This window comes from Myxococcus eversor (genome assembly GCF_010894455.1).
In the GTDB taxonomy this organism is placed as follows: domain Bacteria; phylum Myxococcota; class Myxococcia; order Myxococcales; family Myxococcaceae; genus Myxococcus; species Myxococcus eversor.
In genome coordinates this window covers 114,712-170,760 of sequence record NZ_JAAIXY010000008.1, presented here as the reverse complement: position 1 = coordinate 170,760, position 56,049 = coordinate 114,712, and the positions used below count along the sequence as shown (strand labels likewise).

The window sequence follows — 56,049 nt, the reverse complement described above, 5'->3', positions numbered from 1 at the left end:
CGCCTGTCCTCCCGCCCGGCGCCGAGCCATGAAACACGCCGAGCCCGCCTGCTGTCGCGGTGGCTTTCCGGACGAAGTCCAGGCGGTGGACGAAGGTGCATGCCACCCCGGGGGCTGGGAGCGTCTATGCTCCGCGCGCCGAAGAGCGAGGGTGGATGAGCGACGGGGCGTTGTTCTCGACGGACACGGTGAGCACCGAGGCGCGGTACCAGTGGCGGTTGTGGGCCGCGGACGTGCTGGATGTGGCGACGGCGGCCCTGGTGGGCTGGGCCGCGCTGCGGGCGATGGAGCACGAGCGGACGCCGGGGGCGATGGTGCTGGCCATGGTCCTCGCCTGGCTCGCAGGGTCCGTGGTGGGTGGGATTTGGGGACGGACGCTGTGGCGACAGCTCACGGGCGTGTGGCTGGTGCACAACGGAAACGCGCCGGGTGCGCAGCGGGGGCTCGTCCGGGGCTTCACCACGCCGGTGGACCTGCTGGTGGCGCCCGTGCTGCAACGCCGGCCCTTCGACACGATGCTCGGGCTCTATGCGGAGCCGGTGACGGCGGGCGTGGGGAACCGGCTGAAGGGCCTGGCCTCGCAGTTGCCCTGGCTGGCGGTGCTCGTGGGAGCGGTGTGGCTGCTCGTCACGCCCACGCGCGCGGAGACGCTCAAGTACCTGGGGCGGACGTTGACGGGCTGGCACTGCTGCCACGGCACGCGGGACATGACGTGGGAGTGCCGCTCGTCCCTGAACCGCGCGGTGCGCGAGGCGAGCTCAGGCCATGAGGACGTGCGCGCCGTCGTGGCGGACTGTCCGGTGGCCTCGGAGCGACTCGCGAAGCCGTGAGCCGGAGCGCCGGGGGCGTCACTGCGGCTGGGTGATGAACTCGCCCTCTTCGCAGAACACGCCCACCTTGCCCTTCTCGACGAAGCGCTCGGCGTGCTTCGAGAAACTCTTCACGGTCCGCTCCTTGCCGGGAAGCAGGATGCCCAGCCTGCCCCGCTGGCGGCCGTCCTTCACCACGGTGCAGTTGGTCCAGGTGAAGTCGTCGGTGTTGCGGACCGACACATCGTCTCCTCCGAACGGTCCGACGGCGCCCGCCATCCTCACGACGCCCTTGAGGACCTTGGGCGGAGCAATCATCGGCGGAGCGGCGGCGGACGCTGGCCCGGCTGGGTCGGGTTCCGCATCGGGGTATGCCTCTAACTCGTTGCCCTGGCTGCTCTGGTTGCCGGAGTCCGGCATCGCGACGAAGTACAAGGCCTTGGTGCTCTTGAGGTCCTTGGGGGCAATGACCTGCCTGACCTTCGCATCGAACTTCAACCAGACCTTCGGCCCACTCCTGCTGCCCACGATGGCGTAGCCGAGCAACTCTCGCCGCCCGTCGCTCCTGGGGAGACCCACGACCCGGAGCTTGTCGTCCGCCAGCAACTTCTTGATGTGGGGGCCCGAGACGAAGGGGCCCGTCCCGTCGCTCTTCAAGGGCAGCGCCTCTGAAACCGAAACATAGGTGACGCCCTTCTCGGGCGCGGGCTTGGGCGCCACGACGACGGCCACGGGCTCGGGCTCCGGAGCGGGCTTGGGGGGCGGCTTCGTCGCGGGCGGCTTGGGCTTCACCGTCTCCCGGATGGCCACCTTCTCCGGCTCCGGCTTGGGCGCCGGCTTGTCGGGGGGCGGAGGTACGGGCCGCGTCTCCGCGGTGGTCGGCGGAGTGGGCTTCTTGTCTGGCGGAGCGGGCTTCGTGTCCGGGTTGGGAGGCGGCGGGCTCGTGGTGACGGCAGGCGGAGGCGTGGGGGCCTCGGAGCCGCCCGGACCCTTGACGAAGTGGGCCGTCGTCACCGCCGTGCCCACCATCAGCAGCAACACCGTGAGCGCGATGACGAGCATCGTCGCCGTCTTCTTCCGGGAGGAAGCGGGCCGGGTGGCCACATCGCTCGAGGACTGGGAGACGGACGCCGTCGACACCGGGGCCACCTGCGCCACCGGCCCCGAGGAGGACGCTTGCGGCGCCTGGACCACCGACTCCTGCACCACGACCTTGGCGGGTGACGGGTTCACGGGCCCCGAAGACGCGGCGCTCGCGGAGGCCGCGGCCACCAGGGCCCCGCCCGCGACGGCACCAGCCCCGGTGCCGGGACGCAGGGTGGTGGCGTCATTGCCCATCGCGTCGTCGGCGGAGGGAACATCCCGCCGGGCCATGCCGGCCACGCGCCGCTCGTGCGAAGGAGCAGCAGCGGGAGTCTCCGTCGGCGCGCGCATCATCGTCGGCTCGAAGCCCGACGGCGCGGTGTCCTCCGGAGCGGCCTGCGGCCCCGTACCGAACGCGCCCGTGCCCGTGCCACCCGCAAGCATGGGCATCGGCGTGGGCGTGCGGTGGTGGCTTCCGGACGACGTCACCTTGGAGATGAGCTGTCGCTGCGCGGCGAAGGCCTCCGGGCACAGGGCGCGCACGAAGTGGCCCACTTCCTCGGCGCCCACGGACGCGCCGGAGCGCACCAGCTCTCCATTGAGCGCCCGCGCCAGCTCGTCCGCGCGCGAGTAGCGTTCATCCGGCTTGATGGTCAGCGCGCGGCGCACGACGGCGTCCAGCGTCGCATCCAAATCTCCACGCAGCCCCGTCAGCGGCGGAATGTTGGGCTGCGACATGGCCGCCATCATCTCGCCCACCGTCCCGTGGGGGATGAGCGAGCGGCCGGCCAGCATCTCCCACAGCACCACCGCGCACGAGTAGATGTCGCTGCGGTGGTCCAGCGCCTCCGCGCGCACCTGCTCCGGCGACATGTAGCCCAGCTTCCCCATCACCGTGGCGGGCAGGGTGTACTTGCTGCGCGCCGCGGACTTGGCCAGGCCGAAGTCGATGACCTTGACCTCGCCCTCGTACGACACCATGACGTTATGGGGCGACACGTCGCGGTGGACGATGCCCAGCGGCGCGCCATCTGGCCCCACCTTGCGGTGCGCGTAGCCCAGGCCCTCCGCCATGCGCTGACCCAGGAACAGCGCCACCGGCACCGGCACCTGCGCGCCCTGCAGCCGCGCCTGCTCCAGCAGGTACGCCAGGTCCACGCCGGCCACGTACTCCAGCGCCATGTAGTACGTCCCGTCCGCCTCCCCCATGTCGTACACCTGGGCGATGGACGAGTGGACCAGGTGCACCAGCACCTTGGCCTCGTGGTGGAAGCGGTCCAGGAACTGCCGGTCCTTCAGCAGCGTGGGGAGGATGGTCTTGACGATGCACGGCTTCTCGAAGCCGGCCGCGCCGCTGATCTTCGCCAGGAACACCTCGCCCATGCCGCCCTGGCCCAGGGGGTGGACGAGCTCATAGCGCCCGAGGAAACGGGAGGACTCTGTAGGTGCGGTGCTCATGGCTTCTCCTGGCAGCGAAGCACCCGGACACACACGGAATCAAGCTGCCGAGCACCCTTCTCGCGTCTGTCCGACACCGTACGCCCCCGGAACATCCCTTCAACGGCCCCAGCCAGCATGTCAGACCGGTGGGGCACAACGGTGAGTGAAATCGCCGCGCGCCGCGGTACGCGCGAGCCCGGGCTTCGTTGAGCGCCTCGGCGCGGCGGTCCCGGCCCCGTCTCCGTCGAAGTGGGCGGGAAGAGCGGGTTTCGGGACAACAGCCCCCAGCTCGGCCTCGGGACGACGGCCAGTTTGAGACAGGCGGGCCACACAGGATGTGAACCCGCGCACCTCCCGCCGCCGCGCGCCCGGCACGGCCGTTGCCGCTCGGAAGGGGGATGCACTTCCTGGGGACAGATGGGGTCGTCCGGCTGGAAGCCCTTCGGCCTGGCACCGCGAAGTCGCCCGGGTGGTGACGGAAGGAAGTGGCTCATGAAGCGCTGGGGAGTCATGGGGCTGTTGACCCTGTCGGCCTGCATGCCGGACGAGTCCTCCGAGCGGGATGCCCAGCAGAACGTCTGCCCGGGCATCACCGCGGGCATGCTTCCAGGACAGCCGCAGGGGAAGGTCGCGAACCGGACGACGACGGACGGTGACGGACGCGAGCCGGTCATCATCCGCTACCGGACCCAGGGCGAGGGGACCGCGGGCAAGGTGCGCCAGTGGGGCGGGCTGGTGACGGCGACGTTCAAGAACGTGCCGGCGGTGGCCGCGCGCGTGACGCCCGAGGAGAAGCGCGAGCTGGCGTTGGATCCGCTGGTGGAGAGCATCGAGCCGGATGGGGAGCTGCACTCGCTGGGGCCCTCCCTGCCGTCGGCGCTGGCGCTGGCGGGAGTCCTCGCGGGCACGAGCGCCACCTCGGAGTACACCCCCGAGCTGCGCCGGGTGCAGGCGCCCGAGGTCTGGGACCGGGACTCGGATGGCGTGTTGGACCCGGGGGCCGTGACGGGCGCGGGCGTGAAGGTGTGCGTCATCGACAGCGGCATGGACCTGGACCACCCGGAGCTGCGGGACGCGGTGGTGGCGGCCCGGGACTTCCTGGAGGGGGACGACACGCCCAGCGACAGCCTCGAGGGCCGGTGGGGCTCCGGCCATGGCACGCACGTGGCGGGCATCATCGCCGCGCGGCCGGGCCTGGGCGGCCAGGGCGGGCCGGTGCTGGACGAGCGCGGGCTGATGGGTGTGGCGCCCGGAGCGCAGCTCGTCATCGCCCGGGTGCTGGATTTGGAAGGCCGCACCCACATGAGCCTGGTGATGAAGGCGCTGGAGTACTGCCTGGGCGAAGGCGCGAAGGTGGCCTCGCTGTCGCTGGGAGGCGGCCTGGGCACGCTCACCACGCAGGACTCGTTCAAGGCGGCGCTGGACGGCGGGATGCTGGTGGTGGCGGCGGCCGGCAACGAGGCGCAGGGCCTGGTGTCCTATCCGGCGTCGGACCCGTCCGTGCTCGCGGTGGGCGCGCTGGACAACCAGGACAAGCGCGCGGTGTTCTCCTCCTATGGAGAGGGCCTGGCGCTGATGGCCCCGGGCGTGGACGTGCTGTCCACCTTCCCGCAGGGGCGGGGCTCGCTGTCCGCGCTGGAGGTGGGAGGCAACCGGCCCACGTCGCGCTCGCTGCTGTATGCGCCCACCGGAGACACCGGCGGCTCGCTGGTGGACTGCGGTGACGGCAAGGGGCTGGACTCGTGCGGCGAGAACAGCACCTGCCGCGGCTTCGTCGCCTACGTGCACCCGAGCCCCTACGTGCGGCCCGACAAGGCCATCGTCAACGTGATGATGCAGGGCGCGCGCGCGGTCATCTTCGCCAGCGAGCTGATGGAGGGTGGCGCGGAAATCCTCTCGGTGCCGCAGCGCGGACACTGGGTGCCCGCCGTCACCATCACCCAGGCGGCCAGCACGCTGATGGAGCGGCAGATGGGCGCCACCGCGAAGCTCAGCCTGCATCCGGCGGACTACGCGTACATGTCCGGCACCTCCATGGCCACGCCGTATGTCAGCGGCGTCGCCGCGCTCCTGTTCAGCGCGCGTCCCAACGCCACGCCCGCCGAGGTGAAGGCGGCGCTCCTGAGCAGCGCGAAGGACCTGGGCGCCGGCGGCTTCGACGAGCAGTACGGCCACGGGCTGGTGCAGGCCCGGCGGGCGATGGAGGCGCTCATCGGCCCCCTGCCCTGAGCCTTCCGCGCGCCTGCCCCACCCTCCGGGGTGGGAAGGACGACGAGACGACGTGTCCACCGCCCCGCCGAGGAGAGGACGGGCGGAGGGCGCGGCCCCCGGGAACATTGCCGGGAGGGGCCGCGGACTCCACGTTGCCTTCCGGACGCTCGGAAAGGAGTCCGACATGAAGGCATTCGTGCGTATCGCGGGATGTGTGGCGGCGCTGTGGGGATGCGCCGTGGGAGCCCAGGAGGACTACCGGCCCAGCGCGGAGCGGGCCCCCAGCAACCTGGAGCCAGTCCAGGTCGAGGAGTCCACGAAGAAGAAGTCCACGAAGAAGCACGCCAATACCGGCCTGTACGCGCAGCTTGGCGGCGGCGCGGAGGGCTACACCGGACAGCTGGCGCCCCGGCTCGACGCGGGCTTCACGTACGGCGCCGCCATCGGCTACCGGCCCATGGAGTTCCTGGCGGTGGAGCTGGGCTACAACGGCAGCCTCAACAACGTGGACGTCGACGGGAACGGCCGGGCGGGCGGCCTGGGCGATGGCCCGGACGTGGCTCGCAACGGCGGCCAGGCGCTCGTCATCGGCAACTTCACCGACACGCGGCTCCAGCCCTACGCGGTGACGGGCCTGGGCATCGACGACTACAACATCCGCCACGACGAGGTGGGCCGCCAGTTCGGCTTCCGCGACGACACCAGCGGCTATGTGCCGGCGGGCCTGGGCCTGCGCTACCAGATTGGCAAGCTCATCACCGCCGACGCGCGCGTCAGCTACAACTTCCTCTTCGACCAGGACTTCGCGCCCACCTCCGCGACGCCCAACGCCCTGGACGGCCGCTACATGGGGATGCTCCAGCTGGGCGGCACCTACTAGCAGCCGGCACGACGTGAAGAGGCGTCCGGACCACCGCATCGGGTCCGGACGCCTCATGCGTCCCATGGACGAACACCCCTTGCCAAAGACTCAAGAAGGCCGGTCGATGCCCAGGCGCGACGCGGACCACGTGCCCTGGAGCCAGCGGGGCAGCTGGCTCTCGATTTTGTCCGCCTCCTGCTCCGTCACCTGCGTGCGCAGCGCCGCGAAGACGCCGTGCAGCACCAGGCGCACGTTCTCCGGCTCGGCGTTCAGGTGGTTGGATATCCGGAGATAGAAGTCGTCACGGTCCACCTTCCCGCGCGTGCCGTCCGGATGGCGGGGGCACGCATCCACGAGCCCTCTCAAATCCTCGGGAAGCTGCTCGCGCAACTGCCGCATCAGCCCGTCGGACAAGAGCTCCGCCAACCCACAGAACACCGCCTCCGCCGCCTGCTCCGCCACGAAGTCCGGGAGCTGCGCGGATACCGCGTCCATGAAGGACTTCCGGTCCGTGCCCACCCCCAGCCCCGACCACGACTGCGTCGCTTCCTGTTTCTGAATCGACATGCGCGTCTCCTCTCGCGCCCTTCACCGTGGGGGCGCGGCGAGTGTCCGGCAGCAGCCAACAGTCCTGCTTCCCGGCCGCACGCTCCGCGACAGGACTTGCATCCCCCGCATTCCCAAACATGGGATTCCCGTTCGCTCATGGGACGTCCAATCAACCCGGCGCAGCGCGGTATGTCTGCCTTTGATTCGACCGATGAACTGGACTCATGGCGCCCCACTCCGAGTCATGGACATCGGAGACAAGGCGTCCGGAACCACACGGAACTCCAGGGGATTTGCAGAAAACCCGTCACATTCCGTGTGAGGGGAATGGGTGGAATGAAATCTCGTCGCAATTGTAGTGAGCGCGCGACGTAGGTCGCCTGTGCGGCAAACGAGCCGCCTTCTCTTTCCCCCAAGAAGTGAGGATTTTCATGTATCGCATCGCCGTTGCCGCCCTGATGCTTGCCGCCACTGGTTGCGCCACCACGGGAGGCGCTGGTGGAAGCCAGGGCAACGCCACCGTCGCCGGCGTCATCAAGCTGCCGGAGAGCGGGCTCGCGCAGGCGGGCAACCCGTGTGACCAGCTGCGCGTCGTGGTCGCTCACGCCGCGAAGCCCTCGGACGCGCTGGGCAAGGCCATGGTGAAGTCGAGCCGTGGCAACCGCTGCTCGTTCACCATCTCCGGCGTGCCGAGCAACACCGACCTTCAAATCAGCGCGGCGCCCGAGTCCGGGCTGAAGTGCGACAACGGGTCCGCGCCCACCATCACCCCGGAGCCGTCCACCATCAAGATGGTGAACTACGGCACCGGCACGAAGGACTTCACGGTGAGCTGCGGCGCCTGAAGTCGTCGTCACGTCCCCCCTTCGCTCATGTCGGGAGCGGAGGGGCCGGGCGACCCCGGGACGTCCAGGAATTCCGGATTGATTCGCGCGCGGAGGGGCGCGAAGCTCTCGGCAGACCGCCCGCGGGGCGGCACGAGGTACCGGAGTGAACCGGGCCGCGAGGGATGCGAAGGACGACCCGGTGAAGATTCCAAGCAACTGGCGCACCGCCGCGCTGGCCCTCTGCCTGAGCGGGCTGGGCCTGGCGTGTGAGTCGGAAGAGCCCTTCCCCACGCTCGACGAGCTGGACCAGCTTCGCAGCCTGCACTCGCTGTCGAGCCACCCGCGCCTGGACGCCACCAACAAGGTGGACGGCATGCAGGTGGCCCAGGAGCTGGGGCATGACTTGTTCAAGGACACGGGCCTGTCCCGCTGCGGCACCGTGTCCTGCGACAGCTGCCACTCCGGAGACGGCCGCACGGTGGAGACGGCGACGGCCGAGGGCTGTGGCGGACAGCGGACGGAGCGCAACCCGCCCACGGTGCTGAACGTGCGGCACAACCGCTGGTTCATGTGGGACGGGCGGGCGGACTCGCTCTGGGCTCAAGCGATTCTGCCGCTGACGAATCCGGTGGAGATGGACTCGGACGCGGAAGTCGTGCGGGCGCGGCTGGTGGCGGAGGAGTCCTACCGGACGCGCTACCAGGCGCTCTTCGGCGTGGAGCCCTCGGGCGTGGCCGCGCCGGTGCTGATGGCCAACGTGGGCAAGGTGATGGCGGCGTACGAGCGGGTGCTGATGCAGGTGGACGCGCCCTTCGACACGGACGTGAAGCGCTTCATCGCCGCGGCGGAGGCAGGCACGGCGGAGAGCGACCCGGCGTTCCTGGGGCTGAAGACCTTCGTGCGCAAGGGCCAGTGCGTCGTCTGCCACAAGGGGCCCTCGCTGACGGACGAGCTGTTCCACAACGTGGGCCTGGAGGACCGTGGGCCGGGCGCGGGGGGACAGTGGGCGGTGCTCCCCCAACTGCTGGACTGGGAGTTCAACACGGCGAGCAGGTACAGCGACGACCCGAACGGCACGGACGCGATGCGGCTGCGCACGCTGCGCACGCAGGCGAAGCAGGAGGAGCTGGACGGGGCGTTCCGCACGCCGTCGTTGCGCAACGTGGCGCTGACGGCGCCGTACATGCACACGGGCGCGCAGGCCACGCTGGAGGAGGTCGTCGACTTCTACAACGACGGCGGCAACCCGGAGGGAAGCTTCACCGGCAAGCGCACCGTCACCATCGTCCCGCTGGAGCTGACGGACGCGGAGAAGCGCGCGCTGGTGGAGCTCTTGAAGTCGCTGACGGGCACGCCGCGCTGAGGCGCTGGCACCGGGCTCCCGCGTCCTTCTAGAGGGCGGGAACCCGCGAGCCGCTTCAGCGCACCAGGTGGAACTCCGTCTGGCGCTTCCAGGCCCAGTGCACGCGGCCTTCCGCGTCGATGGTGATGTCCTCTTCCTGGGCGGAGCGCACGCGCTGGTTGTTCCACTCGGGCACGGGGCTCGTCGCCTGGAGTTCAATCGAGTACCACATGTTCGCCATGACCTTGTGGTCGCCGTTGCCGGGCACGCCCTCCTGCCGGTCCCACAGGCCCACCATGGCGCCCGCGCCGTGGCCGTGCAGGCCAATGGGGTGTGAGTAGATGGTGCCGTCGATGCTCTCGGACGCCATGCGCTGACGGGAGCTCTTGAGGACCTCGTTGCCGGTGCGACCGGGGCGCAGCTCCTCGAAGACGATGTCCTGCAGGCGGTTGGACGTCTTGAGCGCGGCCTTCAGGCCGGCGGGCACGTCCGTCTCGCCCTCGCGCAGCACGTAGCCCATGTGCTGGGTGTCGGTGTTGAGCCGCAGGGCGGTGACGCCGTAGTCGCAATGGAGCACATCGCCGCGCTGGATGACGGGGTCCTCGCCGAGCTGCTCCTCGGTGACGCCCTGACGCTGGACGTCCACGGACGGCTGGAACCAGGTGTCGAGGCCCAGGTCCGCCAGGCGCTGGCGCATCCACCATTCCACGTCGGAGATGCGGGTGACGCCGGGGGTGATGACCTGGTGGGAGAAGGCCGTCTCGATGATGTTCCAGGCGAGCTTCGTCTCGTCCTCGTAGAAGCGCACCTCGTCGGGGATGCGCCACGCGAGCAGGTCCACGGGCAGGCCTTCCGCGGGCTTGAAGCGCCTCACCCAGTCGGGGCCGAGCGCCTGGGCCATGCCCTCGTACTCGCCATGGGAGAGGCCGTCGGCGAAGGCGAACGTGCGGGAGACGTCGAGCGCGATGCTCTTGGGCTGGCGCTCCTCCAGCACCTGCTTGAGCACCAGCCACTGGTCCGGCCCCCACAGCTCCGCCTGGCGCAGGCCCTCTCCGCCGTGGGTCACCTGCTGCTGGGCGCGACGCGGAACATAGACACCGCCCTGCGGTCCACCGCCGAGGGCCAGGCGCTCCACGCCCTTCTCCGGGCCCAGGTCATGGAACACGTAGATGGTGCGGCGGCGCGCGGCGAACGTGGTGGGCGACACGAGCGCCTTGAAGACGGGGTCCTCATTGTACTCGCGCATGGGGACGACCCACATCTCGATGCCGTACGTGCGCATGAGCTGGGGGAGCGCCGTGTCCATGCGCTCGCGCAGCCAGGTCTGCTGACGCTCGGCCTGCTCACGCAGGGTGCCGAAGGGACGCTCTGGCGCGGAGGCCTTCGCTGTCGCCGCGGCGGTGGCGTCCGGAGACTGCGAGGAGACGGAAGCACATGCGGTGCTCAGCATGAGCGGTGCGAGGAGACGGAGGCGGGTTCGCATGGGCGCGCAGTCTGGCATGCGCGGACGGGGGCGTCTTGGGCTCGGTGACGTGCGCGAGGGCGGGGGCTTCGCGGCTTGCGAGGCTTTCCGCGCGGGTGGTGCTCAGACAGTCACAGGAGGTTTCGCGCGGGGGATGGGCTGGCGCGATGCGGCACGGGCCTCACGCACGAAAGTCAGGGTGCGCCGGCGCAGGCCTGCTGCTCGGGCCCACAGGCCGCGTCGATGCGCGCCGTGTCCAGGGGCTGGCACTGGTTGGACTGTGACGCGTGCATCACCTCCATCCGGATGCGCATGCACCGCACGCAGCCGGCCTTCGCGCCCGAGCCCGAATCCAGCACCGGCTCCACCCGCATGTAGCTCGCGTAGACCTCGTCGTTGCAGACCTCCTGGGCGCGCGTGTCGCCCAGGCACGCCACCGAGTGGGCACACTGCCCGGTGGCGGCGCGACCGGCCCACTCGGCGAAGGAAGGCTCCGAGACGTCATCGCCACAACCGAGCCACGCCAGGGACATCGCGAACAGGAGCCAACGCATGACCGCATCTGAGCGGGAATCGGCGGCACTGTCACCCGCAATACGGAGGGCTCCGCTCAGCGCAGCGTCAGTCCCTCGGCGCGACACTGCTGGGCGTCACACCCCTCGACGACGCAGGGGGAGCACTCGAGCATCCCACCGCAGCCGTCCGGCACCGCGCCGCACGCGTCCTCCCGCGACTCGCACGTCGCCGGGACGCAGCCCGTGGGCTGGTACTTCTCGCTGGAGTCGAGCATGCCCTCCACCTCGTTGGCACCGCCCACGAGCAGCACCGAGCCGTCGCGCAGCGGCAGCGCGCCCGGCAGGCCCCGAGGCTCCGTCAGCGTGGGAGCGGACACCCACTGGCCCGTCATCGGGTCGAAGCGCTCCACCGACGAGAGCGCGCCCGACGTGAAGTGCTCGCCGCCCAGCACCAGCACCTGGCCCTCCGGCGTCACCACCGCGGCATGGTGCTCGCGCGGCACCGACGGCGACGCCACCAGCGTCCACAGGCCCGTCAGCGCGTCGTACACCTCGGCCGTGCTCGACGCGCGCGCGGTGCCACCGCCCACCACCAGCACGCGCCCGTCCGGCAGCAACGTCACGGTGTGCCCCTGTCGATGCGTCCCCGCCGCGCCCCCCGCGAAGCCCGCCTTCTCCCAGCGGCCGGTGGCCACGTCATACAGCTCCGCCTGCAAGCCACTCACGAAGAGCGCCTTGCCCGTGGCCAGCATCACCGCCGTGCTGGCGCCACCCCGCACGAAGCCAGGCGGCGTCGCGGCGGACCACGTGTTCGTCACGGGGTCGAACAGCTCCGCCGAGCGGCGAGGCCGGCGGTCCACGTCGGTGCCACCCGCCACCAGCACGCGGCCGTCGGGGAGCAGCACCGCCGCCGGGTCATTCCGGGACTCGGCCATGGGGGCCACTCGCATCCAGGCGCCCGCCGTCGGCACATACACCTCGGCGTCCGCGAGCGCGCTCGGCGTCAGCGTCTGCGCGCCGCCCACCACCAGCACGCGCCCATCCAACAGCCGCACCGCCGCGTGGTTGCGACGCTCCTTGTGCATGGAGCCCGTCAGGCTCCACATCCCCGTCTCGGGCTCGAACACCTCGCAGCTCATCAAGGTGCGCTGGCCGTCATGGCCTCCAGCGGCGAGCACCCGCCCGTCCTCCAGCGTGACGAAGGGCAGCAGCTTGCGCGGCGTCATCAGCCTCAGGGGCTCGACGCCCGTGTCCCACGCGCCCCCGTCCGCGCGCGGAGCGGAGTTGCACGAGAACACGAGCGCGATGAACGCCACGCCGAGAAATGATGTCTGGATACGTCGCATGAGCTCCACTCGCCTCGCTGGTCGGAGGGAGCCCGTGTAGCCTGACGGTCTGACATTTCCGGGCTGTCCGACCTGAGTGATTCCGGACGCTTGAACGGCGTACCGGGTCGGAAATCCCCCACTCGTGCGGAGCCCGCACCCACGCCGCCGAATCCTGGCGACACAGGGGTGCTCAGTGGCGCACGGAGTCCTCGTCCGATGGGGCGGAGACGTTCGTCGGCTCGGTGTCCATGCCGCGCGAGCTGCGGGGAGGCAGCGCGCCGCCGTCGTCATCCACCTCCAGCGTCAGCAGCGGATGGTCGGCGCGGGACAGGTAGACCTCGTCGCCGCTGACATGGTCCACGTCGCTGAACTCCACCAGGTAGTCGTGTCGGGGAATGGGGACCAGGCCCTGCTCCAGTTCGAAGTGGATGTCACCGACGGCGGCGACCCGGCCCACCTCGCGGCCATCGGAGGCCCTCACGGTCATTCCCTCGCGCACCTCGCCAGACTGAATCATCACGACCTCCTCGCGGCTGCATGACGCCCGGCGCACCCGGGCCCCTCGTCAGGGAGAACCTGCGGGCGTGGTGCGCGTGACGACAGTCCGACGGAGCAGGCAGGGAAGCGCTCGTCGTCCTGGCATGGGCGAAGGGAGGCGCTGGAGTGGGTGGGCGGCTCGGGCGGAGTGGAGTGCCTAACATTCGCGACAGGAGGTGGCCGCATGTTGCTGGAACTGTCCGCGGAGGAAGCCCGCGAGCTGAAGCAGGCGCTGGACACGGCGTTGCTCGAGTTGCTGACCGAGATTTCCCACACGGACCAGCGCGCGTACCGAGACTTGCTCCGTGAGCGGTATGACCGGCTGGACCATCTCAACCGGCGCCTGGAGCTGTCGCTGGAGGGCAGTCAGGTCTACGCCTGAGGCGGGGCTAACGCATCGTCCGGCGGGACGGGGCGAGGGAGCCGGGCGCCGGGGTGGCGGCTCGCGAGGCGGGCGCGCGAGAGGCGGGGCGTGGTGCGCGAGGGCGCGCGGACGCACCTTCTGCCGCGAGCACCGACGGAGGCCGCGCCATGATTCCACAGAACATCATCCAGTACCTGGAAGGACACAACGTCCCCTTCGAGCGCAGGCCTCACCTGCGAGCCATCACCGCGCAGGCGCTCGCGGCGTCACTGCACGTCAGCGGCTTCCAGGTGGCCAAGTCGGTCATCTTCCGCTCGGATGACTCGCTGTGGATTTGCGTGGTGAGCGCGCCGGACTCGGTGAACCTGGACCGACTCGCGGAGGTGACAGGCGCGAAGAACCTGCGGCTCGCCGAGGAGTCGGAGTTCGCCCCGCTCTTCCCCGAGTGCGAGGTCGGCGCGGAGCCGCCCTTCGGAAGGCTCTACGGAGTCCCGGTGGTGGTGGATGAACACCTGCGCCACGCGGAGCGGCTGCTGTTCCGCGCGGGCTCCCACGCCGAGGCCCTGGAGATGCGCTTCGCGGACTTCGAGAACGTGGAGGCCCCCTTCACCGGACTCATCGTTCACGACCGCCAGCGCGAACAACTGCGCATCGAGAACGACAGCTTCTCGCTGCAGCCCTAATCCTCGGACGGCGCGATTGAGCGCCGCCGCTGCCGCTTGTTCTTCGCGAGCGCGGCGCGAAGCATCTCGCGACGCTGCTTCTCGTCATCGTCGAGTGGCCGTGGTTCCTCGAGGCGGGGAAACGTCAACACGACCTTCCCTCCGAACGGCGCGAAGATTTTATTGAGCGTCTCGAGCGTCGGGTTCGCATCCGGCTCGTCCTCGAGCTTCGCGATGATGCTGGCGGAGAGCTTCACGGCGCGCGCGAAGGTCTTCCGGTCCATTCCCAGCATCGTTCCGCGGAGGATTCGCGAGACGTCTCCAAAGTCGAACTCTCCAGCGGCGACCATGGCGGCGAGCTCTTCCAACAGCGCTTTGCGTTCGAGCGGGGTCAACTGGGCGACGTCGGCGCGCTTCATAGGAGCCCCCACGTGCGGAGGCGCTTCTCGGTGTTTAGAAGGCCGAGCCCCGCGAAGTTCAGCGTTTCTTCCGGCAGCCCGAGGTCGGCGAGAAGTTGGGGAAGCTTACGAAGGCGCGAGGCGAGGTCATGGAGTCCTTCTCGCAACGACGATTCATCCGCGCCGAAACTTCGGAGAAGCCCATCCCAGTCGACATCTCCGCCGCGCTCGTACCCTTCCCACGTCGTGGTGCGGGTGATGCCTTCGAGGTCCATCTTCATCGGCGCGAAGTCGAAGATGGGCGCGAGGCGGACGGTGCTGTCCGTTTTGAGCACGGCGATGTTCCTGCAGTGGTTGTCCGAATTGCCGAACACTTGATTCAGCAAGTCTCGCTTCAGGTATTCGAGGCGCACCATCGGCCAGACCGCCCTGGGGACGACGTGTTGCAGTACGCCTAATACCGCTTGATGCTTTTGGAAGGACCCGGGCTCGGCATTGAGTAGCGAGTAGAGGGATTCGAGTCCGAATCGAATCTCGCGACCGTCTCGTCGCGCGACGTCGAAGCGGGGAAGCCAGAGGCTCGGGCCTGAAGGACCTTCGTGAAGCGCGAGTCCCTCTTGCGGAATGGTTTCGAACCCGAGTTCAGCGAGCGCTTTATAATACACATACTCGGACCGGAGAATGGTTCGGTCGCGTTCGTCGCGGCTGCGCGCGAACTTGACGAGGTAGTGCCTATCCGGGCAGGAAGGTTCATCCTGCCAGACGTCGATCCACACATGGTCTGTGTCGTCGCAGCGGAGCAGGAGTTTCGGCGAATCACCGCCAGCGCCTGTCGCACCTCCAACCTGCGCTCCAGCGTTGACGGCGTACTCGATGAAGGCGTGCTCGCGGTCGATGACGGCCTGGCGAGGGAACCGCTGGGGAGCTTCCTTCTTTACGGGAACGGCCTCCTCGACGCGGAGGTTGCCGACCGGCGCAATCGTTCCTTTCCGCAGGAGCTCGATGTCACTCGCCGATTCATCAGGGAGGTTCAGTCGCCGCAGCCACCAACGGCGGGCACTTCCCATGGGTTGCAGGTCATCGAGGAACGCGGGCCAACGACGGCGCCAGACCTTGGGGCCGAACTCGACCGGGAGGTTGAGACTCACCGCTGTCAGCGGCGGCGGATCCGCAATCCACCGAACCCAATAGTCGTACTCGTACTCAAAAACGCACCCTCCACGTCGACCCTCCCCGGGCGCGTTGAACTCAAGCAGCGCCGCCCGCTGCCACGACCCGTCGATGAGCGCCTGGAGGTGCACCTTCATATAATCCTTTATAACGGATTAAAGAGGCCCAGGCCGGGACGATTCATCCATTAAATCGGATTTAAATGGCCCGCCGGCACGGGTTTAATCCACTATAACGGATCAACTGAAGTATGAGGCAGGCCACTTCGCGGCCGGGATACGGCCTCGCTCCTCAGCTGGACGAGCCCTGGGCCCGTCCCGTCCGAGCATCGAAGCGTCGCAGCTTCGATGCGTCGAAGCGCAGTGACACGGGAGTCCCCGAGGCGGCGCGGAAGTCACCGGGTGCACGGGCCACGAGCTGCTCACCCGCCACGTCCACCGTCACCCAGCTCTCCGCGCCCATGGGCTCCACCAGATACACGAGCCCCGTCAGCGCGCCCGGTGACGCGGAGTCCCGAGCCATCACCTCCAGGTGCTCGGGACGCAGTCCCAGCACCACGTCCTCGGCCTCCAGGCCCAGCGTCCGGGGCTTCACCAGATTGATGCGCGGCGAGCCGAAGAAGCCCGCCACGAACAGATTCGCCGGCGCGTCGTACAGCTCTCGCGGCGGCGCCACCTGCTGCACCTCGCCCTGGCTCATCACCACCACCCGGTCCGACAGCGTCATCGCCTCCGACTGGTCATGCGTGACGTAGATGAACGTGGCCTGGAGCCGCTCGTGCAGCTTCTTGATTTCACCGCGCATCTGCGTGCGCAGCGCGGCGTCCAGGTTGGACAGCGGCTCGTCGAACAGGAACACCTTGGGCCGCCGCACCAGCGCGCGCCCCAGGGCCACGCGCTGCCGCTGACCTCCCGACAGCTCCTTCGGCCTGCGCGACAGCAAGGCCTCCAGTCCGAGCACCGACGCCACCTCGCGCACCCGCGCCTCGATGTCCGCGCGCGACAACCCGGCGACCTCCAGCGGGAAGGCCAGGTTCCTCGCCACATCCAGGTGCGGATAGAGCGCGTAGCTCTGGAACACCATGGCGATGTCGCGCTCCTTCGGCGACATGCCGTTGACCACCTCGCCGTCGATGCGCAGCGTGCCGCCGGACAGCTCCTCCAGTCCGGCAATCAGGTTGAGCGTGGTGGACTTGCCACAGCCGGACGGGCCGACCAGGGACACGAACTCACCGTCGGCGATGTGCAGCGTCACGCCCTTCACCGCGGCCACGCCCCCTCGATACACCTTGCGCACGTCCTCCAAGGACACCGTCGCCACGCGGCTACGCCTCCCCGGAGCCCGAGCCTCGGGCCCACCACGCGCGGGTTCTCTCCATCGAAGCCGTCTCTCGGATGATGCGCATGGGTACAGCCAACCCCCACGTCACCGGGCACGGCAAGCGCCATGTCGCGCCGCCGTGCACCCGCTGACAACCCGCGCCTGCAGCGCCACCGTCATGCCGCCGTCGATGACGAAGGCGGAGCCCGTCAGGGAGGGAGGGTCATCGGAGGCGAGCATCAGCGCCGCGTCAGCGACCTCCGCCGCCGTGGCCAGCAGGGCTCCGTCAATTCCTGGCGTCAGCAGGAATATCGCCAGGTGAGGGGTTGAGTGTCTCGGGACAACTGACCCAGACTCGCCGCGCGCGCAATTCCTTGCGCTCCCCGACGACAGAAAGAGACCCACCGATGCAAAACCCTCTCATGCGGTTACATCGAGTCTTGTGGTTGAGCGTGGCGGTGACTCTCGGAGGTTGTGGAGAGGTCGATGTCGGCGGAGGAGAAACCGACAACCTCGTGTCCTCCCCCCAGGCGCTCGGCGCGCAGGAGCAGGTCGCGGCGGGCGAGCGACACACCCTGAGGCTGGGCACGGGCGGCACCGTGTGGGCCTCGGGCAACAACGCGGTGGGCCAACTCGGGGACGGCACCAACCTGGACCGAGCCAACCCGGTTCAGGTCTCCGGGCTCTCCAACGTGGTGAACATCGCCGCGGGCGCCTATCACTCGCTGGCCCTGCGCGCCGACAACGTCGTCTGGGCCTGGGGCTTCAACACCTACAGCCAGATTGGAGACGGCACCACCACCCACCGCCACGCCCCCGTCCCGGTGTTCGCCCCGGCGGTGGGAGTCGCCGCGGGCTACCTCCACTCCCTCGCCCTGCGTTCGAATGGCACCGTCTGGACCTGGGGCCAGAACCGCCCCATCACCCAGGTCGCGGGACTCACGCAGGTCGCCGACATCGCGGCGGGAGAGGACTTCTCGCTCGCCCTGCGCGCCAACGGAACTGTCTGGACCTGGCTCACCAGCGCCACCACGGCCACCCAGGTCTCCGGCCTCACCCAGGTGACCGCCATCGCCGCCGGGAGAAGGCACTCGCTGGCCCTGCGCGCCAACGGAACCGTGTGGACGTGGAACGCCGTCCAGCCCCCCACCCAGGTCCCCGGCCTTTCCGGCGGGGTCTCCATCGCCGGAGGCGAAGGGTATTCGCTGGCGACCGACGCCGATGGCTACGTCTGGGGTTGGGGGAGCAATTCGTGCGGCCAGCTTGGAGACGGCACCACCACCGACCGCCCCACACCCATCAGGGCCACCGGCCCCGAGTTCGCCGTCTCCATCGCCGGTGGATGGCGTCACTCCATCGCCCGAACCTTCGATGGCACCCACTGGACCTGGGGCTGCAACGACTGGGGCCAGCTCGGGGACGGCTTGAGCAACACAGTGCGTTATCTCCCGCTCCAGCTCCCCGCCCTCTAGCCCCCCAACCATGCGCACTCACAGTCAAGGCCATACGGCCCGTGCAGGGGCCCATGGTAGCCTCCACCCACATCATCCAGGGCGAGGACCGCTCCACGCGGCCCCGCCCGTCCTGACGACCGGGGGAAACAGCCACATGGCATCCGACACCATCACGCTCATCAAGGGCCAGGGGCCCGTCGCGCTTCCGGAGAAGCCCCACCTGCGCGTGGCCAGCGGCAACTTCTGGCCCGAGGAAGTCGAAGCCAAGGGGGGCCGCGAGAAGCAGCTCACCGCAGGCCTCTTCATCATCGACACCCGCACGTCGCCCTCGAAGCAGGAGCATGTGCGCGTCCACGCGACCCAGGTGGTGGAAGTGGATGGAGCCTCGCTCGAAATCCTCGAGGTCAGCGGCGCCGAGGGCACGGAGCCCGCCATCCACCTGAAGGTCCGCTGATCTCCGCACGCATAGTGCGGGCCCGACGCAACTCTTGCGTTGACCTCGCGATAATCCAGACATGCATCACTGACGCCCTTGGGGGGGCGACAGTCCAGGGGGAACATCCATGAGCTTCAAGATTGGGAATGAGGGGTCCCGCGTCACCCAGACCCTCCCGAAGGCCACCGAGAGCGTCCAGCCGCAAGTCAAGACGCAGGAGGCCCGCCAGCAGCAGTCGAGCGCCCGGACGCAGGACGGCATGCTGCCGCCCAGCCGCCGTGAGCAGTTCGCCGCCGCGCTGTTTGGCGCCACTCCGCGGACCAGCGGCGCGGAGAGCCCGAAGACGAAGGACCCGAAGGCGCTCGACACCAACGTCACCTACGGCCCGGTGAAGAACGGCAGCCTCTTCGAGGCCGGCACCGACGGCGTCAACGCGCACTGGAACGACGTGCAGCAGGGGCAGATTGGCGACTGCTACCTGATGACGTCCATGGGTGCGATTGCGCGCGCCAACCCGGCCCTCATCGAGAACATGGTCAAGGGCCCGGACGCGTCCGGCAACTACAACGTCACCTTCCAGGACAAGGGCAAGCCGGTGACCATCACCGTCACCCCCGACCTGCCCCTGAACTCCAGTGGCAACCCGGCCTACGCCGCGACGCCGCGGGAGGGTGGCAAGGCGGAGCTGTGGCCGGCCCTCGTCGAGAAGGCCTATGCCCAGTGGAAGGGCGGCTACCCGAAGATTGTCCATGGCAACAGCGCCAACGCCATGGAGGCCATCACCGGCAAGAAGAGCAGCAGCCTGGACGTCGGGGGCGCCACGCTGGCGGACCTGGAGAAGCGGCTGAACGCGGGCGAGGCCATCACCGCGGGCACGCACGACGACATCAAGTTCCTCGGCTTCGACATCGCGGACGGCACCGACAAGCCGCTCTACAAGAACGGCACGCTGGTGGCGGACCACGAGTACTTCATCTCGGGCGTGGACACCAAGGCGGGCACGGTGACGCTGCGCAACCCCTGGGGCTCCGGCACGCCGGACATCGTCCTCACCGAGGCGCAGTTCCGCGAGTCCTTCCAGTACGCCAACACCAACCCGACGAAGTGAGTCGACGGGCGGCGGTGGGCACGCGCGGGTGGACCGGACTGGCACTGGCCCTGGGGCTGGTGCTGTCCGGGTGCGCTCGTGAGACGCCCGCCGTGCCGCCCTCCTCGGCGGAGCAGTCCGGCACCTTCACGCTGACGAAGAACCACGGCCCGCTCCAGGTGACACCGCACCTGAGCCTGGCCACGGGCAACTTCTGGCCCGAGGACACGGATGCGGGCGTGCGCGGGTCCACCGCCGCCCTCTTCCTCTACGACTCGCGAGTCGTTCCACCGGAGCAGCGGCACGTGCGCGTGCGCGCGGGCCAGACGGTGGAAGCGGCCGGCGAGGTGTTCGAAGTCATCGAGGTCATCGACCGCGGCGACGAGCAGCGCCTGCGCCTCAGGCTGCGTCCGCGTCAGCCCTAGACGGAGCGGGCAGGCAGCGCGGGGGCTTCACGCGGCTTCAGCATCCCCGCGGCCATGCGCGCGGTGAAGGCGCGCGGTGCGAAGCGCGGCAGGTTGGCCCGGAGCCAGTTGCGCCAGCCGGCGATGAGCGAGGCCCTCCCCTGCTCGAGGCCTCGGAGGCCCGCGAGGGCCACCTGTCCTGCCGTGGCCACCGGGCCCACCGCCACCTGCCGGGTGCCCACCACGTCGAAGAAGGCCGTCTCCACGGGCCCCGGGCACAGCGCGAGCACCCGCACGAGCAGCGACTGTTCCGCCTGGTCCGCGCCTTCCTCGCGCCGAGAGTCGAGGCGCTGCGCCCCAAGGACCTCGACATGGCTGTCTTCATCCTCGTGCACTCGGTGGAGACGCTGTGCATCAAGGCGGTGTCGGACCGGCCGGACTATCTGACGAACGAGACCTTCCTCGACGAGCTGGGTGCGTTGATGCAGGGATATCTCCAGCCGGCGGGGGAGTCCGCACGGGCCACGCCGAAGCGGGCGACGGGACGGAGGAGAAACCCGGCCTCGCGGGAAATCACCACGAGCTCGTGAATATCCCGGGGGCGCCTTCGTCCTTCGCGCACCCCCGCTCGTTGGAGCTGCCTCGCATGCGTACCCTCCTGGCCGGCCTCGTCCTCGCCTCCTTCATCGTGCCCTTCCGTGGTGAAGCGGCGTCCATGCGCTGTGGCAGCAACCTCATCTCGGATGGCGCCTCCCAGTCCGATGCGGTCATGAAGTGCGGACAGCCCATGAGCACGCACGTCCGAGAAGAGTCGACCTCCACGAGGAACCGGGTCCGCGGAGGCAAGGAGGACTCCGCCACCACGCAGACGGTGACGGTCCAGGTGGAGGAGTGGACGTACAACTTCGGGCCCAACCGCCTCATGCAGGTGGTCACCTTCACCGACGGCAAGCTGACCGACGTGCGCAGCGCGGGCTACGGCAAGTAGAGCCGCCGCGCGGCCCCGAAACCTGAATCGAGAGAGGGGCGGTGCCTCATGCACGCCCAGGCGGCACACCCGGAAGTCTCGGGCGAGCCCCCCTTCGCCTCCTTGCATCGGTGAGCGTCCTCACCGAGCATCGGTCCGTGTCTTCCCTCCCCTCCGCGTCGTCGCGCGGCTCGCACTCCTCGCTGGTGGGTCGGCGGTGAGCGCGGGCGCGAGTCCTCCACCGCATCGCGTCCTGGCTGACGTCTTCGTGCGCACGCGTGCCCAGGAGGCCGCGCTCGTCCTCGGCGCGGCGCTCTTCACGGCCTTGTGCGCTCAAGCCTCCATCACGGTGCCGGGCTCACCCGTGCCCGTCACGGGACAGACGTTCGCCGTCGTCCTCACGGCCGCCGCGCTCGGGCCTCGGCGAGGCGTGGCCGGGCAGCTCGCCTATCTCCTGCTGGGAGCGGTGGGGCTGCCCGTCTTCGCGAAGGCGGCCAGCGGCTGGGCGGCGCTCGTCGGGCCCACTGGCGGCTATCTGGTGGGCTTCCTGCCCGCGGCCTTCCTCGTGGGCCTCGCGGCGCGCCACGCCTACGACAGACGCCCGCGGACAGCGGTGCCCCTCTTCCTCGCGGGGCAGCTCGTCATCCTGGCCACGGGCGTGTGCTGGCTCAGCGTGGCGGCCTCTCTCGGACTCGCCACGGCCATCCACAAGGGCTTCGTGCCGTTCATCCCCGGGGGGCTGCTCAAGGCCGTCCTCGCCGGTGTCGTCACCTCCCTCGCCTGGCGACGCGTCCAGGCTCGCGAAGCCTGACCTCCGCAGGGGCCTTCAGTTGCAGCGCAGCAGGTTCCACTGGTTTGTCTTGTAAGGGCATTCCGGGCCCATGAGCGCGTTGATGACAACCGCCGCGTCTTCCGAACTCGAGGCGAAGACCTCGCCGTAGTTGGGGTCGAAGATGTAGAAGTAGGTCGAGAAGACGCCATCCGAGCGATAGATGGCCATGGCATGCTCCGAGGAAGTCGTGCCATGCACGGGTGTGACGACGTAGGTGGAGCTCTTGTGTATCTTCTCCGAGGCAATCGTCTCGGCCGCTTCGGCGTTCGTGACAGTGACGCTCGTCACACTCGCGGGACGCACCTTCAGCTTCTTCATCACCAGCAGCGCGCTCTTCTGGAGATGGATGCCATTGACGTCGACCAGGGAAAAGCGAGTCATCTCCTCGTCGTTTTCCCCCAGGTATTGAACCAGATTGCCTCGGTTCGGCATGAACCCTGACCTGGCCACGAGGACGAGCGCCTCCTGCATGTTGACCATGTCCATCACCTTCTGCTGACGGGCCAGGTATTTCTGGTGAAGAGCGTGCAGCTCGACCGCTTCGTCGGTGAGCAGTTGGAGTCGAGTGTCCACGTCCTGCTTGGGGACGTCCCACCCATCCTTCTTGCTGTCGAGGATGTGCCTCACCCAGCGGCTGGCCAGGGCGAGACAGAACCCTCCCGCCTTGAGCCCCTTCTTCAGTGCGAGCTTCTTCTGGCTGAACTCCGTCCGTTTTCTGGTCATGAGCCCTCCCCGGCGAGCTGACGCCGGGTGAGCAACGACTGTGCCAGTCCGCGCTCCAGAGCGGCCCCCGCGAGCTAGAGCGGCCCCCGCGAGGAGTATTCCTGACATGCCCTGGGATGGGCACCGGCGTGCGTCCAGCGGCAACGGGCCTGCGTCCATCTGGCACGCGAAGCGGCGCTCGCACCGCGTCAATCGCATCAACGAGCGGGCCAGACTTCACGGGCGCCGGGACGCCGCCGGCGCCCCCCGAGCGGAGCCTCAGGCAACGCGGGGGAGGTCCACCTCGGTGCCGACCACCACGTCGAGGGAGTGGGTGAGCACGTTCCGCGCGATGGCGGCCACCACCGCCGCGTCGCGCGGCCCCTCCTTGCGAGACTGCGCGAGCCGAGGGCCCACGTCCGCCGCGCGCGCAAGCGAGCATCGACGCAGGCACCCGGCTCGGGCACGAGGACATCGAGTTGCCGCGCTGATTCCCTGACGAGGACCAGGTCTGGGCTCACGAACACCTCGACCTGTGCTCATCGGGTGCCCTCGAGTCTGACTTCGTGGAGGGAGACGGAGAAAACAGTGCGTCGATGTATAATGGATGTCTCACCCCTGGAGAATCCATGACTGGACGTCTTCGCAACTGGCTGTCGCTCGTTGGTGGTGTCTGTGTCTTGCTGGCCTCGCTTCCAGCGAGCGCGAACCTCTGGCCTGGATACACTCCGGGCCTGCCGGTGTATGTGATTGGTCGGTTCCACAACGCCATGGCGATGGTGCAGTACCTGCAAGCCCAGGGCATCGCGGCGGAGACGTATGCGGCGAGCAGCTACGTGTGGAGCTCGGGCCAGGTCCTGCTGACGGGGACGAGCGCGGCCAACACGGCGGGCGCGGCGACCATCTCCGCGGGAAACGTCGGGTGGATGCAGGCCGCCGCGGCGGAGGCGCTCTCTGGCAGCGCGCAAATCATCGTGGTGGGCGAGGGCATCGGTCCCATCACCGTCACCGAGGCGGCCATCGCCATGCAGACGGGCGCGGAAATCACGTCGGTGGCCGTGCCCGGCAGCGCCGTCGCCATCGAGGCCACCGCCGCGGAGGCCCAGGCCGCCGTGAGCACGGTGGGCGCCATCGCGGGGACCACCGTGGCCCCCATCGTCGTGGCGACCGTGCTGGTGGTGGGCACCGTCATCATCGCCGTCGAGGTCGGCGCCATCGTCTACTACTGCCATCAGGCCGGCGGGCTCATGCAGTGCTTCGTGGACCCGTCGTCGACGCCCGCGACGGGCCCTGTCACGGACGGCGGTCCGCGCGATGGTGGCTCCGGCCCGCAGGACAGTGGGTCCTTGCCTCCGGGTGGCTCGAGTGACGGCGGGTACACGGCCCCGGGCGGCGGCTGGGACGCTGGAACCCCCGGAGGTGGCTGGGACGCCGGCCGTGCTGATGCGGGGGTCTACACTCCGAGCCTGCCCACGGGAGGCGGGACACCGGATGCCGGCACGGTGGGCCGCTATGGCTACTGCGGTTGCTCATGGACGTCGCTGTATTGCGGAGGCCGCTGCCAGGCGGGCCTGTACTGCGACTGGACGGGCACCTGCACGGCACAGCACTGACCCGCGGCTTACACGGGTTCGCTGCGACAAATCCGAGCCGGCTCCGTTCCCCATCACGATGAGCCCTGCTCCTGCCCCAGGTTCCCCTGAGGGCATGGAGCAGTTGACCGGGTTCCACTCGGACTTCACTCGGGCCGACCCTGGAAGCGCATGAGCCAAGACGCCACGCCCTCGTTGTCCCCCGATGAACTGGAAGCGCTGAACGATGCCCACATGTGGAGCGAAAAGCTCCAGCACCTCGCCAACATCGAGGTCGAGTACCCCTCGCACCGTCCCATCTCCTCCGGAGGGCAGAGTCCCACGCACAGTCAGGGCGTCTTCTATCGCCTGGGCTTCAGGCACCTTCGCTGGCGCGCCACGGATGGCTCCGACCATGGAGGCTCGCTCGCCCTCGTGCGGGGTCGGTGGTTCAAGGAGGACGCGGCCTACAACTTCCCGCCCGACGTCCAGGCGATGATTGTGGACGTGCACAATGACCAGGCCATGGCCTTCCTCACCTACAAGGAGGGAGAGGACGTGGACCAGGCCCAGGTGGTGGCCGCCGCGGCGGGCGAGGAGGGCGCGGCCATCCCCGTCGCCCGGAGCATGGGTGAGTACATCCGGAAGGCCGTGGAGGCGCGCTTCTCCAACTATTGGTTCCTGGAGCCGGACCTGGGGAGAGCCACGCGGGACTGGGTGGATGCCCAGCCGCTGCGCGACGAGCCCAACTTCGAGGTGAAGGTGGAGGCCGTGGAGCCCGCTGACGCAAGCGCGCTGCGGGCCCAGTTGCTCGACTGGCTCTCCAGCCGAGGCCGCAAGTCCATCGCCGTAGCGGCGGGCTACGAGGGCACGGACGGAGCCGGCCTGTCGCGAGCCATTGAACAGGTGCTCGCCACGGGCAAGCCCGCGGCCCAGAAGAAGCTGACGGCCCGGCTGTTGAAGGATGGCGGCCATGACTACCGCCAGGACTTCTTCCTGGACCCACTCCCCGAGGGGCTCGTGGCGGTGCGGCTGCACACCACCCGGCTCAGGTCGGCCTACCTCGGCGCCTTCCGAAGCACGCTGAGCCCCAAGCTGCTCCAACTCCTCCTGGATTGCCCGGGAGCGGAGGCGCTGCATCAGGCGGTGGGGAACCTCGACCACGTCCGCTTCTCCTTGGCGCGCTACGTCGACATCGCCCCGCGGTTCATCGTGAACGCCTTCGCCAGAGAGCCCGAGAAGACGCTGCCCCGGGGGAGGGTCCATGGCCAGTTGCACCTCGTGGCGCTGCTCCCGCGGGCGCTGCTCCCCTCGGGCTGCGAGCCAGGCGCGACGTTCCACTCCATCGCCCCAGCCAGTGACGGTGCCTACGACGGCAAGGTCATGAAGAGCATCTGAGCGCCTCCGCGATATCCGCGGGACCTCTATTCGCGGCTCCGAGTGCCCTGGGCGACCCTACGACCGGAGCGCCCAGGGACACGTCGGGCCTCAGGGCCTCTGCTGTGCGAGCAGCCACTCCCAGACCTTGGGGTCCTTGTAGACGGTGTCCCAGATGCCATGGCCACCGGTGTTGTAGAGCGTGAAGAGGACCGGGTGTGCCGGCCCCGCGCCCGTCGTGTCCATGGAGGCCTGTCCGTTGATCCACTCCCACTTCTTCGTCGCGGGGCGGAAGAAGGCCGTCTGCGTCGCGTTGGGCGCGGTGTAGGTGCTGAGCACGCCGCTCGTCCCGCCCATGGCGGTGCCGAACTGGTCGAACCAGGAGGCGGTGGCGGTGTAGAGGTACTGGCCGTCATTGACGGCGTGGAACGCCCAGATGCCGAGCCCCGAGGCAATCATCCCGTTCGCGTAGGCCTGGTCTCCGGGCCAGGACGTCGGGCACGCGGCGACGATGCCCGCGAGCCGCGAGGGGAACGTCCTGGCATAGGAGAGCGAGCCCCCGCCGCCGAGACTCAGGCCCGTCATGTACACGCGGCGCGGGTCGACCTTGAGCTGAGAGACGATGTGGTTGAGGAAGGGATGGAGCAGGTTCTCGGCCTCCCACGGGCTCCAGGTGCTTCCGGGCGACGCCTGGGGCGAGACGAGGATGAAGGGAAAGTCCTTCCCCTGGTTGTCGATGTAGTTCTGCGGCCCATGCACGCGGACCCGCTTGAGCTGCGTGGGCCCGCCGTCACCCGTCTCCGATTGCCCATGGAGGAAGAAGACGATGGGCCAGTTCGAGCCCTCCTGATAGCCGGGCGGCAGGTACAGGACGTACCCGTAGTTGCCGGGTGAGGACGCCGTCCTGTAGACCTCCGTCGTCGTTCCGCGTCCCGTGGGCGCGGCAATCACAGTCACCGTCGTCGTGTTCGACGTGCTGGCGCCGTCGTCATCCGTGGCGGTGAGTTCGAAGATGTACGTCCCGGCGACCAGGCCCGAGACGCTCGTGTTGAGCGAAGTGGGAGTCACGAGCGTGGCGGTGTTGGGTCCCTGCGTCTGGGCCCACTGCCGCGAGACGATGGAGCCATCCGCGTCGCTGGCGGTGCCGGACAGCGTGGCGGTCGTCGTGGGCAGCGTCACCGTCTGGTTGGCGCCGGCGGAGACGGTGGGGGGCGTGTTCACAGGGCCGCTCGGGTCCACGGGGCTGCCGTAGATGACCAGCTCGTTGGTGGCGCCGTACAGCGTCCGGGTGAAGCGCAGGTAGCGGGTGCGCTGGGTGATGGGGAAGAGCTTCCACTGCTCCCACAGGTTCGTGCTGAACGTGACGACGGGTGTCCAAGCGCCGGGGGTTCCGACATCGAACTGGATGGTCCCCGTGTCATACGTGTCGAAGACCCCCAGCTCCGTGAGGTCGTGGGCCGCGCCCAGGTCGATGATGAAGCCCATGGGGTAGGCGCTGGCGTTGTAGACGACGTTGGCCCAGCTCGTCGCCGGCTTGAAGCTGGAGCCGCCGCGCGGATCGCCAATGGCGGCCTGTTCGTCATAGAGCGCCGCGTAGTTGCCCACGACGGGACGGACGTCATCCACCCTCACCATGGAAGGGGTGATGGGAATCTTCACGCTGGTGGCGAGTGATTGTGCGTGGGTTTGTGGCGCGGGTGCGACGTCATCGCCGGGGGCGGCTCCGCAACCCATGCTCCACGCCAACAGCGCCACGGCCTTCCATGAAGCGGTTCTCATCCAGGTGTCTCCTCGCAAGGGGAGCACCACCAGGAGGCAATGATGATGCCATTCATGGATTATTGTAATTTCATGGATTTATGGAGGGCGCCATGAGGAGTCCACCCCGCATGTTGAGGGGCCAGCGCCCAGCACTCAGAAGCTTCAATCCAAGGGACCTCTTCCAAGGGAAGGCACGAAGCAATCAATCCGCATTAGAGGAAACCTCAGAGGCGGGCTAGCCTCGAGCAGTCGCTCTCTGGCTCGAATGAAAAAGACGTGACCATGCATCTCCGAGCGTACGCCGCACTTCTCCTCGTCCTCTCTGCCTGCGCTACGTCAGCGCCGAGCCCAAGGGAGCGCGTGACGCGGGACTCAAGGAGCGCCAACCTCCAGAGAGCAGCGACGCTGCCGTGGAGTGACGGGGGACGCTGCGTCGTGCAAGAGGCCTCCCAGGCATGGCCCATGCTGGTGGAGCGGTGCTTTCATACTCTCGACCGGGAACGGGTCCGGTTTCACGACACCACGGGCAGGTGCTCGCTTGCTTCCGCGGATGCGGCCGTTTGGGGAATTGGCCTCTGTGTCTTGGCGGCGCCGGAGATCGTCGCGGGCGCGGTGATCATCGTCGGCGTGGTGGTGGTGGGAGCCGTCATCAAGGAAGCGCTGGACGCGCATGAGTTGAGCGGGAGTAGCCAGGAGGAAGTCGAGCCCGCGCCCCAAACAAAGCCCGCCTCGCAGGAGCCCTCGTCGAATCGGAAGCCCAAGCCCGAGCCATCAGGGCAGGACGGGTTCCCCCCGTCGCCGACCGAGCCCGTGGAGGGAGAGCGCCGCCCGAATTGCAGGCCCATCCCGGTGCCACATGCGGGAGGAGATGATCCGCATAATGAATGCGCCGACAAGTTTCCGCCGAACCGCTACCCCGGAATGGACGTACTCGTTGGCGGCAAGCTTTTTGATGCGCTGCAAGTCGGCGTGCGCGTCCTGTGGGAAATCAAGACCGACCAATTTGACACGTACAATGCCTTTCTCAAGGGGCAGGTGGTCAAAGACCAGGTGGCCAAGATGAGGGAAGAGCGCGACATCGCGCTGTCATGTGGATATGGCTTCGTCGTTGGGGTGAGCACCGAAGCGCACAAAGACGCGCTGGAACGTGCAGCGAGTGAACTGGATATCGTCGTCACGGGGTGCAAGCGATGACGGCGCAAAGCACCCTCGGCCTCATTGTCTACGCGCCTGCCTTGCTTGCCAGGGACGGTCGCGCGCTCGCTGTTGTGCAGGGGCTCGAGCGGGCTTTCCCCGGCTTGCGCCTCGATTGGAAGGTTTCCGAAGACGGGCGCCCCACCGTATTGCCGCAGCGCGACGCGTGGCTCGACGAAGAGAGCAAGGAGGGTGGCTTCCCTCTCGTGTGCAACGGCGACGAAAGCTCTCCGGTGATGATTTATGGGTTGCAAACACCCGCCCGCCGAGCGCCGGGTGGGCAGCCGTTGCTCGATGTCCACGCAGAGCTGCCCCTGGATGAGGCAGTCATCGCGGCAGCAGCGGATGTGCTTGGAGGCGTCGCAGAGGCAGCCCGCGCGTTCTGGGGGCATGCGACGCCATCTAGCGCGGGGGTCGAAATCGCGCGGCAAACACGCGATCCGGTCCACAAGCCAGGGGTGCCGCCCCGGGGACTGCCAGCACTCAAGCTGCCAGAGCAGCTCAGCTCGGCCGAGATTCCACATTGCCTGGGGTGGCTGAACTATTGGTCTGCCGCGGCCGCACATGCCATCGGGTTCCCGGACCCTGCCCGCGACGCGGACCTGCTCTCTCGGGCGCGGCGCACCGATGCGGGCGGGTGGGTGGTTCGGCTCACGGACGCGCCACTCGACCTGGACAATGCGGCGCACCTGGACGCACTGAAGCGGGCCTACGAGCGCTTCCCAGCAATAGGCCGGCGCGCAGCCCCTTGAGACCCAGTCGAAGAATTGAGGTGGTATGTCCGAAGCGCCACCACGGAAAGCGCTGATGAGCGGCGAAGCAACATGGCAGGGCGACTGGCCTTCGCTTCTGTATGCGTGCGTGCGCGAGCAAGGCGATACATCGCTCACTGCATTCGCCGACGCACACCCCTCCATCCCATTGGTCGAGTTGGCGGAGATGCTCGGCGAGGACCACTTCAGCGCAGGCTCGCCAAATCATGGCAACCCTCCTCGCCACGCCTCCACCCGCCGGCTGGCGCCCGCTCAGCCACGACGACGAGCTCCTCCGCACCCTCCTCCCGGACGACACCGCCTGACCCGCAGGCCCACGGCGGCACCACCGCCGCGGGCCTCTCACGCTCTACACAGCCTTCACCAGCGCCCGACCCGCCGCGCGCCCCGAGAAGATGCACCCACCCAGGAACGTGCCCTCCAGCGCCCTGTACCCGTGCACCCCTCCTCCACCGAACCCGGCCACCTCGCCGGCCGCGTAGAGCCCGGGAATCACCTGTCCCTGCGCCCCGAACACCCGGCCTGACAGGTCCGTCTCGAACCCTCCCAGCGTCTTGCGCGTCAGCACGTTCAGCTTCACGCCGATGAGCGGCCCCGCCTTCGGGTCCAGGATGCGGTGCAGCTTCGCCGTGCGCACCAACTGGTCTCCACGGTACCCGCGCGCCTGTCGAATCGCCGCAATCTGCAAATCCTTCCCGAACGGGTTGTCCAACTGCCTGTCCCGCGCGAGCACCTCGCGCTCCACCGTCGCGAAGTCGAGCACCTGCTTCTCCGTCTTCGCGTTCATCCCCTCCACCAACGTTCGCAGGTCATTCGCGACGACGAAGTCCGCGCCGTGCTCCTTGAACGCCTCCACCGGCCCCATCGCCTTCTTCCCCACCGCCCGGTTGAGCACGCCCTTCCAATCCTTGCCCGTCAGGTCCGGGTTCTGCTCGGACCCCGAGAGCGCGAACTCCTTCTTCAGAATCCACTGGTTCAACACGAACCACGAATACTCATACCCCGTCTTCAAAATGTGCTCGAGCGTCCCCAGCGTGTCGAAGCCCGGATACAACGGCGGAGGCAAGCGCTTGCCCGTCGCATCCAGCCACAGCGAGCTGGGCCCCGGGAGAATCCGGATGCCGTGCCGAGGCCAGATGGGGTTCCAGTTCCTCAACCCCTCCGTGTAATGCCACATGCGGTCGCGGTTGATGAGCCGTCCACCCGCCGCCTCCGTAATCGCAATCATCCGCCCATCCACGTGCGCCGGAACACCCTGCACCATGAACTTCGGCGCGGGCCCCATGCGCTCGGGCCAGCTCTTGCGCACCAGCTCGTGGTTGCCGCCAATGCCTCCCGACGTCACGACCACCGCCGAGCCTCGCAGCTCGAAGTCCCCCGCCGTCTCCCGCGGGCTGCTCACCCCACGCTCCACCTCCGAGGGCACCAGCTTCTTCCCTCGCACCCCCACCACCGCCCCCGCCTCGACGAGCAGCTCGTCCACCTGGTGCCGGAACAGGAACGTCAGCGTCCCCTTCTCCCGCGCCGCCTGCGCCCGCCGGATGAAGGGCGCCAGCACCCCCGGCCCCGTCCCCCACGTCACGTGGAAGCGAGGCACCGAGTTGCCATGCCCCACCGCGCCGTAGCCACCGCGCTCGGCCCAGCCCACCACCGGGAACCAACGCATGCCCTGCGCGTGCAGCCACGGGCGCATCTCCGTCGCCGCGAAGTCGACGAAGGCCTCCGCCCACTTCCGGGGCCAGTGGTCCTCCTCGCGGTCGAACCCCGCCGTGCCCATCCAGTCCTCGAGCGCCAGCGCATGCGAGTCCTTGATGCCCATCCGCCGCTGCTCCGGCGAGTCCACCAGGAACAACCCGCCGAAGGACCAGAACGCCTGTCCTCCCAGGTTCTGCTCGCCCTCCTGGTCCACCACCGTGACGCGCTTGCCCGCGTCCGCGAGCTCCGTCGCCGCGACGAGCCCCGCGAGCCCACCACCCACGACGATGACATCCGCCTGCTGTCCCATCCGGAGCCTCCCAGGTCCAAAACCAACGGAGGCCGGATGATAGCCTCAGTCGTCGACCTGGACGCGCACCCTCGACGCCTCGGCGAACTGACGCACCACGCAGTCCCCCGCGCTCCCATCCTCCCAGGCCAGCATCGCGAACTCCGCCGGGGAGTCCAACGCGATGATGGGGTGGTGCCACACGCCCCGGTGGTAGTTCACGCCCTCCCCCGGCCCACACACGAAGGCCTCCAGCTTCTCCACGTCCGGGCCTCCCTCGGGCAGCCCCGGCGCGACACACACCAGGTACCGCTCGCAGCGCATGGGCAGGAACGCCTGGCTCGAATGCGGATGGTGCTCCAGCAGCTTCACCGTGAAGGGCAGCCCCTGGGGCACCGAGCGGAACACCGCGAGGTTCGGCTTCGCCGACTCCCGCCCGTTCTCCAGCCGCGCCGACCAGTCGAACCGCACCGCCGTGCCCTGATTCGCCGACGCCCCCGGCGCCAGCCCCGCGGAGACCACGTCACCAAACGGGGCGAAGCCTTCCGGCGACAACTTCCGCGCGACGATGACTCGGGGCTCGTGCTCACTCATGCCTGAAGCATATAGCCCTGGGGAATGACGCGCCCAAGGCGACCAGGGCGGAGGCGACAGCCAGCCTCCGCCCCAGGCGGTTCGACTCAGCGAGCCGGCGGCGGCAGCACCTTGAGCTGCGGCTTGACGACCTTCAGGTCGCCCACCACCACGATGGTCATCGCCTCACGCGAGAGCGACCTCGTGGCCATCTGCCGCACCTGCTCGGGAGTGACGGCCATCACCGTCTGCACGTAGTCGCGCAGGTACGAGTCCGGCAGCCCGTGGAGGTCCACGAAGCGCAGCTTGCCGATGATGCCGTTGCGCGACGAGTTCTGGAGCAGGAAGACCCCCGCCAGGTAGTTCTGCACCTCGCGCAGCTCCTCGGCGGAAGGCGGCGTCCTGCGCAGCGTGTCCACCTCCTTGAGCACCTCCTTGAGCGACTCCCCGGTGACGGCCGTCGTCACGTCCGCGTTCTGCACCCAGGACGCATCCCCCACGTGCACGGAGACCGTGCTGTAGGGCGAGTACGAATAGCCCTTCTTCTCGCGGATGTTCGCGGTGATGCGCGAGCTGAAGTAGCCCCCCAGCAGCGTGTTCATCACCTCCTGCTGGACGTAGTCGGGGCTCGTGGGCGGCAGCGCCTTCACCGCGACGCGCACCGTGGACTGCACCGCGCCGGGCCGGTCCAGGTACTGCACCGACTTCGCCACCTGCTGCGTCGGCGGGTTCTCGACTCGCGCGGGGCCCGGCTTCCAGCCGGAGAACGCCTCGCGCACCGCCTTCTCCACCGAGGCCGCGTCGAACCGGCCGACGATGTACAGCCGGGAGCGGGTCGCGCCGATGTTCGCGTCGTAGTACGCGCGCACGCCCTCTCGCGTGTAGCCCTTCAGCATCTCCTCCGTCGGGAAGAGGCGGCCATAGGGATGGTCGCCATAGACGGACTTCGCCAGCAGCTCGTCGGCGAGCGTCTGCGGCTGGCTCCGGAAGATGGCCACGTCACGCAGCAGGTTCGCCTTCACCCGCTCCACCTCCGACGGGGGGAAGGCCGGGTTCTGGATGACGTCCGCGATGAGCGCCACCGCCTGGGGCGCCGACTCGGAGAGCACCTCCAGGCCGACGAAGGTCTGGTCCGGCGTGGTTCCGACGTTGAGCTGTCCACCCAGGCCGGCGGCCGTCTGCGCCACCTGCTCGGCGGAGCGCGTCGTCGTGCCCTCCACCAACAGCTTGCCCGTCAGGTCCGCGAGCCAGACCTCGTTGGCCTTCTCGTGGATGTTGCCCGTGTCGATGGCGAGCTGGATGGCGACCTTCGGCATGTCTCCATAAGGCAGCAGGGAGACCTCCAGCCCGTTGTCGAGCTTGAACTCGGTGCGGACCGGGACCTTGAAGGGCACGGGCGCCGCGGGAGCCGGAGGCGCCTGCTTGACGGGAGCGGCGGCGAGGGCGGGCGCGTTGAGAAGCCCGAGCACCATCAGCGCGGGAGCGACGAGACGACTGCGAAGTGAGCGCGTGTTCATGGGTCGCATGTCCTCAGCGGGCCTGGGCCTTGGTGGGGGCGGGAGTCACCGTGAGCACCGTGCGGTTCTCACGGCGCAGGTACTCGCGCGCCGTCTTCTGGATGAGCTCCGGTGACACCTTCATCAGCTCATCCTCGAGCCGGTTGATGCGCTCCGGGTCGTCGAAGAAGAGCGCGAAGGAGGCCAGCAGGTCCGCGCGGCCGAAGCCGAGGAACGCCTCCACGTGCTCATACAGCCGAGAGCGCGCCTTCACCCGCGCCCGCGCCAGCGTCGCCGCGTCGATGGGCTTCTCTTGAAGCTGCGTCACCACCCCGTCGAACTCCTGGAGAATCGTCTCCGTCGACGTGCTCGCGTCATGGAACAGATAGGCGGTCCACTGCATGGGGCCGTTGTAGTTCCACTGGTTGCCCAGCTCGTTCACCCCGCCATTCAGCTCACCGGCGAGGCCCTTCTTCTGCACGAGCTGCTGGTAGAGCGCGCTGTCGTTGCCCTTGAGCAGCACCTCGTCCACCAGCGCCATGGCGTAGTACTCGGGCGTGCCCACCGCGGGCATGTGGTAGCCCACCGCGAGCGCGGGACGCTCGGCCAGCGGGTCCTTCTTGTCGTGGCGCTTCTCCTTCTCCTGGCGCGGCTCGGAGATGTCCGGCTTCTGGGGCTGCGCCACCGTGGGCAGCGGCCCGAAGTACTGCTTCACCCAGCCCTTCACCTGCTCCGGCTCGAAGTCGCCCACCACCACCAGCACGGCGTTGCTCGGCGCGTAGTACGTCTTGAAGAACGACTTCACGTCCGCGAGCGTCGCGGCCTCCAAATCCTTGAGGTCGCCGTAGAAGTTGTGCGCGTTGTACCAGTTGGTGTTCGCCACCTGCGGCATGTCCAGCCACGGGAAGCCGCCATAGGGCTGGTTGAGGACGTTGACCTTCACCTCGTTGGCCACCACGCCCTGCTGGTTCTTGAGATTCTCCTTCGTCACCTCCAGGCCGCGCATCCGGTCGGCCTCCGCCCAGAGCATCGTCTCCAGCGCGTTGGAGGGGACAATCTCGAAGTAGTTGGTGAAGTCGAAGCGGGTGGAGCCGTTGAGGATGCCGCCGTTCTTCTGGATGAGGCGGATGAACTCCATCTTCCCCAGGTTCGTCGAGCCCTGGAACATCATGTGCTCGAACAGGTGCGCGAAGCCGGTGCGGTTCCTGGGCTCGATGCGAAAGCCGATGTTGTAATAGACGCCAATCGCCGTCTTGGGCGCCGTGGTGTCTCGCGAGAGCACCACCTTCAAGCCGTTGTCGAGCTTGAAGTAGTCCACCGGCACCTGGAGCTTCGGCGTCTCGGCCGGGGCCGCGGCCACCGGCGTCGCCTCGGCGGGGGCCGGGGGTGGGGCTTCTGGCTTCTGGGCTTCATGTGAGGCCGCGCACCCGAGGAACGCGGCGGCTGTGAGCGCTCCAAATACTCTTTTCATCGACCCCTCCCAGGGACCTGGCCATGCGTCGAAGGACGCCGACCCTTACGGCGAGCTGCGACCATCGATTGCGAGAACGTGCGGGCGACTTCTAGGCCACCCTGATGGGGGCCGCGCAGTAGGAGCAGGCGAGCTTGTCGCCTGGAAGAACATTGTCCGCGCCCACCGGGGCATCACACGACGGACACCGGCGGGCGACCCCCTGCCCCCGCTCCAGCGCGTCCCGGTGGACGTACTCGCGCGACTCCGAGAGATAGACGAGGTCCACCTCGTGACGGGCGATGAGCGCGGTGAGCAGCGCGGCCGCCTCGTCCTCGGGCATCTTGAGGTGTGCGGCCGCGTCGCTCGCGCGAAGCCGGACCTGTGCTCGGATGAAGCCACGCAGTTGCTCCCGGCGCCGGGCCATTCGGGACGGCGCCATGCCCTTCTTCCACAGGAAGACGCCCACACCCACGAGCACGCCCGCCATCGCCAGGATCAACCACCCATCCGAGGCTTTCTTCCCTTCCTCCGGTGAAACGATTCTCACCACGCCCACCGCCAGCCCCGTCACCCCGAACGCCGCGCCAGCGCCCCCCACCCACGCGACCACCATGCCCGCGAACCTCGCGAGCCATTCGAGGGCACCCGAAGCACCAGGCCCCGAGGCGGCGGGCGGCGGGGCCACGGGGGTCAGCGGGGAGGCGTGACGGCGAGGAGCGTTCATGGAGGCTCACGGGCTGCGGACGGGAGCCTCACACTCTAGAGGCCGCCACGACGTCGCCGTCCCAAGAAAATCCGCCCCACCGTGCCCGGACGCACTCGGGGCACGGCGGGTTGTCACTCAGGGGAGGTCAGCCCTTCAGCCCTGGGGCTCCTGCGGGCACGACGGGCACATGGGCGGGCAGTCCTGTGGGCACCACGTCGGCTCGCCCGCGGAGCAGATGAAGTCACCGCACGGGGGCGTGTTGGGGCAGTCGATGGGGCAGGACCACGCATGCTCACCGATGTCGCAGACGCTGTTCCCGCAGGAAGGGCTGCCGCAGTCGCCAGGACACGACACGCTGGTCTCCCCGTTGTTGCAGATGGCATCGCCACAGAAGGGCGTCGGCGCGCAGTCGGCGGGACACGACCACTGGTTCTCCCCGTTGTTGCAGAGGCCGTCACCACAGAAGGGCGCCGAGGCGCAGTCCTCGGGACAGGTGGAGCTGCTCTCCCCGTGAGCGGTGTCACAGAAGTTGTCGCCGCAGATGTAGGCGCAGACCTCGCACGACGGCCAGGTGCCCCCGCACGGGCACTGCTCCAGCCCGGCCTCCACCTGTCCCGGCTCCGCCACGCGGGAGTCGGGCGATGACGCGCCACACGCGGAGAAGAGTCCCAGCGCCAGGCTACCCACGACGACCAACAGACGAGACTTCATGGACGGCTCCTTGGAAAAGGGGGGGTCCACAATAACAAACACAGACGATGGGTGACTGCGCGGGGCGTCATGGACGCGCGCATTTCCCGAGGCAGCCCATGTCTGGCACCCGGACACTCCGCAAGGGTCTCCTCTCACCCGGCAGCGCCCGTGACGTTTCTTCGCTCTGGCGGGGTGACAGGTCCACGTGCCGTGTGTTACCCCGAAAGACCACCTATTTGGTGGTCAAACGGCACGTCTGGTTACCGACAGCCCCACTCCCTCCAGGGCCATGTCCGCGGAGCCATCGCGGAGGGCCCTGCCATGCCCGAAGCGAGGAACCGCGTGAGCGCTACATCCAACGCGGTGCGGCCCCTGTCCCTGGGACAGCGGTACCGTGCCTATACCCACAGGAACCTGGACGAGCTGACGGCGAGGGCACGCCTGTCGCCGGACGAAAGGCTCGCGGTGCGGGCGGTGGCCCAGGTGCTCCCCTTCCGCGTCAACACGTACGTGGTGGACGAGCTCATCGACTGGTCCGCGGCGCCTGACGACCCCATCTACCGGCTGGTGTTTCCCCAGGCGGACATGCTGCCCGCCGCCGACGTGGCGCGCATCGTCGACCTGATGCGTTCGGGAGCTTCCAGCCTGGAGCTGGCGGGCGTGGTGCGGGACATCCGCGCGAGCCTCAACCCGCATCCCGCCGGACAGATGCAACTCAACGTGCCCAAGCTGGCCAACGAGGAGCCGCTGCCGGGGCTCCAGCACAAGTATCAGGAGACGGTGCTCTTCTTCCCCAAGCAGGGGCAGACGTGTCACGCCTACTGCACGTATTGCTTCCGCTGGGCGCAGTTCGTGGGGGACGCGGATTTGAAATTCGCCTCGCGTGATATCGCCCCCATGGTCGACTACGTCCGCGAGCACCCGGAGGTCACCAACGTGTTGTTCACCGGTGGCGACCCCATGGTGATGAGCGAGGCGGTGCTGGCGCGCTACATCGAGCCGCTCCTGGAGATTGAACACCTGGAGGCCATCCGCATCGGAACCAAGGCGCTGGCGTACTGGCCGCAGCGCTTCGTCACGGACCCGGACGCGGACGACACGTTGCGCCTGTTCGAGAAGGTGGTCGCCTCTGGGAAGAGCCTGGCCTTCATGGCGCACTTCTCCCATCCCAACGAGATGGTGCCGGATATCGTCCAGGAGGCGGTGCGTCGCATCCGCTCCACGGGCGCAATCATTCGCACCCAGGCGCCATTGATTCGGACCATCAACGACGACGCGGCCACGTGGGAGCGCATGTGGCGCACGCACCTGCGCCACGGCATGGTGCCGTACTACATGTTCGTCGAGCGGGACACGGGGCCGCAGGACTACTTCGCCGTGCCGCTCGCCTCCGCCTACGACATCTTCCGCACCGCGTACCGGAACGTGTCCGGCCTGGCGCGCACCGTGCGGGGCCCGTCGATGTCCGCCACGCCCGGCAAGGTGTGCGTGGATGGCGTGACGGAAATCGCGGGCGAGAAGGTCTTCATGCTGCACTTCATCCAGGCCCGGGAGCCGGAGTGGGTGGGCAAGCCCTTCTTCGCGAAGTACGACGAGAAGGCGACGTGGCTGTTCGACTTGAAGCCCGCCCTGGGCGCCACGCACTTCCCCTGGGAAATGCCCGTCAACCTCCCAGGATGAGGATGGCCATTCCGAGGATGAGCACGGCAATCATCCCGGACTTCAGCAGGACGTTGGCCTCGCGGAAGAAGAGGGCTGACAGGACGAAGCCCACGATGAGGCTCGTCCTGCGCAGCACGGACAGGTGCGTCACCATCGCCTGCGGCTCGGTGATGGCGACGAAGTAGATGAGCTCGGCCGCCACCCACGAGCAGCCCACCAGCGGAATGCCCCAGCTCCAGGTGAGGCCCAGGCCCAGTCCGCCTCTGCGCAGCATGTACGGCACGAAGACGAGCGCCGACAGGATGCAGCGCTGGAACGCGGAGCTGGCCTGCAACTCCAGCACGGGCAGGCCCAGCCGCGAGACAAGGAACTTGTCATACACGGTGGTCGCCGCCGACAGCGCTGTGGCGGACAGCATCCACCAGACGGAGCTGTTCTTCGACAGCACCAGCCCCTCCTTCCGGCCGACGATGGAGAGCACGTAGTACGAGCAGACCGTGAGCATCAGCCCGAGGAACTGCACGGGTGTCAGCAGCTCGCGAAACATCAGGAAGCCGCCCGCCAGCGTCCACAGCGGACCGGAGGCACGCACCGCTCCGGCGATGGAGATGGGCAGCTCGCGGACCGCGTAGTACGCGAGAATCCACGACGCCGTCATCGCCACGCCCTTGGGCAACAGCCACGCCTGCTCTTGCCATGTCAGGCCGAAGGGCTCGACGTGGATGGGCAGCGCGCCTGGAATCAGCACCGGCACCCAGCACAGCGCGCCGAAGAGGGAGGACCACATCACGACGGGGATGACGCTGTTGCCCGTCATCGCCTTCTTCGTCCAGACATCATAGAGGCCGAGCATCACGCCCGCGCCCAGGCCATACGCAATCCACATGGTTGAGGTCTTCGAGGCAAAGAGGTGCCCGCCCGGGGCCACGACTTCGCGGGCCCCGAGTCGGGAGCACGGCGAAGCCATGACGAGGCCCCACCGGCGAGAGAGTCTTCCCGTCAGCCTTCGAGCGAGCGGAAGGCGTCCAGCGTCTGCCGCAAATGCTCCGGAGACTTCGTGCCCGTCAGCACGTAGCCGGAGAAGCGCTGCTGGAGGATGTGTGTCAATGACTCGCGCATGGACAGCCGCGCGTCCCTCCCCTCCTCCTGGAGCAACTGCCCCATGGCGAAGGGCCGGTTGACCAGGACCTGCAACCCGTGTCGCGCCGCCAGCTCGAAGGCCGGCTCCAGCGTCCGGTGGAGCAGGTTGTACGGGAACTGGAGGAAGGAATAGACGCCCGCGGCGCAGGCCGCCTCGGCGCCAGCCCAATCACTCACACTGGCCCCCATGCGGGAGATGCCGAGCGTCCCCGCGTATTCGAGCACGCGCAGCACGTCGGGCGAGCCCACGTTGGCTGCCGTCGCCTTGTGCACCTGGAGCAGGTCGATGTGCCCGAGCAGGCGCACGCTCTCGTCCAGGCTCCGGCGGAGCGCGTCGGGCGAGTGGTCCGTGAAGGACGTCCGCCGCTCCGCGTCCCAGTGCTCGCCCAGCTTGGTGGCCACGAAGACGGAGCTCCGCGCGGAGCCGAGCCCCGACAGGAACGCGCCAAAGCGCTGCTCGCTGGAGCCATACGCGGGCGCGGTATCGAAGCACCGGACGCCCAGTTCCAAGGCGGTGTCGAGCAGCCGTCGACCCTCGGCCTCCGACGGAGGCGGCTCCGAGCGGTACCCCCACGCGCGCCCGAGCGAGAGCAGTCCGAGCCCCAGCTCCACGGGCTTCGCGCCACTCATGACTTCACCTTGGGGTGATAGAATGCCTGCGGCTTCACGTCCTCGGCGCGGAAGCCGCCGTTGCCCAGGATGACCTGTCCCACGCCCAGCGCGAGGCCGCGAGCCGTGCCCGAGCCCTTCAGCACCGCCGCGCGCAGGTCCGGGTCCGGGTCGCTGAAGGCCGCGCCCGCCGCGAGCTGACAACTGTCCACGGTGATGGCTCCGAGCACCTGCGTCCCCGAGCCGAGCACGCTCTCTCCGAACACGGACGCCCCGCCCAGATACCGTCCCCCGTCGCCCACGGTGATGCGGGCGCCTGCGCGGTTGGCCTTCGCGGTGAAGCCGCCCTCTCCGAACTGGTTGCCGTCACCGATGACGATGCTGCCCGTCTCCGCGGCCAGCAACGTGCCGGTGTGGAGGATGTTGCGACTGCCCAGTTGGAACTCCGCCGTGGCCGCGCAGGTGAGCGTGACACACGGATGGATGACATTGCCCTCGCCGATGCGCAGGTGCCGTGAGATGAGCACGGAGAAAGGGTCATAGATGACGTTGCCGGAGTCCCCGAGCGCGAGGACCTCCTCCACGGTGAGCAGACCCGCCGAGCGCCGGGGCGCATCCAGGGCCGCGAGCAGGTCAAGCCGCATGGGTGGCCTCCCGCACCATGGAAGCGAGGCTCGCGTGCAGCACATCACACGGCCGCTGCGCGATGAGCCCATCCTCCAGTCGCTCGTAGAGCCGCGCCGTCAGCACGTCCGTGAGGAACGGCGCCTCCGTCATCTTCCCCGGCAGGATGCAGATGTGGCCGGGCACCGGCTCGTGGATGGCGATGTTGAGCGAGCGCGCGGAGCCCGCGTCCGGCGCGAAGTCGACCTTGGTGCAGGCCACGTCGCTGTGAGGCCCCGCGTTGCGCCAGCCCGGCACCAGCCGCTCCAGCGCGCGGTGGAGGTTGTCCGCCCGCTCGGGCACGACGTTGTAGTCGGGATTGGCGCACAGGAGCGCGTCCTCGTTGAGCCCCACGACGCTGTAGTCACCGTGGTGCATCATCGCCGCCTCGTGCGGGTCCACGTAGAACAGCCCGTGCCCGCCCAGGCGCGGCACCACCACCAGGTGGCTCTTCCAGTAGCGGATGGGCAGCTCCAGCCCGAAGAACTGGCGGAACAAGTCCCGCGCCCCGAAGCCCGTCGAATAGACGAACAGCCTCGACTCGATGTGGAGCGACTCCCCGTCGGCGGTGATGACGGTGGCCTCCGAGCCACTGACGCGCTCCAGCCGCGAGCCCGTGAGGACCTCCGCGCCTCCCTGCTGCGCGGACGTGTACAGCTTGCGATACAGCATCCGCGTGTTGATGCTGACGTCCGCCACTTCGAACACGGCGGACGCGCGAGACAGGTCCGCCGACGGGAAGCGCGCCTTCGCCTGCGCCTGCGTCAGGGGACGGTGGATGACGCCCGCCTCCTCCCAGCGAGAGACGAGCTCCTGGAGCCGGTCCGCGTCCCGCACCAGCACGAGCGGCGGCCGGTCCGCGTCCTCCACGGCCTCCGGCGCGAAGGCGCGAATCTGCTCGTGCCCGTAGATGCACCGCCGCGCCACCTGGATGGCGGCCTGCCGGTCCTTCACGGAACCGGCGTGATAGCTGCCCCGGTGCAGCCAGCCCTCGTTCCGGGTGGACGGGCCACTGGCCAACGTCGGCTGCTTCTCCAACAACAACAACCGCAGGCCGAGCCGCGCCAGCTTGTGGCTCGCCATCAACCCCGTCACGCCTCCGCCCACCAGCACCACGTCATATCGACGGATGTTCCGCATCACGTAGCTCTCCCCATGTCCTGTCACCCCGCCACGAGCCCGCGGTGACAGAGAATTTTCACAATCGTGACTTTCACGATTAACTTGATTTGCTACTATTGACGCTTTGCGTCTGGCTTAGGAAGGACGCGCCGGGTGTGGAGCCTGGGGGGCGTGAAGCACCATCCAGGGTGGGCTCGCGAGGAAGTCCCCGAGCGAAGGGCACCGAAGCAAACTCGCGAGGGGCGTTCTCCTGGAAAATCATCAGGAGGCTGCAACCGTGCGACGGATGTTCAGGCTGCTGTGCTGTGTGGGAGTGCTGGCGGCGTGTGGAGGCCCTGAGACGGACGAGGAACTCGAGCAGGAGAGCGACCCGGGCACGAGGCTGGCCAGCGTGAAGCTGGCGGACGGGCAGGCGGTGACGTTCTACGAGGTGCCCGACTACGGCATCGTCACGGTGGTGAAGGGCCCGCGAGGCACGCCGATGCCGGACGCGTCCGCCTTCGACGGCATGCCCATCCCGGACATCTACCGCAAGCTGTCAGGAGGGCAGGAGCCGCCCGCCGCGCTGGTGGAGGCCGCCCGCCGCGTGCCGTCCGCCCTGGCGCAGACGTCCGTGCGCGAGGCGAGGGCGCCCGAGGGCATCGCGCAGATGTCGCCGCCCTCGGGGAACAACGTGAGCCAGCAGGCGCTGCCGGACACCGCGTGGTGGTCCGCCAACTTCTGCCAGGGCCTCAACACCGAGTACGACGAAATCTGGTGCCCCCTGAACGTCTACAGCTGGGCGCACACCGGCTGGGGGCCCGTGCAGAAGTACTACCAGGCCTGTGCGACGACGGGCGAGGCGACGGGCTCGCTGTGGCTGGACAAGTGGGCGAGCGGCGCGTGGCAGCGCCTGCAGACGGCCAACCTGCCCAAGTGGTGGTGGACGTGCGTGTGGGGCGTGGGCGCGGCGCAGTACCGCTCCGGCCTGGACGCCACGGCGAACGCGCTCTTCGTGGCGCGCTACCGCTACGCCATCCCCAACATCATCGCCAGCGCGCCGGACTTCCCGGCTGACCGCAGCTACTCGAACTTCTCCGACAACCTCCAGGGCATCACCCACAACTCCACGCACTGGTTCCAGACGCGCAACGCCACCAACTTCTGGAAGGACGAGGCCACGGACGGGCTCATCGCGAAGCAGCCGATGACGGCCCTCAACGAGAACCCGCCCGAGCGCTACACGATGCCGTCCCCCTGGTACAACGCGGGCTTCCGGCACTACGGCGACCTGGTGCACGTCAATGGCTACCTCTACATCGCCATGGATGGACCGAGCCAGGGCGGCGCCGTGGGCGTCTTCAACACGAACATGCAGTACATCGGCTTCGCGTCGCTGCCGAACTGGTCCGGCGGCGTGGCGTTCCTCGCGCACAACCCGCGGGACGGCCTGTTCTACGCGGCGACGAACGCCTTCGGGGCGACCTCGCTGCGCGGCTATTCCATTGCCCTGTCGGGCACCACCGTCACCGTCACCCACAAGCGCACGCTGACGCTGTCGAGCAGCATTCCGGTGGGTGCGTGGATTCAGGGCGGCAAGATTTCCGCGCGCGGCAACCTGTACATCAGCGTGGGCGGCGGCGGACAGACGTCCGGCATCTACATGGTCGACGTGGTGAACGGCTTCGTGCAGACGTATTACTACGTGCCCTACGGCTCCGCGGACGAGTTCGAGGGCCTGGACCTGTGGGACTTGGACGCGGACCAGCGCATCGGCGCCAAGGGACAAATCCACATGCAGAAGATCAACATCGACCTGCCGGGCTTCGCCGACGACTACTGGCTGTCGCACTACCGCGTCGACGACCCGAGCAAGCTGTAGCGGTTTGAAACGGACCGGCGCGGCGGCGCCCCCACGTCGCCGCCGCGGCGTCAGTCCCCCGGGCGCGAAGTCAAGGTCGCGCCCGGGCCCTGAACGTCTGGACTACTTCACGCCGACGGCGGTCCAGCTCTCCTTCACCTTCGCCACCTCGGTGGAGTCCGCGCCGTAGAGGTCCGTGGCCGCCTGGACGGTGGCGGTGCGGGCCTGGGCGAACGTGGTGCTCGGCGTCATGTAGTGGGCCAGGGCGCGGTAGTAGATCTTCAGGCCCTTGTCCATGCCGATGCCGTCCTTCACCTCGAGCTTGGACGTGCGGTTCGTGCCGCCGTTGGCCAGCAGGTAGAAGGCGTTGTTGGCGATACCGCTGGAGCCGTGGACTTCCGTCTGCTTCGGGTAGTCCTTGTAGTTGTCGATGGAGTACCCGTCCTTCGTGGGGTCGTCCATGTAGCGCAGGCCGTCCGTGGGGTCGCCGTTCGTCGGCGTCCAGGCCGTCTCGCCCACCGTCCAGTTGAACTTCACCGCGGAGTTCTTCGTGGACGCGTACCACTCGACGCCCGCGCCCATGATGTCGCTGATGGCCTCGTTCAGACCACCGGACTCGCCGCGGTAGACCAGGCCGGCGGTGCGCTCGGTGAGGCCGTGGGCGATTTCATGGCCCGCGATGTCCAGCGCGGTGAGCGGACCGGAGTCCACGCCGTCGCCGTCGCCGTAGGACATCTTCTCGCCGTCCCAGTACGCGTTGACGTAGTTCTCGCTCACGTGCACGTAGTTGACGAGCTTCTCGCCCTTGCCGTCGATGGAGTCGCGGCCGAGCACGTCCTTGAGGAAGTCGTACGTCATCGCCGCGCCGTAGTGCGCGTCCACGGCAGCCTGGTTGCGCTTCGGGTCCGTCGCCTCGCCCCAGACGTTGTTGCCGTCCTTGAAGGGCGTGGTGCCGCTCGCCTCTTCCTTGTTCATCGCGTCGTACGTGGAGATGCCCTTGCCGCGCGTGTTGTCCTCCAGCGTGAACGTCCCATCCGCGTTCTGCTTCGTCTTCAGGTCCACCTTGCCGCTGTAGAGCGAGGTGTCATCCGCGGTGCCACCCGGAACCGGCGGCTTCGGGGGCTCGGTGGGAGGCTGGGTGGCCTTGGGCGAAATCGCCAGGCCCCAGCTGTTGAGCTTGCCGGTGTCGCCCTTGGCGTTGTCCTTCACCGTCAGCGTCCACTCGCCCTTGGCCTTCTCGCCGGCGAAGGCGCTCAGGTCGAAGTCGCCCTTCACGTTGTCCGTGCTGCCGCCGGTGCGGTTGTGCACCACCGCGCTCTTGCCGGAGGGGCTCGTCAGGGTGACGGACAGGTCGCCCTTGTACGTGTGGCTGATGTTCAGCGACAGCTTGAGCTTGTCGACGGTGACGTCGTCGGCGACCTTCACCTTGGAGGTGACGGTGGCGTTGTCCTTGATGGCCGCGTTCGGCGTGGAGGAGACCTTCACGTCCGCGGGCGCGGCGGCGGCGGGCTTGCTGCCCTTGGCGGCGGCGGTGTCACCCGTGCCGTGCGTGGCGCAGGGGCAGTTCTTGAAGCCGTCGATGGTGTTGAACTTCTCGTAGATCTTCCCGCTGTTCGCGTCGACCAGGTAGTTCATCCGGCGCGGGTTCTCGGTGCCGTTCACATTGGCGACCTCGACGCGGTACGCGGAGCGGTACACGCCGGTCGGGTCCTTGTAGATGACCCGCTCGGAGTTCGGCTGGCGGTCCGGCTTGCCCGCGAAGTCCTTGAGCGCGATGTCCAGCACCTGCGCGTGGGACAGCTGGGGCTTCTGCGTGCCCAGGCCGGCGGGAATCGTGGACTGGTCACCGGTGACGCTGCTGACCTTGCCGTCCTTGCCGAGGTGGGACACCACCTGCTCGGCGTAGACCTTCACGCCCTCGTGCTGCCGGTCCAGGCGCACGTGCGTCATCCCCAGCTCGTCGCGCTCCACGTTCTTCGGGACGAAGGCCGGGAACTGGATGCCACCCCGGAGGCCCTGCGTCGCGGGCTTGCTGGCGGCGGGCGTGAGGTGCTCCAGCGAGGTCTGGATGGCGGTCTGCGCCTCCTTGCTCTCCAGCGACAGGCGGCCCGTGGGCGCCGGCAGCGGCTTCAGCGTCTGCTCGGCGCGCGCCAGGTCGGTGGTCTTCGCCGCGGGACCGAAGCCGTCCTTGATGACGTTCGGAGCCTTCGCAGCCTTCGCAGCGTTCTTCGGCTGAGCCTCAGTGGAAATGGTGGGGAGGACCGTCGGCTTCGAACCATCAGTGCGGCGAATGCTCATGGGTCTCAGGACTCCATACGAGGTGGCTGAAGAGTTATCGCCACAATGTATCAGGAAGTTACCTGTTGATTTCCACCCCACCCCCTGGGGCCATGTGTCTGAATATTTCAGTCCGCGAGCCAGCGCGCCGAGGAGACCTTGTCTCCGAATCCCCAGGAATTGAGATTCACTTCTCTGAGTGAACCGTCGCCGACGAGGTCCTGAGTCTTGCCGCTGTAGTTCGAGTCGGCGTGGAGCCGCACACGGTGTCCGGGTGGGAGGCACCAGCGCACGGCCGAGACTTTGTCGTTGAGCCCGTCGATGTCCTGGAAGCGGGCCCAGTTCTTCGCGCCCCGGTCCGCGAAATCGAAGATGAAACCCCGGTCGCTGAAGTCGGAGTCGTCGTAGAAATCGACGAAGGCGCTCGCGAGGTGGGTGCCGCAGCCGTCGTTCGCCCAGATGTTCCTGAATTCCACCATCTTCACGGAACCCGAGGGGCCATCGTCGGCGTGCTCGGTGGCGTAGAGGATGAGCTTGCGGTCCGCGCCCACGAAGACGCCGCCGGCCGCGTCGAGGTTGCACTGCCGCGCGCCGTCGTTGCTGCAGTACAGGTGTTTCGCCGCGACGTGCTCCAGGCGCAGGTGGCCGTCCAGGCTCACGCGGTAGAGGTGGGCATGGTCGTCACTGACGGGACCCCAGCGCAGTCCGCCGAGCAGCGTGCCCACCAGGTAGAGCTGACCGTCCCGACAGTCGGTGACGAAGTTGAGGCTCTGGAAGGGGCCCCAGGTGTCGGAGGCCAGCTCCTCGCGGGTCCATTGGTCCACGCGCGTCCACCCGTTCGTCGGCGAGCGGAGGTCCGTGGAGGTGGAGAGGAAGACCTCGAGCACCTTCGCGTCGTACTGGCCGAGCAGCAGCAGGTAGCGCCTGTCGGACAGGCGCGTGAGGGACGCGGTGCCCGCGTTCACGGAGGCGCCGTCGATGAGGGCGAAGGGCTCGGGGGCCAGGCCCTGGTTGAAGTCATACAGCGCGACGCGGCCGGGACCAGCGCCCTGCTCCATGGGGAGCGCGACGAGGTTGCCAACGGCTTGCATGCCGCCGCCGTGGGCGTAGCCGTCGACGAGGGGGAGCGCCGTCACCGCGCGGTCGTCGGCGGGTGGGGCGGTGTCCTCGGGCTGGGAGGTGGAGGGGGACAGCCGGTTGGAGCGCAAGCGCAGCCCGTCACCATTGCGCGAGGGCAGGTGCACCACGTGGCCCACGTTGCCGTTCGTGTTGCCGTCCCGCTTGGACACCACGAGGTAGCGCCCGGAGCCGAGTGACAGGCGTTGAATCCCCTGCCAGTGATTGTCCCCGGGATGGGCGACGTTGAAGTTGAACGGGCCGGGACGGAATCCGAGCACCTCGCCGTGGTCCCTGAGCTCATTGAAGCGCGCGGGGACGTCGGGGACGCAGAGGTTGCAGTCCGGGCTTCCCCAGACACAGGAGGTGTCTCCCTGGAGGGGGACGAGCGCCGCGGACGCGGTGGTGACGGTGGGCTCGGCGGGCGTGGGCGCGGGGCCGCAGGCGGTGAGTGACAGGATTCCGGCCAATGCGCGGACCCACGTCAGGGAAGAGGTGCGGGGATGAAGGGGCATGGTTTCCTTGGAAGCAACGGAGTGTGTGGACATGGTGAGTCCAGGAGCATGGCTTGACCCGAGGGTGCGGTGCCATGCAACGCTTCTGATTCGCGCTTCCCCCGGCGCGACGGGCCTGTCCCCGCATCTGGAGTTCCCCCTCATGGCCTCGCAGGCGTACGACGCCCTCATGGATGTTTCGCGGTTGTTGTTGGACAAGGGCTTCGAGCCCGGGAATGTCGCGGAGGCGCTCGGGCAGGTGGGCGCCGCGCTCGATGTCGACCGTGTCTATGTTTTCGAGAACAGCAGGGATGTCGGCGGAAAGCTGCTGTGCAGCCAGCGCTACGAGTGGACCGCGGCCAGTGCCTCCGCGCAGCTCGACAACCCCGTGTTGCAGAACGTGTCGTATGAGGAGGCGCTTCCTTCGTGGGTGCAGCCGCTGTCCTCGGGGCAGGTGGTGAAGGGGCGTCCGCGCGAATTCACGTCACCCGTGAGGGAGGTGCTGGAGAGCCAGGACATCCGCTCGCTGCTGGTGTGTCCCATCACGGTGGGTGGCGAGTGGTGGGGGTTCGTGGGCTTCGACGATTGTCGGACGGAGCGCGCGTGGCCCGAGGCGGAGAGTTCGGTGCTTCAAGCGCTGTCCAATGCGCTCGCCGGCTCGCTGCGACATGCGCGACTGCGCAGCGCGCTCACGGGGGTGCAAGCGCAGTTGCGCGCCATCATCGACCGCTGCGCGAGCACGACGTCCTGATTCACGGCGTGGCGCCCGCTGGCGCATGCGTCTATCGTCGCTGCCCTCGAAAGGGGTTGCACCATGCGGCGGTTGCTGATGATGGCAGTGACGGTGGGTGGTGTGGGCATCCTCGCGGGTGCGGCACTCCTCCCTCCCCGTGCCGAAGCAGACGGAAAGACCGATAAGCCGATGCCTGCCGGCGGACACCCGGCGCAGGAAGAGGCCCCATGCGAGCAGGCCACGAACCCGCCGCAGTTCGAAATCAACGGCGCCTGTTGGTTCAAGGTGAAGCGCATCAAGGGGCGGTGCCCCGGCGACTCCGTGGTCTACAAGGGCACGTGCTACGAGCCCGTCAACGAGAGCTGGCGGCAGACCCAGTACCCAGCCGCGACAGCCCCCGACGCCGGCAAGTAGGTGCAGCGCGAGCTCTCGAAGCTGAAGGACGGTCAGGAACGCGAGGAGCTGAAGATGCGGCGGAGGCCATCAAGCTGCCCTTCGGTCGCGTCCACCCCGGCGACCGCCGGAAGGAGGACAAGCGGCAGGACACCACCGGGATGCTGAAGGATATCAGCTCGGACATCGAGTGGGACACGCTGGTGGCTCCCGCCCCGGCCGCCCCCCCCCGACCGCGACACTCAAGAAGCCGTGAGGGCACATTCAACCGGCTTCAGCCGACTCGTAGTGGGATGCCACGATGGAGCATCCCGCATTGTGGCCACTAGCATCCTCTCCATGCGGACACGACGCTCCCCGTTCCTCTCGGGCTTCCTGATGGCGCTGTCCCTATGCGGTTGCGGTGTAGCCGCTCCCGACGAGACAACACCCTCCATGGAGTCTTCCGGAGCCGAGCTGACGTGCCAGGTCTTCCAGCAGTGCCCGGACGGAAGCCACGTCACCTGCATGTCCGAGGGCACCGCCTGCCGCCCTGGAACAGGCAGTGGTGGCTGGGTGGAGTGTGACGGCGCTCGGACCTACTGCATTCCGGCCTGTGCCTGCGACGACCCTCCTCCTATCGCCCTGGAGGGAACCGGCACGGGCTTAGACTGTGACGCCGCCTATCAGAATGCTTTCACCGACGCAGTGAACTCCATTTCGTCCGTCTGCCCTGGGGGAGCTTGCGCCATGGCGGAACGGCTGAGAACCTGCGTCGAGTCGTTCCCTCAAAGATTCGTCCGAGTCCACCTGCGCGTCTCCTGCAGGGACCCGGCGTGCCCCTTCTAGTCACCCCCGCTCGATTGGAAGTCGCGCCAGACGCTGAGCCTCCTTCAGGTCCTCCTTCGACAGCCACATGTCCGGAGGCCCCACCCCGCCCGTGAAGGGAGGTTGCGCGGCGAGCGCGCGCTCCAGGGCGAAGCGCACCACGCCAGGAGCGATGGCCGCGTGCTGACGCTCGCTCATTCTTCACCTCTTGCCGTGGAAGATACGCGAGGGCGGGGCCACGCGATGCCGCTGCCATGACGGCCGTGCGGCTCGCGACTCCAAGCGCGGTAGTGGGATGCCACGATGGAGTCCCTCTCGCCGGGGCCACTAGCGTCCCGGAGATGCGGACACGACCTCCCCTGTTCCTCGCGGCAGTCCTGATGGCGCTGTCCGTGTACGGCTGCGGTGTGGAGGTCCCTGACGAGACAGCGCCCTCCTTGGAGTCGTCCGAAGCCGAGCTGACATGCCAGGTCTTCCAGGAGTGCCCGGATGCAAGCTACGTCACTTGCATGTCCGAGGGCACCGCATGTCTCTCCGGAACGGACCTGGGCGGTTGGGTGGAGTGCGACCTGGACAGGGCCTACTGCGTGCCGGCGTGTATCTGCGGGGGACCCGCGAAGCCCTCGACATCAACCGTCCTGGGTTCGGACTGCGAATCCACGATGGAACAAGCATTCATGTCAGCGCGCTCGCGGGTCGACAGCCTCTGTCCCCTCAATGGTGCGTGCAGTGAAACCGTGCAGCTCGAGAGATGCAGGGAGCTCAGTCCCGAGAGGTTCGCCGCCACCGTGTCCTTGCGCATTGTCTGCAAGAATCCCGAGTGCCCGTATTGAAGCGCCCCGCGACCCCGTCCACGAGTCACGGGGCTCCATCACGCGCTGGCTACCACTGCGCCGGGTCGGCGTCGGCGAAGGTCGTGCCCACGCCAATCTCGTCGAACCAGATGCTCCGCGTCCCCTGGCTGCCCTGCATGTACCCGTTGTCGTACCAGCCATTGGCATACAGGCCGACGCGGAACTGGAAGTAGCGGTCGTCCGCTATCGTCGTGTTCAGGTTGTACTGCTCCAGGACCTTCGCCCCGTCGAACCACATCTTGTAGAAGCCCGTCCCGTCCGTGGCCCACTTCGCCTGAATCACGATCTTGTGCCACTCCCCCGCCGTCACCGTGGCCAGGTTGCCGAACGTCACCGTCTTCTGATTGCAGATGGTGCCCTGCTTCACCCGCGTGAAGAGCTGGTTGCCCGAAAGCCACACCATGCTCGACGGCATGTAGTCGTCACAGCCCGTGTCGGAGAAGTCCGCGATGAACTGCGCGATGTTGTACGACTGCGGCTGGAACTGCCAGTCCGCCTGCAGCCGGAACGCGAAGCCGTAGAAGCCCGTGTCTCCTCGACGGTACACGTTGCTGCGCATCACCTCCGAGTGGTACCGGCCGCTGTATGCCGGGTCGTAGGTTTGCATCATCTTGAGCGCCGTCGGTCCCTCGTAGGTGACGTTCGTCACCTCGGTCACCGAGCCTCGGTGCTCCCGGTTGATGGAGTTCCAGCCAGACAACGTGCCCGTGTTGCCGAAGAGGGACGCGGCCTCGGCGACCAGACCAAACGCCAACAACGTGGCACCAGCGACGACACCCAGATTCTTGGTTTTCATTGTGCTCGGGGGTGAGGGTTCAGGGCCCGAGTCCGGCTCGGCCCTAAAGCCCTCTTAACCAGGAAAACGAGATAGTGCATGCCTTGGTGAACGGGACGTCATCTTTCGAGCGCTCGGCCGCGAAAGCCCACCGGGAGGCTGCATCAATCCAGGCCAGGTGGTGGTTGCGCCGGTGTGGCGGGCAGGGGGACGAGGTGCCGCCTGGTGGTGGGACACCGAGGTCACGCGTCTTGGGAGGGGCGGAGCGGAGGGGGGCGCACTATGGTGAGGAGCGATGAGTGAATCGGGCAGTCAGGCGGCGGCGAAGCGGGTCATCGAGGTGAAGGACCTCCACAAGTCCTTCGGCGACAACGAGGCGCTGCGCGGGGCGAACCTCGTCGTGCCCGAGGGCACCACCTGCGTGTTGATGGGCGTGTCCGGCTCCGGCAAGTCCGTGCTGATGAAGCACATCATGGGGCTGATGAAGCCGGACCGGGGCTCGGTGAAGGTCAACGGCGAGGAGGTGTCCGAGCTGAGCGAGAAGGCGTTGGACCAGATGCGCCGGCAGCAGGGCATCCTGTTCCAGGCCAACGCCCTGTTCGACTCGCTCAACGTCTACGACAACGTGGCGTTCCCGCTGCGCCAGCGCACCCGGATGTCCGAGGAGGAGATTCGCCAGACGGTGGACAAGACGCTCGCCAGCGTCGGGCTGTCCCACGCGACGACGCGCTTTCCGGGCGAGCTGTCCGGCGGCATGCAGAAGCGCGTGGGCTTCGCGCGCGCCGCCATCCTCCAGCCGAAAATCCTCCTCTACGACGACCCCACGGCCGGGTTGGACCCGCTCACCACGGCCTCCGTGAACGAAATCATCTTCACCGGCAAGCAGCAGCTCGGCGCCACGTCGCTGGTGATTACGCCCGACGTCGCCTCCGCCTTCGGCATGGCGGACCACCTGGCGCTGATGCACGAGGGCCGCGTCGTCGAATACGGCCCGCCCGACGCCTTCCGCGAGTCCCAGCACCCCGCGGTGAAGGCCTTCCTCAACAACTACCTCCGACGCCGCTCCCAGCGCGGACGCACCGCCGGGAGCTGAGACTTCCGTCGAACGGCGAGCCTCACGGCGTGCAGTAGCGCACGGCGTCCAGGAAGGTGCCGTCCGTGGTGGCTGTCATGTACAGGGCCCCCATGCGCCGGGGCTCCAGCTTCTCCATCAGGACCCACTGCGAATAGCCGCTCAGTAACAGGGGTTCGGACTCCGCGAACCGCTCCACCTGGGCGTGCCCCTCGTCCAGCGTACTCAGGCGCCCACTCCACCCGAGGTTGATGTTTCCCCCCGGCGACGGCGCACTGAAGTCCTTGTAATAGGAGAGCCACCCCAGTCGCAGCACACCTTCATCCGCGAGCGCTCCGAACCAGGCGACATGGGGCGGAGGCGTCACAGCCCAGTCCTCCGGGACGCCCCCTTGGAAGAGGTTCTGGACCACCTGAATCCTGCGAGTCCAATCGGGTGCGCCCGCCATCCGCATCACCAGGACGGGCGACTCCAGTGGCCCACCCCGCGTGGAGCCCAGGTCCACCAGCAGGGGCATCGCCGGAAACTGCGCTGGCGTTTCAAAAGAGCGCTCCTCACCTATCGGGTCCAGGTTCGCGTCGAAGCGGCGCAGCCGTACGACCTCATCCAGATTCCCATGCCGCACGTCAATCATGGCGGCGAGGACCTCCCCATTGCGCAGCCAGATGACACTCGCGAGGCGGGGGCTGATGTTCCGCTCGCCCTTGAAGAGCACCTTGGGCGCGGTGAGCACCTGCCCCTGGACATCCGTCACCGTCCCCATCACCTCCAACGGTAGGGACTGTGGGGAACCCGAGCGCCAGAGAATCACCAGGCGGTCACCCGTGGGAGAGGTCGCCACGCGCGTGGACTCGTTATCGAGCGACCTGTCGAGGAGCGGGTACTCCACCAGTCCACCCTCGGCCAGCGGTATCGGTGCGCCCAGGTCGTCGAGCGGAACGAGATAGGCACGGAGCGGCGCCCCTTGATTGCGCGCAACGGTGGAGTAGTACAGCGCGAGCCCATTCGCCGTGCGCACGAGCTGGGTGCGATAGAGCGCCTCGGGGGTACCTCCGGTCCGCCTCCATGGCATCGGCACGCGAGTCGTGGCCTGGAGCACCAGCTCCGAATCCAGCCGCAGGATGCGGACCTCATCGAGGCTCGCCACGGTCATGAAAACACCATGCGCTGTCTTGAAGCTCGATGCGTTCGACGCGAACGACGGCGCATCCAGACGCGTGACGCGAGACCGGACCTCGGGGTCCGTCACGCCATCGCAGTCGTTGTCGAGCCCATCGCAGCGCGTCTCGGCGGCCTCGTAGGCGGTGCCATAGGAGCGCCCGGTGCACTCCTGCTCATAGGCGCCGTCCACCCACGCTCGCCTCGCACCCGCGCAGACGCCCTGCTGCTTCTCACAGGCCAGCGGATCCACCCCTGCGTCCGAGCCCCCATCGGCCTCCCCCGGGCCGGCGTCCGCCACCGCCGGGCCCGCGTCGTCGAGAGGCTCGTCCTTCGAACCTCCGGACCTGCACCCCGCCGTCACCATCACCAGCAGCAGGAGCCCCCATCCCGCCGGAATCCACTGTCGAGTCATGCCCCGCAGGGTGGCACAGGCCTCTCATCCAAAGCCAACACCACCTCACGGGGACAGACCCACTCTCTGTGCGTCAAAACCCAGACAGTGGCCCCGCGCGCTTCACGGCGTGCAGTAGCGCACCGAGTCCAGCGAGCTGCCGTCCGGAGTGGTCGTCATGTACATGGCTCCCACGCGACGGGGCGCGAGCTTCTCCATCAGGACCCACTGCGCATACCGATGCAGGGGCAGGTATTCGGAGTCCGGAGACCTGTCCACCGCGGCCTGCCCCTCGTCCAAGGTCCACAGGCGCCCGTTCCACCCGAGCCAGTCATCGCCTCCCGGCGGCGGCGCCTCATGGTCCTTGAACTCAGCGAGCCACCCCAGCCGCAGCACGCCTTCGTCCGCGAGTGCGCCGTACCAGACGGTCTCTGTCGTGGGCGCCTCCGCCCACTTCTCCGGCCCCCCGCCACCGAAGAGGTTCTGGACCACCTGAAGCTGTCGGGTCCAGTCAGGCGCGTAGCTCACTCGCAGCACCAGCACGGGCGACGCCAGCGGCCCACCGCGCGCGGAGCCCAGGTCCAGCAACAAGGGCATCGCCTCATAGGAGGTTTCGAAGGAACGCTCGGCACCCACCGGGTCCAGGTTGGCATCGAAGCGGCGCAGTCGCACGGTGTCACCCGTGAGCCCCGACCGCTCGTCACTCATGCCCACCAGAATCTCGCCATTGCGCAGCCACAGGGCATTCGCCAGCTTCTGAGTAACGTTCCCCTCGCTCGTGAAGAGTGACTTGGGCGCGATGAGCACCTGTCCCTGGGCATCCGTCACCGTTCCCATCACCTGCATCGGAGGGGACTGCGCGGAACCCGAGCGCCAGATGACCACCACCTTGTCCCCCGCGACGGATGTCGCCACGCGGGTGCTTCCACTGTCGGACGCCCTGTCGAGGAGCAGGTGCTCCACCAGCCCTCCCTCGGGCAGCGGAGTCGGTGCACCTCGGGCATCGAGCGGAACCAGGTACGCCCGGAGCGGCGCCGCCCCATTGAGCGCCGCGGTGGAGTAATGCAGCGCGAAGCCGGCTTCCGTGCGCACGAGCTGCGCGTGCTGGAGCAGCCCTGCTTCGGCTCCCGTCCGAATCCACGGCATCGACACGCTCGCCGTCCCCTGGATGGCCAGCTCCGAGCTCAACCGCAGGATGAGGACCCTGTTGTTGTCTCCAATGCTCACGAACACGCCGCTGTCCGTCTTGAGACTGGACACGCGCCCGAGCGCCGTCTCCAGACTCGTGACGCGGGACCAGATCGAAGGGTCCGTCACGCCGTCGCAATCGTTGTCGAGTCCGTCGCAGCGCGTCTCCGCGCCCTCCTCGTAGTCCGCGCCATACGAGCGCCCCGTGCACACCGCCTCATAGGCACCGTCCACCCAGGCCCGCCGCGCCCCCGCACAGACGCCGTGCGTCTTCTCACACGCCAGCGGCTCCACGCCGCCATCCGGTTCGGGAGTCCCTGCATCCTCAAGCGTGCCAGCGTCCTCGGGCGCGCCCGCATCCGGCTCCGGGGTGCCAGCATCCTCGGGCACACCCCCATCCGGTCCAGCATCGCTGACGGTGCCCCCTGCGTCCTCGGGCCGGCCCCCATCTCCCCCTGCGTCCTCCACCACGCTCGGACCCGAGTCCCGCGGCCCCTCATTCTTCGAACCCGACGAGCCACACGCCGCCGCCAGCACCGCCAGCAGCAGCAACCCCACCCCCGCCTGAACATGCCTTGCTTGCATGCCGGACAGGATGCCACGGCGCATTCCTGGAAATCCAAGCCCCGGCCATCCACCGAGTGGAATGCTTTACTCACGCAAGTATTTCACGAGGCACGGTCAGCCGTTCATCCACATCCACGTCCCGTGCGCGGCCTTCCGCACGGTGCGGCCCCCCTTTCGAGGCCCCGCGAGGAGCCTGGCCGTCTCCTCGCGGGTGCGCCCCTCGGACTGCTAGCGATTGAGGCCGATGCGCGGCCCCGAGCCCGGCGGCACGCAGGTGTAGGTCACCTCCTGGCCCGCCGTCTTCGCATGGTTGCGCAGCGTCGCGTCCGTCACGTTCGCCGTCGTCCCGTCATCCGGCGTGAAGGCATTCGAGGACGGGCTGAAGAGGAAGCCCTTCACCCGGCCCCCCAGCGCCACCTTCGCCACCAGGTCGCACTCCGTCACCGCACCGCCCAGAATCTTCGAGGTGAACGGCGTGCGCGCACGCTGCAACAGCAGGTCGACACGCGGCCCCGCGCTCGCGGAGTTCGTGTTCGTCAACGTCACCTGCTGACCGACAATCGGCGCCAGGTCCGTGTCGAACGCGAGCAACAACTGCTCCACGTCCCGCCGCGTCGCATCCGGGTTGTTCAACGGGAAGCCCACACCGAGGCTCGGGATGAACACGATGGCCGACAGGAACCGCGACGTCGTGTCCACCGCCCCGTCATGCACGTAGCCAAAGCCACGCACCTGGTCCCCCTGCCAACCACTGTCAGGCGCCAGGAAGAAGGGCGTCGTCGCGTTCCCGAACATGCCGACCTTTTGATAGAGGTTGCGCAGTTGGGGAATCTTCACAATCTG

Annotated in this window: 53 protein-coding genes (1 of these 53 only partly in view); 23 read left to right on the top strand and 30 right to left on the bottom strand. The window is 68.2% G+C overall.

The features are described 5' to 3' along the window. The first annotated feature begins 155 nt into the window (after window positions 1-155). Window positions 156-830: a hypothetical protein gene (locus G4D83_RS18055; RefSeq protein WP_163866010.1), complete on the top strand. Its 675-nt coding sequence runs from the start codon at window positions 156-158 to the stop codon at window positions 828-830. 18 nt (window positions 831-848) lie between these two features. Here the strand turns inward: G4D83_RS18055 and G4D83_RS18050 are convergent, their stop codons facing one another. After that, complete coding sequence (locus G4D83_RS18050; protein ID WP_163866009.1) at window positions 849-3,350, bottom strand: serine/threonine protein kinase; 2,502 nt, start codon at window positions 3,348-3,350, stop codon at window positions 849-851. 474 nt (window positions 3,351-3,824) lie between these two features. Between G4D83_RS18050 and G4D83_RS18045 the strand changes: the two genes are divergently transcribed. Then, complete coding sequence (locus tag G4D83_RS18045) at window positions 3,825-5,561, top strand: S8 family serine peptidase (RefSeq protein ID WP_163866008.1); 1,737 nt, start codon at window positions 3,825-3,827, stop codon at window positions 5,559-5,561. Between the two features lie 166 nt (window positions 5,562-5,727). After that, the gene (locus G4D83_RS18040; RefSeq protein WP_176436873.1) at window positions 5,728-6,423 is read left to right on the top strand and encodes a hypothetical protein; all 696 of its coding nucleotides are present in this window, start codon (window positions 5,728-5,730) and stop codon (window positions 6,421-6,423) included. Window positions 6,424-6,513: 90 nt separating this feature from the next. Here the strand turns inward: G4D83_RS18040 and G4D83_RS18035 are convergent, their stop codons facing one another. Further along, entirely contained in the window at window positions 6,514-6,972 is a 459-nt protein-coding gene (locus G4D83_RS18035; protein WP_163866007.1) for a DUF2267 domain-containing protein, read from the bottom strand. Between the two features lie 413 nt (window positions 6,973-7,385). Between G4D83_RS18035 and G4D83_RS18030 the strand changes: the two genes are divergently transcribed. Continuing rightward, window positions 7,386-7,799 carry a hypothetical protein gene (locus G4D83_RS18030; protein WP_163866006.1) on the top strand — a complete coding sequence of 138 codons (414 nt, stop codon included), beginning with the start codon at window positions 7,386-7,388 and terminating at the stop codon, window positions 7,797-7,799. Window positions 7,800-7,986: 187 nt separating this feature from the next. Continuing rightward, window positions 7,987-9,144, top strand: coding sequence for a cytochrome-c peroxidase (locus G4D83_RS18025; RefSeq protein ID WP_163866235.1), 1,158 nt, complete (start codon window positions 7,987-7,989; stop codon window positions 9,142-9,144). A 55-nt stretch (window positions 9,145-9,199) separates the two neighbouring features. Here the strand turns inward: G4D83_RS18025 and G4D83_RS18020 are convergent, their stop codons facing one another. The 4 genes from G4D83_RS18020 to G4D83_RS18005 all read right to left on the bottom strand — a co-directional run bounded on the left by G4D83_RS18020 (window position 9,200) and on the right by G4D83_RS18005 (window position 12,945). Continuing rightward, entirely contained in the window at window positions 9,200-10,606 is a 1,407-nt protein-coding gene (locus G4D83_RS18020) for a M24 family metallopeptidase (protein ID WP_163866005.1), read from the bottom strand. 173 nt (window positions 10,607-10,779) lie between these two features. Beyond that, the gene (locus G4D83_RS18015; RefSeq protein WP_163866004.1) at window positions 10,780-11,139 is read right to left on the bottom strand and encodes a hypothetical protein; all 360 of its coding nucleotides are present in this window, start codon (window positions 11,137-11,139) and stop codon (window positions 10,780-10,782) included. 56 nt (window positions 11,140-11,195) lie between these two features. After that, a complete protein-coding gene (locus G4D83_RS18010) occupies window positions 11,196-12,446 on the bottom strand; it encodes a kelch repeat-containing protein (RefSeq protein WP_163866003.1) in 1,251 nt (416 codons plus the stop codon). Between the two features lie 172 nt (window positions 12,447-12,618). Beyond that, window positions 12,619-12,945 (bottom strand): DUF2171 domain-containing protein, encoded by a 327-nt coding sequence (locus tag G4D83_RS18005; protein WP_163866002.1) that lies wholly within the window; start codon window positions 12,943-12,945, stop codon window positions 12,619-12,621. 204 nt (window positions 12,946-13,149) lie between these two features. Between G4D83_RS18005 and G4D83_RS18000 the strand changes: the two genes are divergently transcribed. Together G4D83_RS18000 and G4D83_RS17995 are read left to right on the top strand one after the other, a co-directional pair. Continuing rightward, window positions 13,150-13,347, top strand: coding sequence for a hypothetical protein (locus G4D83_RS18000; RefSeq protein WP_163866001.1), 198 nt, complete (start codon window positions 13,150-13,152; stop codon window positions 13,345-13,347). A gap of 149 nt (window positions 13,348-13,496) precedes the next feature. After that, a complete protein-coding gene (locus tag G4D83_RS17995; RefSeq protein ID WP_163866000.1) occupies window positions 13,497-14,012 on the top strand; it encodes an aminoacyl-tRNA deacylase in 516 nt (171 codons plus the stop codon). On the opposite strand, the gene G4D83_RS17990 is transcribed toward G4D83_RS17995, so the two are convergent. From G4D83_RS17990 to G4D83_RS46845, 4 genes are all read right to left on the bottom strand, one after another. Then, on the bottom strand, window positions 14,009-14,410 hold the full coding sequence (locus G4D83_RS17990; RefSeq protein WP_163865999.1) for a hypothetical protein: 402 nt from the start codon (window positions 14,408-14,410) through the stop codon (window positions 14,009-14,011). The two genes, G4D83_RS17995 and G4D83_RS17990, sit on opposite strands and share 4 nt — an antisense overlap. Then, window positions 14,407-15,696, bottom strand: coding sequence for a type II toxin-antitoxin system HipA family toxin (locus G4D83_RS17985; protein ID WP_163865998.1), 1,290 nt, complete (start codon window positions 15,694-15,696; stop codon window positions 14,407-14,409). The genes G4D83_RS17990 and G4D83_RS17985 overlap by 4 nt, the downstream gene beginning before the upstream one ends. Before the next feature lie 154 nt (window positions 15,697-15,850). After that, a complete protein-coding gene (locus G4D83_RS17980; RefSeq protein ID WP_163865997.1) occupies window positions 15,851-16,879 on the bottom strand; it encodes an ABC transporter ATP-binding protein in 1,029 nt (342 codons plus the stop codon). Window positions 16,880-16,984: 105 nt separating this feature from the next. Beyond that, on the bottom strand, window positions 16,985-17,119 hold the full coding sequence (locus G4D83_RS46845) for a hypothetical protein (RefSeq protein ID WP_275902377.1): 135 nt from the start codon (window positions 17,117-17,119) through the stop codon (window positions 16,985-16,987). Between the two features lie 275 nt (window positions 17,120-17,394). Between G4D83_RS46845 and G4D83_RS17975 the strand changes: the two genes are divergently transcribed. From G4D83_RS17975 to G4D83_RS17950, 7 genes are all read left to right on the top strand, one after another. Beyond that, window positions 17,395-18,351 carry an RCC1 domain-containing protein gene (locus G4D83_RS17975; protein ID WP_163865996.1) on the top strand — a complete coding sequence of 319 codons (957 nt, stop codon included), beginning with the start codon at window positions 17,395-17,397 and terminating at the stop codon, window positions 18,349-18,351. A 136-nt stretch (window positions 18,352-18,487) separates the two neighbouring features. Next, window positions 18,488-18,787: a hypothetical protein gene (locus tag G4D83_RS17970; protein ID WP_163865995.1), complete on the top strand. Its 300-nt coding sequence runs from the start codon at window positions 18,488-18,490 to the stop codon at window positions 18,785-18,787. Window positions 18,788-18,896: 109 nt separating this feature from the next. After that, window positions 18,897-19,877 carry a C2 family cysteine protease gene (locus G4D83_RS17965; RefSeq protein WP_163865994.1) on the top strand — a complete coding sequence of 327 codons (981 nt, stop codon included), beginning with the start codon at window positions 18,897-18,899 and terminating at the stop codon, window positions 19,875-19,877. After that, entirely contained in the window at window positions 19,874-20,281 is a 408-nt protein-coding gene (locus tag G4D83_RS46165; RefSeq protein WP_240356392.1) for a hypothetical protein, read from the top strand. Before G4D83_RS17965 ends, G4D83_RS46165 begins: the two co-directional genes overlap by 4 nt. A gap of 140 nt (window positions 20,282-20,421) precedes the next feature. Next, complete coding sequence (locus tag G4D83_RS46160; protein WP_338041929.1) at window positions 20,422-20,850, top strand: hypothetical protein; 429 nt, start codon at window positions 20,422-20,424, stop codon at window positions 20,848-20,850. Window positions 20,851-20,906: 56 nt separating this feature from the next. Then, on the top strand, window positions 20,907-21,248 hold the full coding sequence (locus G4D83_RS17955; RefSeq protein WP_163865993.1) for a DUF2845 domain-containing protein: 342 nt from the start codon (window positions 20,907-20,909) through the stop codon (window positions 21,246-21,248). A 247-nt stretch (window positions 21,249-21,495) separates the two neighbouring features. After that, on the top strand, window positions 21,496-22,038 hold the full coding sequence (locus tag G4D83_RS17950) for a biotin transporter BioY (RefSeq protein WP_240356391.1): 543 nt from the start codon (window positions 21,496-21,498) through the stop codon (window positions 22,036-22,038). A 15-nt stretch (window positions 22,039-22,053) separates the two neighbouring features. On the opposite strand, the gene G4D83_RS17945 is transcribed toward G4D83_RS17950, so the two are convergent. Both G4D83_RS17945 and G4D83_RS17940 read right to left on the bottom strand, forming a co-directional pair. Beyond that, complete coding sequence (locus G4D83_RS17945) at window positions 22,054-22,782, bottom strand: YopT-type cysteine protease domain-containing protein (RefSeq protein WP_163865991.1); 729 nt, start codon at window positions 22,780-22,782, stop codon at window positions 22,054-22,056. Between the two features lie 258 nt (window positions 22,783-23,040). After that, entirely contained in the window at window positions 23,041-23,178 is a 138-nt protein-coding gene (locus G4D83_RS17940; RefSeq protein ID WP_163865990.1) for a hypothetical protein, read from the bottom strand. A 212-nt stretch (window positions 23,179-23,390) separates the two neighbouring features. Here G4D83_RS17940 and G4D83_RS17935 point away from each other — a divergent pair, with 212 nt between their 5' ends. Both G4D83_RS17935 and G4D83_RS17930 read left to right on the top strand, forming a co-directional pair. Next, a complete protein-coding gene (locus G4D83_RS17935; RefSeq protein WP_163865989.1) occupies window positions 23,391-24,374 on the top strand; it encodes a hypothetical protein in 984 nt (327 codons plus the stop codon). A gap of 150 nt (window positions 24,375-24,524) precedes the next feature. Beyond that, window positions 24,525-25,730 (top strand): hypothetical protein, encoded by a 1,206-nt coding sequence (locus G4D83_RS17930; protein ID WP_163865988.1) that lies wholly within the window; start codon window positions 24,525-24,527, stop codon window positions 25,728-25,730. Between the two features lie 90 nt (window positions 25,731-25,820). Here G4D83_RS17930 and G4D83_RS17925 read toward each other — a convergent pair whose 3' ends face one another. Beyond that, window positions 25,821-27,488 carry a carboxylesterase family protein gene (locus tag G4D83_RS17925; protein ID WP_163865987.1) on the bottom strand — a complete coding sequence of 556 codons (1,668 nt, stop codon included), beginning with the start codon at window positions 27,486-27,488 and terminating at the stop codon, window positions 25,821-25,823. A gap of 444 nt (window positions 27,489-27,932) precedes the next feature. On the opposite strand from G4D83_RS17925, the gene G4D83_RS17920 reads away from it, so the two are divergent. Together G4D83_RS17920 and G4D83_RS17915 are read left to right on the top strand one after the other, a co-directional pair. Then, window positions 27,933-28,664, top strand: coding sequence for a DUF6310 domain-containing protein (locus G4D83_RS17920; RefSeq protein WP_338041924.1), 732 nt, complete (start codon window positions 27,933-27,935; stop codon window positions 28,662-28,664). After that, on the top strand, window positions 28,661-29,416 hold the full coding sequence (locus G4D83_RS17915; protein ID WP_163865986.1) for a DUF5953 family protein: 756 nt from the start codon (window positions 28,661-28,663) through the stop codon (window positions 29,414-29,416). Before G4D83_RS17920 ends, G4D83_RS17915 begins: the two co-directional genes overlap by 4 nt. 370 nt (window positions 29,417-29,786) lie before the next feature. Here G4D83_RS17915 and G4D83_RS17910 read toward each other — a convergent pair whose 3' ends face one another. The 6 genes from G4D83_RS17910 to G4D83_RS17885 all read right to left on the bottom strand — a co-directional run bounded on the left by G4D83_RS17910 (window position 29,787) and on the right by G4D83_RS17885 (window position 36,360). Further along, window positions 29,787-31,442, bottom strand: coding sequence for an FAD-binding dehydrogenase (locus G4D83_RS17910; RefSeq protein ID WP_163865985.1), 1,656 nt, complete (start codon window positions 31,440-31,442; stop codon window positions 29,787-29,789). Between the two features lie 45 nt (window positions 31,443-31,487). Beyond that, window positions 31,488-32,015: an ureidoglycolate lyase gene (locus tag G4D83_RS17905; RefSeq protein ID WP_163865984.1), complete on the bottom strand. Its 528-nt coding sequence runs from the start codon at window positions 32,013-32,015 to the stop codon at window positions 31,488-31,490. Window positions 32,016-32,101: 86 nt separating this feature from the next. After that, window positions 32,102-33,511, bottom strand: coding sequence for a M16 family metallopeptidase (locus G4D83_RS17900; protein WP_163865983.1), 1,410 nt, complete (start codon window positions 33,509-33,511; stop codon window positions 32,102-32,104). Window positions 33,512-33,524: 13 nt separating this feature from the next. Continuing rightward, on the bottom strand, window positions 33,525-34,961 hold the full coding sequence (locus tag G4D83_RS17895; protein ID WP_163865982.1) for a M16 family metallopeptidase: 1,437 nt from the start codon (window positions 34,959-34,961) through the stop codon (window positions 33,525-33,527). Between the two features lie 91 nt (window positions 34,962-35,052). After that, window positions 35,053-35,667, bottom strand: a complete 615-nt coding sequence (locus tag G4D83_RS17890; RefSeq protein WP_240356390.1) for a hypothetical protein — start codon at window positions 35,665-35,667, stop codon at window positions 35,053-35,055. A 135-nt stretch (window positions 35,668-35,802) separates the two neighbouring features. Next, on the bottom strand, window positions 35,803-36,360 hold the full coding sequence (locus G4D83_RS17885) for a tenascin-X (RefSeq protein ID WP_163865981.1): 558 nt from the start codon (window positions 36,358-36,360) through the stop codon (window positions 35,803-35,805). A 303-nt stretch (window positions 36,361-36,663) separates the two neighbouring features. Between G4D83_RS17885 and G4D83_RS17880 the strand changes: the two genes are divergently transcribed. Further along, complete coding sequence (locus tag G4D83_RS17880; RefSeq protein ID WP_163865980.1) at window positions 36,664-38,022, top strand: KamA family radical SAM protein; 1,359 nt, start codon at window positions 36,664-36,666, stop codon at window positions 38,020-38,022. Here G4D83_RS17880 and G4D83_RS17875 read toward each other — a convergent pair. The 4 genes from G4D83_RS17875 to G4D83_RS17860 all read right to left on the bottom strand — a co-directional run bounded on the left by G4D83_RS17875 (window position 38,006) and on the right by G4D83_RS17860 (window position 41,556). Beyond that, complete coding sequence (locus G4D83_RS17875; protein WP_163865979.1) at window positions 38,006-38,890, bottom strand: DMT family transporter; 885 nt, start codon at window positions 38,888-38,890, stop codon at window positions 38,006-38,008. The two genes, G4D83_RS17880 and G4D83_RS17875, sit on opposite strands and share 17 nt — an antisense overlap. Window positions 38,891-39,003: 113 nt before the next feature. Continuing rightward, the gene (locus G4D83_RS17870) at window positions 39,004-39,774 is read right to left on the bottom strand and encodes an aldo/keto reductase (protein WP_163865978.1); all 771 of its coding nucleotides are present in this window, start codon (window positions 39,772-39,774) and stop codon (window positions 39,004-39,006) included. Continuing rightward, window positions 39,771-40,397, bottom strand: coding sequence for an LbetaH domain-containing protein (locus G4D83_RS17865; RefSeq protein WP_163865977.1), 627 nt, complete (start codon window positions 40,395-40,397; stop codon window positions 39,771-39,773). Before G4D83_RS17865 ends, G4D83_RS17870 begins: the two co-directional genes overlap by 4 nt. Then, entirely contained in the window at window positions 40,387-41,556 is a 1,170-nt protein-coding gene (locus G4D83_RS17860) for an NAD(P)/FAD-dependent oxidoreductase (protein WP_240356423.1), read from the bottom strand. The genes G4D83_RS17865 and G4D83_RS17860 overlap by 11 nt, the downstream gene beginning before the upstream one ends. Window positions 41,557-41,815: 259 nt before the next feature. Between G4D83_RS17860 and G4D83_RS17855 the strand changes: the two genes are divergently transcribed. After that, a complete protein-coding gene (locus tag G4D83_RS17855) occupies window positions 41,816-43,399 on the top strand; it encodes a hypothetical protein (RefSeq protein ID WP_163865975.1) in 1,584 nt (527 codons plus the stop codon). Between the two features lie 102 nt (window positions 43,400-43,501). Here G4D83_RS17855 and G4D83_RS17850 read toward each other — a convergent pair whose 3' ends face one another. Next, on the bottom strand, window positions 43,502-45,676 hold the full coding sequence (locus G4D83_RS17850) for a M4 family metallopeptidase (protein ID WP_163865974.1): 2,175 nt from the start codon (window positions 45,674-45,676) through the stop codon (window positions 43,502-43,504). Window positions 45,677-45,783: 107 nt separating this feature from the next. Beyond that, window positions 45,784-47,286, bottom strand: coding sequence for a hypothetical protein (locus tag G4D83_RS17845; RefSeq protein ID WP_163865973.1), 1,503 nt, complete (start codon window positions 47,284-47,286; stop codon window positions 45,784-45,786). Between the two features lie 142 nt (window positions 47,287-47,428). On the opposite strand from G4D83_RS17845, the gene G4D83_RS17840 reads away from it, so the two are divergent. Then, complete coding sequence (locus G4D83_RS17840; RefSeq protein WP_163865972.1) at window positions 47,429-48,016, top strand: GAF domain-containing protein; 588 nt, start codon at window positions 47,429-47,431, stop codon at window positions 48,014-48,016. 171 nt (window positions 48,017-48,187) lie between these two features. Then, complete coding sequence (locus G4D83_RS17835; protein WP_163865971.1) at window positions 48,188-48,412, top strand: hypothetical protein; 225 nt, start codon at window positions 48,188-48,190, stop codon at window positions 48,410-48,412. A gap of 807 nt (window positions 48,413-49,219) precedes the next feature. Here G4D83_RS17835 and G4D83_RS17830 read toward each other — a convergent pair. Together G4D83_RS17830 and G4D83_RS17825 are read right to left on the bottom strand one after the other, a co-directional pair. Then, window positions 49,220-49,396 carry a hypothetical protein gene (locus G4D83_RS17830; RefSeq protein ID WP_163865970.1) on the bottom strand — a complete coding sequence of 59 codons (177 nt, stop codon included), beginning with the start codon at window positions 49,394-49,396 and terminating at the stop codon, window positions 49,220-49,222. Between the two features lie 684 nt (window positions 49,397-50,080). Continuing rightward, the gene (locus tag G4D83_RS17825) at window positions 50,081-50,848 is read right to left on the bottom strand and encodes a polysaccharide lyase family 20 protein (RefSeq protein ID WP_163865969.1); all 768 of its coding nucleotides are present in this window, start codon (window positions 50,846-50,848) and stop codon (window positions 50,081-50,083) included. A gap of 274 nt (window positions 50,849-51,122) precedes the next feature. Between G4D83_RS17825 and G4D83_RS17820 the strand changes: the two genes are divergently transcribed. Beyond that, window positions 51,123-51,920: an ABC transporter ATP-binding protein gene (locus G4D83_RS17820; protein WP_163865968.1), complete on the top strand. Its 798-nt coding sequence runs from the start codon at window positions 51,123-51,125 to the stop codon at window positions 51,918-51,920. A gap of 22 nt (window positions 51,921-51,942) precedes the next feature. Here G4D83_RS17820 and G4D83_RS17815 read toward each other — a convergent pair whose 3' ends face one another. From G4D83_RS17815 to G4D83_RS17805, 3 genes are all read right to left on the bottom strand, one after another. After that, window positions 51,943-53,472, bottom strand: a complete 1,530-nt coding sequence (locus tag G4D83_RS17815; RefSeq protein WP_163865967.1) for a putative metal-binding motif-containing protein — start codon at window positions 53,470-53,472, stop codon at window positions 51,943-51,945. 102 nt (window positions 53,473-53,574) lie between these two features. After that, entirely contained in the window at window positions 53,575-55,248 is a 1,674-nt protein-coding gene (locus tag G4D83_RS46150) for a putative metal-binding motif-containing protein (protein WP_240356389.1), read from the bottom strand. Window positions 55,249-55,434: 186 nt separating this feature from the next. Further along, on the bottom strand, window positions 55,435-56,049 hold the 3' portion of the coding sequence (locus G4D83_RS17805; protein WP_163865966.1) for a hypothetical protein. Its footprint extends 2,187 nt past the window's final position; the window shows 615 of its 2,802 coding nt (coding positions 2,188-2,802); its start codon lies beyond the right edge, outside the window; its stop codon occupies window positions 55,435-55,437.

Bases quoted from the DNA above. Each gene is read 5' to 3' on its own strand.
- G4D83_RS18055 (WP_163866010.1), top strand. From the start codon at position 156: ATGAGCGACGGGGCGTTGTTCTCGACGGACACGGTGAGCACCGAGGCG.
- G4D83_RS18050 (WP_163866009.1), bottom strand. From the start codon at position 3,350: ATGAGCACCGCACCTACAGAGTCCTCCCGTTTCCTCGGGCGCTATGAG.
- G4D83_RS18045 (WP_163866008.1), top strand. From the start codon at position 3,825: ATGAAGCGCTGGGGAGTCATGGGGCTGTTGACCCTGTCGGCCTGCATG.
- G4D83_RS18040 (WP_176436873.1), top strand. From the start codon at position 5,728: ATGAAGGCATTCGTGCGTATCGCGGGATGTGTGGCGGCGCTGTGGGGA.
- G4D83_RS18035 (WP_163866007.1), bottom strand. From the start codon at position 6,972: ATGTCGATTCAGAAACAGGAAGCGACGCAGTCGTGGTCGGGGCTGGGG.
- G4D83_RS18030 (WP_163866006.1), top strand. From the start codon at position 7,386: ATGTATCGCATCGCCGTTGCCGCCCTGATGCTTGCCGCCACTGGTTGC.
- G4D83_RS18020 (WP_163866005.1), bottom strand. From the start codon at position 10,606: ATGCGAACCCGCCTCCGTCTCCTCGCACCGCTCATGCTGAGCACCGCA.
- G4D83_RS18015 (WP_163866004.1), bottom strand. From the start codon at position 11,139: ATGCGTTGGCTCCTGTTCGCGATGTCCCTGGCGTGGCTCGGTTGTGGC.
- G4D83_RS18010 (WP_163866003.1), bottom strand. From the start codon at position 12,446: ATGCGACGTATCCAGACATCATTTCTCGGCGTGGCGTTCATCGCGCTC.
- G4D83_RS18005 (WP_163866002.1), bottom strand. From the start codon at position 12,945: ATGATTCAGTCTGGCGAGGTGCGCGAGGGAATGACCGTGAGGGCCTCC.
- G4D83_RS18000 (WP_163866001.1), top strand. From the start codon at position 13,150: ATGTTGCTGGAACTGTCCGCGGAGGAAGCCCGCGAGCTGAAGCAGGCG.
- G4D83_RS17995 (WP_163866000.1), top strand. From the start codon at position 13,497: ATGATTCCACAGAACATCATCCAGTACCTGGAAGGACACAACGTCCCC.
- G4D83_RS17990 (WP_163865999.1), bottom strand. From the start codon at position 14,410: ATGAAGCGCGCCGACGTCGCCCAGTTGACCCCGCTCGAACGCAAAGCG.
- G4D83_RS17985 (WP_163865998.1), bottom strand. From the start codon at position 15,696: ATGAAGGTGCACCTCCAGGCGCTCATCGACGGGTCGTGGCAGCGGGCG.
- G4D83_RS46845 (WP_275902377.1), bottom strand. From the start codon at position 17,119: ATGCTCGCCTCCGATGACCCTCCCTCCCTGACGGGCTCCGCCTTCGTC.
- G4D83_RS17970 (WP_163865995.1), top strand. From the start codon at position 18,488: ATGGCATCCGACACCATCACGCTCATCAAGGGCCAGGGGCCCGTCGCG.
- G4D83_RS17965 (WP_163865994.1), top strand. From the start codon at position 18,897: ATGAGCTTCAAGATTGGGAATGAGGGGTCCCGCGTCACCCAGACCCTC.
- G4D83_RS17955 (WP_163865993.1), top strand. From the start codon at position 20,907: ATGCGTACCCTCCTGGCCGGCCTCGTCCTCGCCTCCTTCATCGTGCCC.
- G4D83_RS17945 (WP_163865991.1), bottom strand. From the start codon at position 22,782: ATGACCAGAAAACGGACGGAGTTCAGCCAGAAGAAGCTCGCACTGAAG.
- G4D83_RS17935 (WP_163865989.1), top strand. From the start codon at position 23,391: ATGACTGGACGTCTTCGCAACTGGCTGTCGCTCGTTGGTGGTGTCTGT.
- G4D83_RS17930 (WP_163865988.1), top strand. From the start codon at position 24,525: ATGAGCCAAGACGCCACGCCCTCGTTGTCCCCCGATGAACTGGAAGCG.
- G4D83_RS17925 (WP_163865987.1), bottom strand. From the start codon at position 27,488: ATGAGAACCGCTTCATGGAAGGCCGTGGCGCTGTTGGCGTGGAGCATG.
- G4D83_RS17920 (WP_338041924.1), top strand. From the start codon at position 27,933: ATGCTGGTGGAGCGGTGCTTTCATACTCTCGACCGGGAACGGGTCCGG.
- G4D83_RS17915 (WP_163865986.1), top strand. From the start codon at position 28,661: ATGACGGCGCAAAGCACCCTCGGCCTCATTGTCTACGCGCCTGCCTTG.
- G4D83_RS17910 (WP_163865985.1), bottom strand. From the start codon at position 31,442: ATGGGACAGCAGGCGGATGTCATCGTCGTGGGTGGTGGGCTCGCGGGG.
- G4D83_RS17905 (WP_163865984.1), bottom strand. From the start codon at position 32,015: ATGAGTGAGCACGAGCCCCGAGTCATCGTCGCGCGGAAGTTGTCGCCG.
- G4D83_RS17900 (WP_163865983.1), bottom strand. From the start codon at position 33,511: ATGAACACGCGCTCACTTCGCAGTCGTCTCGTCGCTCCCGCGCTGATG.
- G4D83_RS17895 (WP_163865982.1), bottom strand. From the start codon at position 34,961: ATGAAAAGAGTATTTGGAGCGCTCACAGCCGCCGCGTTCCTCGGGTGC.
- G4D83_RS17890 (WP_240356390.1), bottom strand. From the start codon at position 35,667: ATGAACGCTCCTCGCCGTCACGCCTCCCCGCTGACCCCCGTGGCCCCG.
- G4D83_RS17885 (WP_163865981.1), bottom strand. From the start codon at position 36,360: ATGAAGTCTCGTCTGTTGGTCGTCGTGGGTAGCCTGGCGCTGGGACTC.
- G4D83_RS17880 (WP_163865980.1), top strand. From the start codon at position 36,664: ATGCCCGAAGCGAGGAACCGCGTGAGCGCTACATCCAACGCGGTGCGG.
- G4D83_RS17875 (WP_163865979.1), bottom strand. From the start codon at position 38,890: ATGTGGATTGCGTATGGCCTGGGCGCGGGCGTGATGCTCGGCCTCTAT.
- G4D83_RS17870 (WP_163865978.1), bottom strand. From the start codon at position 39,774: ATGAGTGGCGCGAAGCCCGTGGAGCTGGGGCTCGGACTGCTCTCGCTC.
- G4D83_RS17865 (WP_163865977.1), bottom strand. From the start codon at position 40,397: ATGCGGCTTGACCTGCTCGCGGCCCTGGATGCGCCCCGGCGCTCGGCG.
- G4D83_RS17860 (WP_240356423.1), bottom strand. From the start codon at position 41,556: ATGCGGAACATCCGTCGATATGACGTGGTGCTGGTGGGCGGAGGCGTG.
- G4D83_RS17850 (WP_163865974.1), bottom strand. From the start codon at position 45,676: ATGAGCATTCGCCGCACTGATGGTTCGAAGCCGACGGTCCTCCCCACC.
- G4D83_RS17845 (WP_163865973.1), bottom strand. From the start codon at position 47,286: ATGCCCCTTCATCCCCGCACCTCTTCCCTGACGTGGGTCCGCGCATTG.
- G4D83_RS17840 (WP_163865972.1), top strand. From the start codon at position 47,429: ATGGCCTCGCAGGCGTACGACGCCCTCATGGATGTTTCGCGGTTGTTG.
- G4D83_RS17835 (WP_163865971.1), top strand. From the start codon at position 48,188: ATGCCTGCCGGCGGACACCCGGCGCAGGAAGAGGCCCCATGCGAGCAG.
- G4D83_RS17830 (WP_163865970.1), bottom strand. From the start codon at position 49,396: ATGAGCGAGCGTCAGCACGCGGCCATCGCTCCTGGCGTGGTGCGCTTC.
- G4D83_RS17825 (WP_163865969.1), bottom strand. From the start codon at position 50,848: ATGAAAACCAAGAATCTGGGTGTCGTCGCTGGTGCCACGTTGTTGGCG.
- G4D83_RS17820 (WP_163865968.1), top strand. From the start codon at position 51,123: ATGAGTGAATCGGGCAGTCAGGCGGCGGCGAAGCGGGTCATCGAGGTG.
- G4D83_RS17815 (WP_163865967.1), bottom strand. From the start codon at position 53,472: ATGACTCGACAGTGGATTCCGGCGGGATGGGGGCTCCTGCTGCTGGTG.
- G4D83_RS46150 (WP_240356389.1), bottom strand. From the start codon at position 55,248: ATGCGCCGTGGCATCCTGTCCGGCATGCAAGCAAGGCATGTTCAGGCG.